Here is a 57,671-nt window from a genome sequence, read left to right as displayed (position 1 = left end):
AGTAGAACAAATTTAAGGGAATATGTTTCTTCAATATTCATGGTGAGGTGGAAGTGAGCGTTTATAAGTTATCTTTTTAAGGGGAGTGAACTTATGAGAAAAAATTGGCGGATGTCTAGCACTTTAAGGCTTTTTTTTATACTTGTAGTCATTCTGCCGATCATCTTATTCTCCATCATTATTCTAAATATTTATAAGCGAGATATTCTTCAGCAAAATACATCACGATCTCTACAAACAGCTCAAGCGATCTCCTATTCCGTTAGTCAGGAAATAAGGAGGTTGACGGGTCTATTTGCTTCCATCGGTATGGACAGGGATGTGATGGCAAAACTTTATGAAATTAATCGTAAGCGTGGAGTCGAGAAACAGCAGGCTTACTATGAACTAAAGGTCTTAATAGAGAAGTACACGGCCTCTATCTCAGGACGAGTACTGTCGGTGAACTTCCTATTTAAAGACCATAAATCCTATTCGTACTTAAAGAATTTGAATTTGGATGATTCTTATTTTCGCCAAAAAACGTGGTATGGGCAGGTGCTGAATAATCCCGATAGCGTTCATTTTCTGGGGATGATGCCCAATATTTTATATGGTAACTACAATCCTTACAATATGGTTGCTGCCCTATCTCCAAGTGTAATCAATCCTTTATCCCAGCTAGAAATGATTCTTTTTACGTTTGAGAGTAGTGCCTTTGATCATATTTTGCAGTCACGTGATAATACGGAATCCAGCCTTTTCATCGTCACAGAGGAAGGTCAAATTATCTCATCCAATACCCTTGCCTCTAGAGGGGGGGAATTCCAAATGCACTGGTTCGCAAATCGTGGGCCGGAGGAAAAAGGGTACGTTGTGGATGTTCATGGTGATGATAGAAATCTGATAACCTACGCCAAGATTGATCAGACCGGATGGTGGCTAGTACAGTCTATTCCATATGCTGATCTAACAGCCAATTACCTTAGTGTGAATTATATCGTCTGGGTGTTTGCATTGATGATCATCTTAGCGTTTATTCTTGTTTCATTTTACTTTGTATCTAATGTTACTAAGCCGTTAAATGAGCTTCTCCGGCAAATGGATCTGGTGACTGAAGGTGATTTAAACGCTAAATTTATGAGAACAGGCAGCCTGGAGCTAATTAAGCTTGGGCATTCTTTTAATCATATGACGGAGCGTATTCAGGATTTACTCTATCATCATGAAAGGCAAGAGGTGGAGAAGCGAAAGGCGGAGTTTGCGGCACTTCAGTCGCAGATTAATCCACACTTTTTAATAAATACGCTCAATTCAATCAAGTTTATGGCTTTAATCAGTAAAGCAGATAACATACGGAATATGACACATGCCCTAACTCGTCTGCTGGCTTCTTCTTTTAATCGAGGTGGAATTCTGACTACGATTGATGAGGAAATAGATCATTTAAAGAATTATTTGTATATCATGGAGATTCGTTTTGGTAGACCGATTCAAACGAGATGGGAAGTCGATGAGGATTTAGCAGGTTATTATATATTGAAATTGCTACTACAACCTATTTTAGAAAATAGTATTATTCATGGACTAAAGAATGTTGACTATCCTGGTATCATCGAAATCATAGTGAGCAAACAAGCGGAAGATCTTCTTATAACCATAGCTGATAATGGGGTAGGTATGTTGGATATGAATGCTCAGGAATATGATAGCGATGGTATTCGCCATCAACATTCTTTCAGTGGTATGGGAAACAGTAACGTTAATAAGCGAATTCAGCTACATTACGGGAGGCGTTTCGGCTTAAAGTACGAGAAGAATAAACCTCAGGGAACGATAGTATCGATAAGACTACCGTTGATCGACACGCCGGAGGAAGAGATGCAGGATCAGTTGTTAGGGGAGGGAGGATGAAGAACGCTGCGGAGGAGCATAAAAGATCATAGTCCAGAGGGAAAACATCATTCATGTGTAATCTCAGAGGAGGTATGATGGTATAAACTTTTTTTCGAAGGCTGTGATTAATAGAAGTGAAAATAATAATACTCCGTTTGTCCTTAATAGGGATCATTTCTCTTATTTTTGTAGGTGGCTTCTTCTCTTTAAGTAAGTTCAGTTCCAAAGGAGGGGCAATAGAGCAACAACAGGAAAAGGTGAATCTGGATCAACCGATTAAAATAAAATTTGGCATGTGGGAAGCGAAAACAGATATCAAATTTTGGACGGAAAAGGTAAGAGACTACTCTAAAATTAAGCCTAATGTAACAGTTGAAGTAGAGACGATTCCTGATAATAGCGGTCAGTATTTAAAGGTTCGATTAGCAGCCAATGATTTGCCGGATATTTTTTACCTGAAGCCAGATGACCTAATCACTTACAAAGCAGTACTTCTTCCACTGGATGGATTAGCCGCAGCAAAAAACAATAAATATCCCGCTAGAATAGATCATTCCATTCTTGGTTTGCCGCTTGTATCCTTCTCTGAATATGTCTATTACCATCCAAGTATCTTTCAAGAGGTCGGCGTAGAGATACCGCAAACGATGGATGAATTTATGGATGTGATGATGAAGATCAAAGCGGATGGTAAATATATTCCGATTGCGATTGGCGGGAAAGAGAATTGGACGTTTTATCCTTTCACTGAGTTCGGGCCGCCTCTACTATCCAAGGATGAGAATTATTTATCCTCAATTGCACAAACGAAACGTCCTTTCGGAAAAGGTTCTCCCTTTGAGAAAGCAGCAGTGATGATCAAGAAAATAGCAGAGAATGAACTTGCTGGGCCCGATGCACTCAACATTGGTGTGGATCAGGCAACGCAGCTGTTTCAAAATAATGAAGCGGCCATGCTTGCACTCGGCCAGTGGTACCTTAGAGATCATTTGTCCAAAATGAAGGATGATAAAGATTTAGATGCGTTCACCTTACCCTGGAGAGAGACTGCTTCAGAACGTTTGCAGGCAATCACTATGCCAGATCAATATATGGCGATCAATAAAAATTCCAAAAATACGGAAGAGGTTAAAGCATTTTTGGAATGGGTATTTAGCCGAGACGTTTACCAAGTGTATATTAACTATTCGCAAAATTCATCGACAGTGATCAATATTGAATCATTCCTGCCGTTCTTCAACAATGTTCAAGAAAAGCACCCCTTTGAGCCGTTTATGTACCTGGGAATCGATGAGAAATTTGAAAAAGTAAAAAATGCTATACAGTTCGATGAGAAGAAGGCTGCACAAGAAATTTTTTCAGGTGCTGAGGTGTCCGATATTCAAGAAAAATTGAATGATGATTGGGAGATAGCGGTTGAGGCTTTGAGGTAATCCTATAGATCAATTATGGAGGGATTTATGATGAAATTTAAAGCTCTCATTGTTGATGATGAACCATTAGCTAGATTAGCTCTTCGGGAGTATATATCCATTGCTTCGACCGAATTTGAGATTGCAGGGGAAGCAGGAGATGGTAAGGAGGCATTAAATATGCTGAAAATCCATCAGGATGTGGATCTAGTTCTGGCGGATATTCAAATGCCAAATATGAATGGAGTAGAACTACTCGAAGCACTGAATAACACTACTTTTTCGAATCAACCGTTAACCATCATGCTTAGCGCATACGGAGATTATTCTTTTGTAAGAGATTCCTTTGTGCTCGGTGCCTTTGATTACATTGTTAAAGCCAAGTTAGATGAAACTTATATTGCACCGGTACTGACTAAGACTGTGGATGAATTGAAGCGGCGGCAAAGCTCCTCAAAGTCAGCATCAAACTTAGAGGACGTAGAAGCCTCGATCTGTTCTATTTTGCATCGACTGTGCCTATCGGATTCTTTAGAAGTGACAGACGATGATATAACGTCTTCGTTGGAGCTTGTTCGAAAGCATATGGGGGAAAAAAATCTGGAGGTTGCACTTCTTAGGCTATCAGATACCGTTCAATTTGAAGATTCACACCGTATGATTATGCAGACGATACGAACAGTAACGAATCGGAGTAGAAGTGAAGGGATCTGCAAAGTATGCAGATATGATGACAGGCATTACGTATTGTTCTTCTCTTTTCCAGAGCAATGCAGCATTATTGCCGTTCGTAGATTGACAGACATCATCTTGTCAGAAGTGAGCATGAGATTAAAGCAATTTATTAATTTGAAGCTGTCTATGGGCATCAGTGACATTGTAGATGGTCTTCACCAGTGGAACCGATTATTCCGCCAAGCGGAACGATTAGCAGGCTTGAGTTTCTACCAAGGGTACAATCGATTATATTATCCGGAAGCTGAAAGGCGTCCATCTATTAAGGAAAGTGACTGGAAAGAAGTATGGTATTTGGCTAGAACCGAAATGCTGAAGTCATTAAGTGATCCGGATTTAATGAAATGGCAGGAGGTTTATGAACACTGCTGTAACTTGTTGATTCAGCGATACCCTTGTTCACCTGAGCTTATTAAATCAGATGTAGTCGATATGACTTGGGAGGCAAGCGCATTAATTTATCAAAAAGGCGTTTCTTGGGAAAAGCTTCATGATAAGCTGCCATATCCCATCACGGATCATATTTATAAGCAGGAAACCTGGGAGACTACGGTGCATTGGTGCCGACTGTTCTTGGAACATCTGCATCAAAAGCTGCATCCGAAAGACCAACCTAAGGAATGCTTTCTCAGCCCTGTTGTTGCTAAAACGAAAGAGCTATTAGAGAAAAACTTTAACGAAGATGTCCATTTGTCAAATATTAGTCAGATCGTCGGTGTAAGCGAGAGCTATTTAAGCAAACAATTCTCCAAAGAAATAGGTGTTAATTTCATTCAATTTCTGACGAATCTGCGAATCGAAAAGGCTAAAAAGGCGCTGGAGAGCGGAATGAAAATATATGAGGTTTCTGAGCAAGTAGGATACGTGAATCCGGAACATTTCAGTCGTATTTTTAAAAAAATCACAGGAATTAGCCCCTTAGCTTATCGCAGAGAGAAAGAATAACAAAAATAATCATTTTTGAACAAAATAAATCATGTGTATCCGGTTTCAAAATCCATATGATAGGGGGGAGTTAAAATTCACGGGTGAAGGGATGTTCTTATGAGACGCAAACGATTCACGTTCGCACTAATCTGTACGTTATGTTCTTCCATGTGGTTAAGTACAGTCCATGCTGAAAAAGTCTCTGACTTCGAGATGCAGACATCAGCTACTGAATCTGCTAATTCTACGTTCACCGTTACATTAAAGGGTAAAGATATTCAAGATTTATACGCATATGAAGCTAAATTTAATTTTGACCCGAAAGTGCTTGAGATTGTAAAAGCAGAAACGAAGATCAAAGGATTTTCTGTATCTCCAATCGTTAAAAACAGTGAAATTACGATTGCCCATACCAAAATTGGAAATGTGAATGGTGATAAGGGTAATTTGGACATTGCCACGATTACCTTTAAAGCTAAAAGGGCTGGTACAACTGCAGTAAAATGGACCGCATTAAAAGTTCTTGATCGTAATTTGAAAGATCAGGAATTCACCCCGAATCAATCCTCAACCTTTACCAAGATTTTCAGCGACATCGTCTCACATTGGGCGAAGCAAGATATCATGGAAATGGTCACTAAAGGAATTGTTGAAGGCATGGATGCCGACAGCTTTGCTCCGAATAATAACATCACTCGTGCACAATTTGCAGCTCTTATAGCTAGAGCATTAGATCTTACAGAAGGTTCTGGAAGTAATCCGTTTACGGATGTGAAATCAGGGGTTTGGTACGAAGATACGGTAAAGAAAGCTTATGCGGCCGGAATTATTAGTGGTTTGTCCAAGACGAAATTTGCTCCGGAAAAAAGCATTACTCGTGAAGAAATGACAACGATGCTGATGCGAGCGAATGCTTATGCTTCCGGCGTAAAGGTCGAAAGTATGGTCTCAGATTCCACTACTACATTTAAAGATGATAGTAAAATAAGCCCGTGGGCTAAAGCGTCGGTTGGGTTTGCCTTGAAATCTGGATTAATGAAAGGTAGGACTCAGACTACATTTGCGCCAAAAGAATCTGCTACAAGAGCGGAATCAGCCGCAGTTATCAAGCGATTGTTAAACTCCAAGTAATACAAAAAAACATATAATGACGCACCTTCTTATGGAAGGAGGGCTCATTATGGCCTTTCGATGTTAAAAACATACAATTAAAGGAAATATGTGAATTTATAATGTTCATTCTACTTATATTTAAGTGAAAAGAGGTCGTAGAGATGAGAAAACGTTACAAAGCGGTTAGCTTACTATTGACGTTGTTGCTAGGGGTACAGATTGGCTTGCCATCGGCAGCCGTATTTGCAGCTCAAGAATCGGATGTGTATTTCAGAGATTATAATGATGGCAACATCAGCGGATGGACTCCAGCTAAGGGGACAACTATTTTTTCGGCGGATCAAGGTGCTGTTAAGGCGGTGACAACAGGGGTTGTTATTATAGCAGACCAAGATTCACCTCAGGTAGCTAACGCTGAATATGAGGTGAAGTTAAAGTTTAGCCAGCCTGCCACTCGATTTGGACTGGTCTACCGATTCGTCGATAGCAATAACTACAATGTTATCCAATATGATGCGGGTACTTGGGGCTGGGATGCAATGAAAGGAGGAACGGAATCGTATGGAAATATTACGGCTCCTAGTTTTACTTTTGCTGCGGACCAACAGTATACCCTCAAATTGCGATATGAGAAGGATAGCATAAGTTTATCAATCGATGGCAACAACGTGCTTACGACGAGTCTTCCCTCTTTATCGACAAGTGCAGGAAAGATTGGACTTCGCAGCTGGTTTAATAACAAGACCCTATGGATTGACGATGTGAAGGTAACTCCAATTGTATCCACGGATCCAGTACCAAGGCCGATTACGATTACAGAAACTTTAAGCTCGGATACGATGAAGGTCGAAATCGATAAAGAATTCCCACGGGTTAAACAATACACATGGTTAGACAGCGGCGCGGAAATGTATGGACAGTTAAATGGATTTAATGAAATAAAAATCAACGAGAAGTCTTATTTCGTTGTCGCTTCTGATTTTAGTAAAAAAGCAGCAGATGCCACACATGGTGAGGTTGCAGCCTACACAATTCAGATTCCAGAAATTAAAGTGAACCTCAAAGTTGAAATGGAGGTTCAGGATAACATTCTTCAGTTCAAAGTGGCCAGCATCGAAGAGAATGGTACCGAAAAAGTGAAGACCATTGGCTTCCCGAATCATGACCTTGTTTCTGTCATTGGTACTCAGCCTACAGCGCAGGAAACGGCCGTTCGCATAACTGGTGGCTGGAACATTGTACAGGACGAATTTAACAACATTAAGACGCAAGTAGCAGACGTTAGTGGGAGCCGTACCTATGCATTCGTTAACTCTGACGTCTTAGCTGCGAGTGTAATTACGAATGTAGTAAACGGCTATGATAAGGTGCGTATTAAGGTAGGCGATGATACGGCGCTCCATACGAAAAAAGCAACAATATCGGGAGGATCATGGGTTTATCGTGGAAGTGCAGTGCTCGATCCGGAACCTCTACCTTGGGCTAAAGTTGTACTGACACCAGATGCGAATGGAGACAACGTTGTGGACTGGCAAGATGGGGCCATTGTATATCGTCAGAATACGGATGCTCCAACCGGCAGTGAAATGATAAGGGACAATATCTCTTATATCAGCATGAATATCGGATCTACTACAACTTCACCGTTCTTGCGTGCTTTTGATAATGCGAAGAAGATCTCTAATCTCACGGATGGCTTTGGACAGCTGATTCTATTCAAAGGATATCAAGCGGAAGGTCATGATGACTCTCACCCGGATTACGGCGGTCATATCGGTATTCGTCAGGGTGGAGAGAAGGATTTTAATTATATTTTGAGTGAAGGAAAGAAATACAATATCCGCGGCGGTGTACACATTAACGCAACAGAATACGCGCTGGATGCTTTCGGCACCAAAATGGAAAATATGAATCAGCCTTTGAGTAAAGGCTGGGGCTGGCTGGATCAAACATTCTATGTTAACAAAACCAAAGATGTGGAATCCGGTGAATTAAAAAGACGTCTGGATATGCTGAAAAGCGACACAGGCAACAACCTTTCCTTTGTATATGTGGATGTATATGACGGTGCCGATTATAATGCGAAGAAACTCGCAGATTATATCAACGGTAACGGCTGGATGCTCGGAACAGAATTTGCAGGACCTCTGTTTGAGCAGGCCTCTTGGGTTCACTGGGGAACAGATCCGGGGTACCCGAACCAAGGTGACGATAGTAAAGTTACCCGTTTCCTGCGGAATCAATCGCTGGATGGCTTCTTAACAACCCCTTTACTGAAAGGGAATAAGCAGGTAGGCGTGGGTTACTGGCAAAACAGTGCTCCATTCTACAGCTACCAATCAACAAGTGCGGCATTCTTCAATCACAATCTACCAACAAAATATATGCAGCATTTCCCGATTATCAAGATGACCGATAACCGCATTGACTTTGCAGAGAAGGTTCTAGTTGAACGTAAGCAGGACGGTAAGATTCATTTAAGTAAGGATGGACGTGAAATCGCTATCATGACAGATAGCAGCAACATTAGTGACAGTACGGTCTTTATTCCATGGAGTCCTGAGACAGAGGATAAAATCTATCACTGGAATCCAGCGGGTGGCCAAACGACTTGGAGTCTTCCAGAATCATGGAGTAACGTAACGTCGGCACAGTTATATAAGCTGACAGATTTGGGACGTGAGCATGTTGGCAGTGTAGAAGTAACTGGAGGTAAGGTCACACTTACAGCGCAGCCGGGGATTGGTTATGCCCTGTATAAGACAACAGCTGCTGAAGAGCCGGAAATGGTATGGGGCGAAGGGAGTTCGGTTAAAGATCCGGGCTTTGACAGCCAAACATTCGGAAACTGGAAGAAATCTTCCACAGCTGCAAGTGATGATCACATTAAATTTGTGAAGAACAGTAACGCCGATGACCAGCTTCAAGTGAAGGGTCCTGGTGATGCAGTAATTCAGCAGGAGATGACCGGACTTACACCGGGCAAGACGTATTCTGCATCAGTATGGGTGAAAGTAGATGGAAAACGCACTGTGGAAATCGCTGTGAAGCAAGGGGCTGACAAGGTTGTCAATACACTGGATAACACGGAGCATGGCTTTTTAGCCCAGCAGCATAAATATGTGAGCACGAATTTCCAGCGGATTAAGGTTACCTTTGATGCGGTAAGTGAGACCGCCAATCTCTATTTAAATGTAGAAGATGGAAGTTCGACTGTAACCTTTGACGATGTGAGAGTATGGGAGAATCCAACCAAAACTGACGCAGGTAATTCTGTATTGTTCGAGGATTTCGAGAACGTTGATGAGGGCTGGGGTCCCTTCGTTTATTCTAAAATAGGTCCAGTTCGTACGCATTTAGTTGAAAAGGGCGACAATCAGATCATGACTTATGTTCTGGATGGTAATTGGTCGCTTAAAACGAATGAAGATGCAACAGGTGAATGGCTACGTACATTGCCTCACACGCTCCGAATGAAGGAGGATAACCGCTACCATCTGACGATGGACTACAATTCAGATGAGACGGATATGTACACAGTGGCTGTTCGAGTGAAGGAGAATGGGGTAGTTCGTGATCTGGTTAGTGAGAATTTGAAAGAAGGACGCGACACGCTGGATCTATCTTTTACAACCGAAGGGGTGAAAGATGCCTATCTGGCTATTATCAAAAACAAGCTGAATAGTCAGAAGGAGTTAACCGGTACGCTGGTGGTCGATAACATTCGCGTCGATGATGAGGGTGCGATCGTTCCGGAGGAAGGTGTACTTGTTTCGACTATTACATTAACGCCAAATAAGATGGATCTGAACAAAGGAGAGTCTAGTTCCGTTAGCGCTCTGGTTAAACCAGCAAATGCGCATGACCGGACACTGCTCTGGACTTCTGACCACCCGGAAATTGTATCCGTGGATCAGGCCGGAAAAGTTACTGCACTTCAAGCCGGTACGGCGGTCATTACTGCTACCGCAAAAGATGGAAGTAAAAAAAGTGCAACCTCGACGATTAATGTGTATATGCCTAACACGCAAATTCCACAATCACAAATGACTGCAACGGCAAGTAGCTTCCAGCCTGGAGGTGAAGCGAGTCTTGCACTCGATGGAGATATGTCTACAATCTGGCATACGAAATGGACTCCGGCACACTTACCGGAATCCATTACTTTGGACCTCGGAGGCAAATATAACATTAATCAATTCAATTATTCACCTAGAGTATCTGGAACCAATGGAACGATTACAAGCTATAACCTGTACACGAGTGTTGACGGAACGAACTTCACAAAAATGGCAGAAGGATCATGGTCACTCGATCAGACCACAAAAATTGTTCGCTTTACAGCTGTAGAAGCAACACATTTGAGACTTGAGGCTATAGAAGGCGTGGGTACCTTCGCATCTGCTGCAGAACTCAATGTGTTCAAGACGGAGGATGAGGCAGAGGCAGTAAAAGTCACAGGCGTCGTTATGGATAAAGAACGGCTGGAGATTAAAGTAGGCAGCACGGGCGAATTGAACGCTGCGATAAAGCCTCTGAATGCTTCGAATAAAAAAGTGCTCTGGAGCAGCAGTGATGAAGCTGTAGCAACCGTTGAACAGCAAGACGATCATGCACTTGTTAGGGGATTGAAAGCAGGCGAAGCCGTAATTACGGCAACAACAATGGATGGGGGCTTCGCTGCAACCAGCCGGGTTATCGTATCTGAAACAGACGGCGAGTTAAAATCTTCCTCCACTTTGACAGCGCCAAGTCGAGTTCAGCCGGGAGAAGTGTTCAAAGTCCAATATGGACTACGGAATCTGTCTGATAAGATTTTTGCGCAGGACATCGCCCTAGAATATGCCGCGGATGTTATGGATTTCGTTGAGGCGCGTTCGTTAATTAGTGGGGTAAGCGTTATTGATTCAGTCAACAGCACTCCAGGTAAACTTCGCTTTATTGTAGCAAGTGAAGGTACGACCCATGGAGTTAGTAACAGTGCAGACGTCCTCGAATTAATCTTTAAAGCGAAGGAAGTTAGCCAAACGGTGAATGGGGCAATTGCTGTTAAGAGTGCAATTATTTCAGATGATCAGGGTAAAGAAATTTCGGCAGCGAACTCTTCCGTAAATATCGAGATTGGTAAGAAAGGAACGCAAGGAGACATCAACGGTGACGGTAAAATAACGATCGGGGATCTGGCAATGGTTGCAGCGCAGTATGGCAAGACTACAGCAAGCCCTGATTGGGAGAAAGCGAAGAAAGCAGATATGGACGGTGACGGCAAAGTCGGATTGGAAGATTTGGTTATTGTAGCTCGCAAAATTGTAGAGTAATCAAGATCATAGGCCAGGTACATGTGTGAGTAACTAAACATGATGTACCTGGTTTTTTTCAAAAGGGATGATTTGACTCGTAGGAGGATGAAGATGAAAAAATGGTTGTACGGCTTTACAGTTTTTTGTCTAGTGCTTTACTCTATTCCACTACAATTTGCAGCAGCGGCTGAAGCTGAGAACGCTAAACCAAAAGTGATACCAAGTTTACAAGAGTGGACTGGCGGTAGTGGTTCCTTCAAGATGACTGACAATTCCAGAATCGTAATCCCCACGAGTGAATGTTTATGTGAACTACCAGCTACCGCAGAGGTCTTTCAAGAGGATCTTAAAGAATTAACTGGATACGATTTACCAATTGTTCAAAATAAGCCTGCTTCTAAAGGGGACTTCCTGCTTAGGCTCGATAAGACAGCTGATGAATCGATTGGCAAGGAGGGCTACTACTTTGAAGTAGGAGATTATGTGGAAATACATGCAAACACCGAGACCGGTGTGTTCTATGCAACAAGAACGGCACTACAGATTTTGGAGCAAGATCCTGAGAAGACCAGCATTGTAAAAGGGGTAGCGAAGGATTTTCCTAAGTATGGAGAACGCGGTTTTATGCTTGATGTAGGACGCAAGTTTTTCACGTTAGACTTCCTGAAGGATTACGCTAAATTTATGTCCTATTACAAAATGAATGATTTCCAGCTTCATTTGAACGATAACGAAATTTTTAAGGATAACAGCCGGGAGCATTGGAACAAATATACGGCTTTTCGTTTAGAAAGTACCAAATACCCGGAATTAACGGCAAAGGATGGTTACTACACGAAACAGGATATGCGTGAATTGCAGGACATCGCCAAAATACGGGGACTTAACATCACACCGGAAATTGATACCCCCAGTCATGCTCTTTCATTTACAAAGGTTAGACCAGATCTGGTTAAGGATAATTTGCCTGTCGATCATCTGGATATTACACGTCAGGAAACGGTCGATTTCATCAAGGATGTGTGGGACGAATATTTAGATGGGGAATGGTTTGATTCAGAAACGGTTCATTTTGGAGGCGATGAATTCGCACCTAATGACCGGACTACTTTTGAGAAGTATCGCGAGTTTTTGAACACGATGAACGAACACTTAAAGAGCAAGGGAAAGAAATCAAGAATGTGGGGCAGCTTGAATGCATTCCCAGGTACCACGGTAGTAGATAAGGATATAGCCGTAAATGCCTGGAATAACGGTTGGCAAGATCCGGTAGCATCGGTGAGAGATGGATTCAAAATTATCAATACGGTTGATTCCATGCTCTACATTGTACCGAAGGCTGGATATTACCATGATTATCTGGATTCACAGGGGTTGTTTAATAACTGGGACCCAACGAACTTTGGTGGAAATATCAAGCTGCAGGAAGGTGAGCCGAACCTGCTCGGTGCGATGTTTGGGAGCTGGAACGATATGATGGGCAAGAAAGTAAGTGAGGCGGACGTCCACGATCGTGTGAAGAAAGCGATGCCTGTCCTTGCAGAAAAAATGTGGAGAGGCCAGTCCACGGACAGCACATTCACCGAGTTCCAGCAGTTGTCAGCCAAGCTAGGTGAAGGTCCTGGAACAAATTTATTACATGAAGTGAATACGGCTACTGATCTTGTTGTTCATTATCCATTTGAAGAAGGCGCGCAGACGGTCTCTGATCAGTCCGGAAATTCCTATGATGCTACATTAGGAGTTGGCGTTACTCGCGTGGATGATGGAAAAACAGGAAAAGGCCTACGGTTTGCAGGGACTTCAGATCATATTCAAACACCGCTTCAAATAAAGGGCTTCCCTTGGACGGTCTCCACGTGGGTTAAGCTTGATGATCAACAAGAAGCGGATGAGAAGATTCTGATGGAATCCGAATATGGTGCACTTAAGCTGAAGCAGAAAGAGTCACCAAATGCCGGATTCACCCGAGAGGGCTATGATTACAGCTTTAATGCAGCGATTCCGGTTGGGCGCTGGGTACATGTTGCCTTCAGAGGAGATCTAAATGGAACCTCCCTGTATATCGACGGGGATCTAAAAGGATCTGTTTCAGTAACGAGCATGCTACCTGCGGCTATAATCGGCAGCTCATCCAAAGCATTCACTGGACGATTGGATGAATTTAAGATTTTTAATCGGGTGCTGTCCGGTAAAGAAATTGCGGAGGAAGCAGGATCACCCGCTTGGACCATCAATTTAGCTGCGCACAAAACAGCAGTAGCTTCTTCCGTCGAGGTACCTCAATTTCCGGCTAGTCTTGTAGTGGATGAGGTTGATACGGGTGCTTCTCGCTGGTCCTCTAAATATACCGACAACGAGTGGATCTATATTGATTTAGGCCAAAGTACAGACATTAGCAAGGTTATTTTCAAGTGGGAAAGTGCTTATGCCAAAGGCTACAAAGTTCAAGTATCCAATAATGCGGAGAATTGGAGGGACGTTTATACGACTAACGCTGGCGTTGGCGGAGTAGAAATCATCAAATTCCCAACTGAACAAGCGAGATATGTTCGAATGTTAGGTACGAAGCGAGTCGGAACCTACGGTTACTCCATGTATGAATTTGAAGTCTACGCTCCTAACCCCGACGATCCTGTAGAAGTCCCAGCGCCTGTGAGATATTCAGCGAGCTTTGAGAATAACTCGCTCGAAGGCTGGGAGCATGTCATCGGTAAAGGTGTCGGACGTATGGAGCTTGCGGAAGCACCTGATCAAGCGGGTGAGCATGCCGTTAAATTCACCTCGAATAGTGTAAATAATCTGTTTATCGATCAGCAATCTCCGATCATTGGAGATGGTGAGATTGAGTTTAAGATTACACCACAGAGTGATGTTATCCGAACGGGTGTTATTTTACGTTATGTCAATAATGACGCTTGGGCTTCTATAGGCTTTGATCAAGGTGCTTGGTACTGGGTGAACGCTCAGGATTCCTATGGTTTATTAACTAATGCTCAGGCCGCTCAATTGAAAAAAGGCAAGACATCAACAGTAAAAGTGAAGTTTGAAGGGAAACATGTAACGCTGATTGTCAATGGAACGACCTATTTTGAGGCAGCAATTGCACAGATCCCAACAGATGCGGGGAAAATGGGGGCAAGAGTATTTGGTCTTTCAGTTACCGTATTTGATAATTTTATGTACAGCAATAACGTTCCTGAAGTTCCGGTAACCGGTATCAAGCTGGATAAAGCTGAGATTTCGATGAAGACCGGAGAAACACAAACGCTAAGTGCGTCACTTCAACCAGGGAATGCAACGAATAATCAGGTGACCTGGAGCAGCAGCGATGAAGCAACTGCGACTGTTCAAGTTCAAGGCGGGAAAGCTGTCGTAACCGCGTTAAAGGCAGGAACCGCTGATATTACAGCAACTACTGTATCCGGCGGATATAAAGCGGTGAGCAAGATTACAGTGGTAAGGGAGGTTTTAGATGAAGCAGCAACAAGCTTAGCTGCTCTGCAAACCGTTCCTTATGGTCAGAATTTCGATATAACGTTAGGCCTACACAATGTTACAGAGGCGGTGTATGCACAAGATATCACGATTGCATTCGACGCTTCACTAATGGATTATGTATCCGCTAATGCGTTGGTGGACGGCGTGGGTATCCTTGAGACGAAGAATACTGAAGGCATTGTGCGTCTGATTCTGGCTAGTCAAGGTTCAGGGAGTGCGATTAAAGGGAATGTTGAAGTAGCAAAGATTACCTTTAAGGCTAAGGATCTGACAGAACCCCAAACCGGACAGATTGTTGTAAAGCGTGCAACGCTTGGGGATAGCGAAGGACAGGAAATAAGCGCAGCCACTTCCTCGGTTCAGGTGAAGTTCACCACATCAACAGTGCCAGAGCTTTCTAAGGATTTGAATGGTGATGGCAAAGTCAGCATCGGCGATCTGGCTATTGTCGCCGCTAACTACGGTAAGACTTCAGCCGACCCAGATTGGGATAAGGCGAAACGGGCAGACATCAATAGTGACGGCAAGGTCGATCTGACGGACCTGGTGCTTATAGCTAAAGACATTGTTATTGAATAAAGGTTGTATTATCTCTCTTATTAAATGAAGTGGACGGTGAAAAATCATATGAAGCTAAAGCGGGCTATGCTGTGCTTATTATTCATATTCATGATTTCCACGAGCTTTACCGGACTTCAAGCGAATGCGGCTGACTCGGCAGATGATCCGGAATGGAATAACAATCCGGATGTCTTCCAGATCAACCGTGAACCCGCTCATGCTTCATTTATTCCATATGGTGACGCCGGCTCCGCACTAAAAGGCGCGGATATGATATCGGCTATGCTGGAGAACCCTTCGCCGTATTACCAATCCTTGAATGGACAATGGAAATTTAACATGGCGAAGAATCCAGCTTCCAGGCCGGTAGATTTTTACAAAGAAACTTATGATACAAGCGCATGGGAGGAAATAAAAGTTCCTGGGGATTGGCAGCTCCAGGGATACGATTTTCCGATTTATACGAACGTTACCTATCCTTTCTGGGGCAATGGCAATAGCACAAATGTTCAACCGCCATATGCTCCAACGGAATACAACCCGGTAGGTTCATATCAGCGGACATTTAAAGTGCCTGATCATTGGGACGACAGACAGGTATTCCTCTCCTTTCAGGGAGTGGAAAGTGCATTTTATGTCTGGGTAAATGGCCAAAAGGTCGGTTACAGCGAGGATAGCTTTACAGCCAAGGACTTTAACATTACCCCTTATTTGAAGGCAGGAGAGAATAAACTGTCGGTTGAGGTATATCGTTGGTCAGACGGAAGTTGGCTTGAAGATCAGGATTTCCTTCGTCTTAGCGGTATCATTCGGGATGTGTTTATGTATAGCACTCCATCCGTTCAGATCAGAGATTTTACGGTAGTGACTGATTTGGATGCACAGTATAAAGACGCTTCTCTGAATGTAAAGGTAGATGTTCGTAATTTAATTAATGCAGTACCGGTTAGTCATACCGTTGAAGCAATGCTATACGATTCGAACGAACAACCTGTGTTTCAAGAGCCAATCACAATGGATGCCAAATTGAATGGAATGTCTGAGATGGAGGTTAGTGGATCGAAACAAGTGAAGAATCCGCTGAAATGGTCCGCCGAAGCTCCGAATCTATATACTCTTGTCTTCAGTCTAAAAGATTCAAGTGGACGTGTGATCGAAGCTGCTGGAACAAAAGTTGGGTTTAGAGAGTTTGAAATTGAGGTTGAGGAAGGCGGTAGCGGTAAGCAGCAGATGAAGCTGAATGGTAAGCCGATCTTGCTCAAAGGTGTGAATCGTCATGAAACAAGTCCAGACACGGGGCGGACTCTCGATCTGGATCTCATGATTAAAGACATCGAATTAATGAAACAGTTCAATGTGAATGCTGTGCGGACGTCCCATTACCCGAACCATCCGTTTTGGTATGATCTTGCTAACCGTTATGGCATTTATATTTTAAACGAAGTGAACCTTGAAACACATGGGGTCTGGAATTCAGTTCCGACGAATAGACCGGAATGGTTAGAGAATGTCAAGGATCGTTCTGCGAGTCTGGTAGAGCGCGATAAGAATCATCCATCCGTTCTGATCTGGTCACTTGGTAATGAATCTGGTTCGGGATCTAACTTTATCGCACAATCTGAATACATTCGCAGTCTGGATCCCACTCGGCCCATTCATTATGAGGGTTATAACGATCCGAGAGTTACCGATATGGTCAGCCAGATGTACTCTCCGGTTACGACGGTAGAGACGTATGCGAAAGGCAGTGATCCACGACCATACATTTTGTGTGAATATGCTCACGCAATGGGGAACAGCGTTGGAAATCTGCAAGAATACTGGGATCTTATACGCAAATATCCGAACTTGCAAGGTGGATATATTTGGGACTGGGTAGATCAAGCGGTTCGGGTAAGTACACCATCTGAGCGAACCTATCTAACTGATGCTACTCATTCTTACGAAGCGGATTATACCGGCGTGGTCGCCTCTAATGAGAGTGATGTAGTTGGTGTATTAAAACCTGGCAAAAGTGCTGCGCCTTCTGTGACACTACCTAATAACTCCAAGTTTAATCTTACAGGGCCGTTAACGTTGGAAGCATGGGTGAAGCCGCTTGCCAACATTGCGAACAGTCCGGTTGTGGCAAAAGGGGATACACAGTTTGCATTAAAAATGAACGGGAATAACAAGCTCGAATTTTTTGTTTACCGAAACGGTGTATGGACAGCTGCTACTGCGGATTTGCCCACGAATTGGCTGAACAATTGGCATCATGTGGCTGGCACGTATAACGGAACAGATCTGAAGCTTTTTGTAGACGGAAAAATTGTTGCTACAAGGGCATTTACAGGCAATATCGCAGCAAGCACCTATCCGCTTGCAATTGGTAAAGATACGGAAATGGGCAGGTCTTCTAACATGATGTTTGACAAGGTTCGTATCTACAACAGGGGACTCACCCTTGAAGAGCTGAATAATAATGGACGGACTGCGGATAGCAGCACGGTTCTCTGGATGGATTTTAATCCGGAGGATGCTAAATCAGAGACACTTGAATCGACGGAGTATCTTGCCTACGGGGGAGACTTTGGAGATTCCCCTAATGACGGTAATTTCATGGCGAATGGTCTGATTACAGCTGACCGGGTTGTTCAGCCTGAGCTATGGGAAGTAAAGCAGGTGTATCAAGATATTTTGGTAAAGGCCATTGATTTGAGTGCTGGAACGATCGAGCTTAAAAATGAGTTCTTGTTCACAAATCTTAATGCGTACGAAGGAACCTGGGAAGTTAGAGCGGATAATCAGTTGATTGAACAGGGAGTTATCGATGCGTCATCCCTGAATGTACCGGGACTTTCCTCGAAACAGGTGACCCTTCCGTATAAGCTGCCTTCCTCTAAGCCTGGTGTGGAGTACTGGATGAATATTAGCTTTAAATTGAAGAAGGACACACTTTGGGCGAAAAAAGGGCATGAAATTGCTAAACAGCAGTTTAAACTTCCAGTGGATTCAGACCATTCATCGGCACTTGATCTTTCAACAATGTCAGATTTGAAAGTGGATGAGACTACGGAACGTGTAAGCGTATCTGCGGAAGATATGGAGATTGTATTTAATAAAACAACAGGCACGCTTGATTCATTCCGCTACGACGGGACTGAACTGATTAATAATGGACCTGTGCCGAATTTTTGGAGAGCCCCTATCGACAATGATAAAGGGAATGGCCATCCGGGCAGAACGGCAACCTGGAAAAATGCAGGAAAGAATAGATCCGTCACCCGTATTGAGGTATTCAAAATCGGAGAAAAGGCTGTGCGAATCGATGTTGAAGAAACACTCCCTACATCAACCGTATCTACGTATAAGACCTCTTATACAATTTTTGGAAATGGAGATATCAAGGTAGCCAGCGAACTGAAGCCGGGTGGTGCAAGCCTGCCTGAAATTCCTGAAGTCGGTAATCTCATGACGATTCCGGGACAATTTGAGCAGATGACATGGTACGGACGCGGTCCACAAGAGAATTATCAGGACCGTAATTCAGGTTCGGATGTTGGTCAATATAGCGGTAAAGTTAAAGATCAGTTTTTTCCTTATATTGAGCCTTCAGAAACAGGTAATAAAACGGATGTACGCTGGGTTGCATTGACCAATAACGATGGAGCAGGACTTATGGCCATTGGAAGTCCTACCATCGAAGCCAATGCTTTGCATCATACACCAGAGGACCTTGACGGTCCAAAGCATCCACATGAAGTGCCATATCGAGAAGATATTACACTTCGACTGAATTATAAGCAGATGGGACTCGGAGGAGACAACAGCTGGGGAGCTAAACCTCATGCTCCGTATATGCTTCTAGCTAATAAGACGTATAACTACAGCTATACGCTTAGACCTATTCCGTCTAACACAACCGATCTCATGAGCTTGAGTAAGGGGGTCTCCACAGTCCATCTTGTTGGGGCGATTAAAATAGACGGGAAAGCTTTAGCGGGATTTGATCCAGAGAAGACCAGTTATACCTACAATGTGCTTCGTGGCACAACGAAGGTGCCTGTAGTTACGGCTGATGCTGCAGGCGAAAGCGTTGTGATTGGTATCAAACCGGCTAAAGATCTAACCGGAACAACTGTAGTTACTGCAACCTCTGCCGACGGAAAGACTACTGAAACCTATGAAATTAAGTTTAATGTGGTGGATTACTACCTCAGCGATATGGATTGGAAAAGTGCAACGTCAGGATGGATGACTGTACAGAAGGATAAGAGCGTGGAAGGCCAGCCGATCCGCCTCATGGGATCCTCTGGAGTCGACACTTACGAAAAAGGTATGGGTACGCATGCGAACTCAGAAATCATTTACGATCTGAGCGGAAAACATTTCACAGCCTTCGAAACTATTGTCGGGGTTGACCAAGAAATCGGCAGCACGGCTGCTGGTAAGAACACGATCGTATTCCAGGTGTTTCTTGACGGGAAAAAAGCCTATGACAGTGGATTAATGAGAGCGGCTACACCAGCCAAAGAAGTTCGCTTAGACGTTAGTAAGGTCAAGGAATTAAAGCTTGTTGTCCTAGATAACGGTGACGGTAACGAGGAGGACCATGGTGACTGGGCGGACGCCAAGTTGATCAAAGAAGATGAAGCAGAACCAGAACCGGATTCTCATCTTACAGGCCCTGATGAAGTTACAGCTGGTAAGACCTTTGACTTGGTCTACAGCCTCGGCAATACACCACAGGAAGCATACGCCCAGGATTTGACTTTCACGTATGATCCAGCCCAGCTCGAGTATATATCTGCCGAAAAAGCGGGTGAGAATACGATGATCGTTAATGAATTAACAACTTCGGGTCAAGTTCGTATCATTCTTGCGAACCCGAAGGGTAACGACGCTAAGGGAGACATGTTAAGACTTCGATTTAGTGCGAGTGCAGCAGAGAAAGAAGGAGCTGCGACGATTACACTTGCTAAATTGCAGATTGCAAATAGTCTCGGTGAAGAGAAAGAGCTGTCTGGCGGTTCACATCAAGTACTGATCAAGAAAGGCTCAACAGTTAATAAAGAAGCTCTTATTAGTCTTATTTCCAATGCGAAAAGTAAACTCGATGCGGCAGAAGAAGGTACCGAGGAAGGGCAATATCCAGTTGGTTCTAAGGCAGTGCTTCAAGATGTGATTCGTAAAGCTCAAGGCATAGCTGATAATACCGGTGCTGAACAATCAGAAGTAGATCAGTCGATCCTTGATCTGACTACTGCACTGAACACATTCTTGGAATCTGTCATTAAACCTTCTGGAGAGATCGGTGATCTTAACGGAGATGGTAAATTCTCTATCGGTGACTTGTCCATTGCAGCGGCTGCTTACGGAAAAACATCAGCTGATCCGGATTGGAACAAGTTCAAGAAATCTGATGTGAACAAGGACGGTAAGGTAGACATTAGTGATCTAGCATTTATCGCACAGAAAATATTGCAGTAATAAACGAAGACCAATAGCAACATGAATCTAAGCGGCAAGACAAGGAATTCAAACTACAGTTGATGCTGTATCCTGTCTTGCCGCTTCATTTGAATGGAGGGAATGGTTTGAGAACCATTTATAATCGCTTTGGTATGTGGAGGCTTGCAATCATGATCCTTGTGATTACAGGGCTCATGATTCGCCCGGAAAGCGCCCATGGGGCTTCCGTTGGCAACATTTCTGACTTCGTAAAGAAAGATAATAAGACTTTTGAAATCACGTCAGGCTCTGACAAGATTAGAGTAATTTTTGAGCGGGAGGATATGTTCCGGATTTGGCTTGGTGTGAATGGGCAATTCAAAGAATTGGCAGGAAAAAGTGCGGAAAAGCCGATTGAGCCAATTGTCATCAAGGATAATTTCGGACCTGTTAATGTAAAGTGGTCTGATGAAGGCATGTATTACAAGATGGAAACAGGGAAATTCGTGCTGAGAGCCTACAAGAATCCGTTAAAGTTCGCCATGTACAAAAGTGACAACCAAACGGTGGTGTGGGAAGAATCTGCTGGATTGAACTATAACGGACAGTCAGTCTCACAACAGCTTATCCGGGGTGAGGATGAATATTTCTACGGCGGCGGTATGCAGAATGGATTCTTCAACCATCGTGATCGCAAAATTACTATCGCTAACAACTATGGGGATTGGGGAAGCGGTACAGTTTCGAATCCTGCACCATTCTATTTGAGTACTGCAGGATACGGAGTGCTTCGTAACACTTTTCAAAGCGGTACTTATGATTTTGATTCGACCGTCAAGCTGACGCATAACGAAAATCGGTTTGATGCTTATTATTTCTACGGTGAGACAATGAAAGATATTTTGAACGCTTATACAGATCTTACAGGTAAACCGTCCTTGATTCCTCGTTGGGGTATGGGACTTGGTGATGCGGATTGTTACAACAGAGATCCAGAAAAGACCTCCGATGTCGTTAACCTTATTGCCAAAAAATATCGGGAAAACGATATGCCAGGAGCCTGGATTTTACCGAATGACGGATATGGTTGCGGTTATACGAATCTAGGCAACACCGTTGACGAACTACATAAGGAAGGTTTCTATACCGGATTATGGACTCAAAATGGTGTTGATAAAATCGCACAGGAAGTTGGTGTAGAGGGTACGAGGCTGGCTAAACTCGACGTTGCCTGGGTGGGACCTGGATACGATTTCGCCCTGGGTGCCAGCAAACAGGCGTTTACAGGAATTGAAGATAACTCTGATGACAGAGGTTATGTCTGGTCCGTTGGTGGCTGGGCAGGTACCCAGCGATATTCTACCGTATGGTCCGGAGATCAGTCGGGCAGCTGGGAATACATTCGATTCCATATCCCGTCGATGATCGGGGCAGGGCTATCTGGGATGCCATACTCAACCGGTGATATTGATGGGATATTCGGAGGTAGTGCTAAAACCTACGTACGAGACTTGCAGTGGAAGATTTTTACTCCAATCCTGATGAACATGTCTGGTTGGGCAGCCAAAGATAAGCAGCCTTGGGTATGGGGGGAACCTTATACGAGCTATAACAGAGAGGCATTGAAGCTCAGACAGCAATTGACACCATACTTTTATACCTATCTCAATGAGTCTTACGAATCCGGAGCCCCGATCATGCGGGGAATGATCTATTCTTATCCGAATGATCCGAACTCGAAGGGAACGTTAACACAATATCAATTCATGTCCGGCGAATCGTTCCTGGTTGCACCAGTTTATACCGACACGACAATGCGAAACGGAATATATCTTCCGAAAGGAAAATGGATCGATTACTGGACAGGAGAAGAACATTACGGTTCAAAAATGTTAGACGAATACAATGCTCCACTGGATCGTTTGCCGCTTCTAGTAAAGGGTGGAGCAATCATCCCGATGTATCCTGAATCGTTATACGATGGTCAGGTTCCTCCTGATCCAATTACTTATGATATATATCCTTATAAATCCTCAAGCTTTACGATGTATGAAGATGATGGTACATCGAAGGAGCATCGTACAGGCAAATTTGCAAAAACATTAATAACCTCCACCGCTCCTGAGCAAGGGAGTGGAGACTTGATTATTAAGGTTGGAGCAAGCGTAGGTGACTATAAAGGCAAATTGGAGTCACATAAGAATCAGTTTACAATCCATATGCCAGATCACCCGGAGGCTGTTTCTGTAGATGGAACATCCTATCCTGAATTGCAGTCCAAAGCAGCATGGGATGGAGCAACAAGTGGCTGGTGCTATGCTAAGCAAGACAAAGGCGGCATCCTGTACATTAAAACACCATCCATATCCGCTGATAAGGAATTTGTTGTGAAAGTCGCAGGCTTTACAGCAGATACGACTCCACTAGTAGATGCTGTCAAAATTGAGCTGCCTCAGGTGGACACAGACCCAAGTCGTATTCCGCAGGAAGATATGATTGCAACTGCAACGAATGCGGCTTCGGATACGCCAGCAGCTAATGTGCTGGATGGCAGCTATGAATCGATATGGCTTTCTTCAGCAAATGCTGGAAGTAAGCAGAGCATCACTTTAGACCTGGGGATTAAACAGCATGTGAATAAAATAAAATACTTGCCAAGACAGTACGGTGGCAAAGACGGCATAATTACAGGTTACAAGCTGTATACGAGTAAGGATGGAACTAACTATACGCTCGTAAGCAGTGGACAATGGAATGAAGACAAACTAGAGAAGACGGTGAATTTTGATACAGTAGAAGCTATTTTTGTGAAGCTTGAAGCGACAGAAGCTGTTGGGGGTGTCGTATCTGCTGCAGAGATCAATCTGTACCGTGATCTATCACAGCCTTCACCGACAGCGATACCTAAAAATGAGATGACAGCCTCAGCGAAAAGCTTCCAGCCTGGTGCGGAAGCAGCTAAAGCGATTGATGGGGACCGGAATTCCGCATGGCATACGAAATGGGATGGATCCGATAAGCTCCCGCAATCCATCATTCTCGATTTAGGTAAGGTTCGCAATGTTAGCCAATTCCGGTATGCACCACGTCTGGATGCTGGGAACGGAACCATTACCTCATACAACCTTTACGTCAGCACGGATGGAGAATTATATACGAAGGTATCCAGTGGTACATGGCTCAGAAACAACTTGAAAAAATACATCCTTTTCGATAGTGTTTCCGCCCGCTATGTGAAGCTTGAAGCAGCTGTTGCACTTGGAGGATTCGCTTCGGCTTCGGAGGTCGATGTCTACGAGGCGCCGAAGGCAGCACCTGAAGTCCGTTTGATTTCAGAAGGCAAACCTGCTACAGCAGACAGTACGGATCAAGCGCATCCGGCTGGCCTTGCTAATGATGGGGATATGGACACATTCTGGTCAGCGGCGGATACGAACAATGGTACTAGCTGGACGGTTGATCTTGGTATGATGCATTCCATTAAATCCTCCGAGGTTTCTTTTGAGCATAGTAACAAGGCTTATCAGTACAAAATTGAAGTTCGGGAAACCGCGAACTCCAATTGGATTACGGTAACGAATCGAACGAATAATCAGGAAACTGGCACCATTCAGGATACTTTTGGAAGCCAGGGTAGATTCGCTAGAATTACGATCACCGGACGGCCTGATGCTCAATCAAAGGCTGCTGTTCGTGAATTCAAACTGTTCGGCATCCCACTGGAAGACGGACAGAAGGTTACTGGCATAAAGCTTGACCGTGAGGCCCTCTCACTTAAGGCGTTGGATGCCCCGGTTCAATTGAAAGCGGTCATTGAGCCTGAGAATGCTGGTAATAAAACAGTTAAGTGGGTAAGCAGCGATCCTGGTGTTGCCAGCGTGGACAGTAAGGGATTGGTCACACCAAAAGGGCAGGGCACGACATCGATTACCGCGACGACGGAAGAAGGCGGATTTACAGCAATAAGTGTGGTGACGGTCACTGGACAGAGCAACCTAACCGAAATTCCGCAAAGTCAAATGAGTGCAGAAGCTACGAGCTATGAAGCAGGCGAAAACGATCCGAATTTGGCATTGGATGGCGATCCGGATACACATTGGCATACGAAGTGGTTTAACGTTGATCCACTTCCGCAGTCGATAATGGTGAATCTGGGCGGAAAGTATACCATCAGCAAGCTAGGATACTTACCTCGGCCGGATGAAGGCAATGGCACAATTACTGCTTACAATGTGTACACAAGCACCGATGGTGTGAATTACACGCTCATGACAAGCGGGAACTGGCTGCGAAGCAAACAGCTCAAGGAAGTGAATTTCGCTCCGGTGAAAGCGACTCACATTAAGCTGGAAGCTGTAAAAGGCGCGGGTGAATTCGCATCCGCAGCCGAGATTACGGTGTATCAAGTGAAGCAGGAATCGGCTCAAGTCCAAGCCGTATTGAGTGCTGATGCATCCGTTACTGCCGGCAAGCCTTTTGTTGTCCGGTATGATGTGAACAATATCTCCGGGAAGGTATTTGCACAGGACCTCACCATTCAGTACGATGCTGACCGTATGGATTATGTATCTGCTAAATCACTGATCCAAGGTGTTGCGATTGTTGAAGAGATAACTAAAACACCTGGAAAGCTTCGTTTGATTATGGCGAGTGAAGGTGCGGAACACGGATTAAGCGGAAATCAACAAATTGCCGAGCTGACATTCCAGGCAAAAGAAGTATCGGAGACGGTTACCGTTAATATCAGTGTGTCAGAAGTACTGCTAGGTGATGAAGACGGAACAGAAACCACAACTGCACCAGCCACAATCTCTGTAAAAGTGAAACCAGAGCAAACAGGAGTATCAGGCGATCTTAACGGCGACGGAAAAGTCAGTATTGGTGACTTGGGTATCGTTGCTGCACACTACGGCAAAGATTCATCAAGTCCTGATTGGCAGCAAGCGAGGCGTGCGGATATGAATGGTGACGGTAAGATCGATATTACAGATCTTGCTCAATTAGCGAAACAAATCGTAAATCTCTAACAGAGGCTGACATCCTGAACAAAATTATAAAAATGAGGTGAGAAGAATTTGAACAGTAATCGATGGTACAAAAAGGCAGTAATAATGACCATGATCGCCGTGATTTTAAGCTGTGTATCTTTTACGAACCCTGTAGTGAATGCAGATGCATCCAATGCTACGCCTTCAGCTACTTTAGCAGGGAGTAAGAAGGTTGTTGCGCCGGGAGAGTCTTTTACCGTGAAGTATGGCATCACCAGTGTCTCCAGTGATGTGTATGCACAGGATATTACCTTTGAATTTGATCCGGCTGTCATGGAATACCTTCCAGATTCAATCCGCTCTCTGCAGGAAGGCGTAATTATTATCAATGAACCAACTACAAGTACTCCCGGTAAGCTACGGGTTCTCTTGGCAAGTTTGGGTAGTCAGTATCCGATTACTAGCGATGCTGAAATTGTTGAACTTGGTTTCAAAGCAGCAGATGTAATACAAGACACAGCGGGAGTTATCCGGCTTACTCAAGCGATAATAAGTGACAGTCAAGGGGAAGAATCCGTGCTCCAACCGGCAACCTTAACCATTCAGATCAGAGTAAATACGGAATTATCTATAGACGTGAATGGTGATGGCAAAGTGAGTATTGGTGACTTAGCGATTATCGCAGCGAAGTATGGCATAGATTTGAGCAGTTCGGAGTGGGATGCTGTGAAACGACTTGACCTCGATAGAAGCGGTACGATTGATGTTGCTGATTTGGCAATAGTAGCGAAGAAAATAGTTGAACAAGAGTAGTCAAGGCGAGTAGATATATGGTTATCCAAACCTAAGGAGGACTAATATTTTGAAGAAATTCGCAGTCATTATTCTTTCGATCTTGATGGTGGCCATTATGTTTCCATTCACTGCGCTAGCCAATCCAGCAGAACAAGACAAACAGACCGATCCAAGACTTGTGCTTAGAGTAGAGAATAAACAAATTCACAATGCTAATTTTACGAATCTGGATGATAAGGTAGATGCGCTTAAAGCCTTAGATGAAGGGACTATCATTGTCCGGTTCCGCTACACGGGTTCTACAATTATGTCGTTATTCTCCTTAAGTAATAATACGTTGCCGAATGGTCACTTCCATCTATATATCACACCTTCTGCCATCGGAAGTGAGAACCGGTATGAAGAGCCTGGGAAGACAGCGTCTAATACACATGTTAAAGCTGATGTTACGGTGAAAGAGAATGAAGTGCATACCGTAGCCATGGTTGTAGATAAAGTAGAAGGTTATAAATATTTCCTTGATGGGAAACTCCTCAAGCAAGACACAACTACAGCAAAAAAGTTTCTCAATAATATTTATGCACCAAACCGTGCCGAGTTAGGTAGAACAGAGAGAAAATCCGGTTCTAATAACTATCCGTTTAATGGAGAGATTGACTTTGCTGAAGTGTATAGCGAACCGCTGGCGGATCAAGATTTGATTGCTGTAACGGGTGTAACAAGTAAGACTCCGGTTCAAAATCCGTTGCCTGAGCAGGCTTTAATCACTGATCCGTATAACGTTTATTATCCAGGACTGTACGGATCGGATGCATACCGCATTCCGTCACTTCTGTACACGGAGGATGGAACGCTGATCGCAGGAATTGATAAGCGGATCAATCATGGAGGAGATTCACCAGCTAATATTGACATGATGGTAAGACGAAGTCTGGATAACGGAAAGACTTGGGAAAGTAACGGAATTCTAATTAATAACTATCCCGGCAACGCCTCAAACATAGACCAGTCCTTACTGCAGGATAAGGAAACGAAGAGGATTTTCTCTTTAGTTCTTGGATTTCCCGAGGGTGGAGGATTTCCTACCTCGCAAAGAGGTACCGGATACAAGACGATCAATGGAGAAAAATATTTACTTTTGAAAGATTCGAGCAATCAGGAATTTACCGTTCGGGAAAATGGAGAAGTCTATAACAGCTCAAATGTAAAAACTGCCTACAGCGTGGACGCCTTGAGAAATTTATATAACAACAATACAAATATCGGGAATATCTTTCTTAGCAATTCGCCACTTAAACCGCTTGTTACTTCTTATCTTGAGCTATGGCACAGTGATGATGAAGGAGCGACTTGGGAGGGGCCTGTAACTTTAAACCCTTCGGTGAAAGAAGAATGGATGGTATTTCTGGGGGCAGGTCCGGGCACCGGCATTCAATTGGCGAAAGGTCCTCATGCTGGAAGACTGGTGTTCCCCGTGTACTTTACGAATGAAAATAACAGGCAAGCAAGTGCAACCATCTACAGCGATGATCATGGTGAAACATGGCATCGTGGAGAGTCTCCTAATCATGGGCGGGTCGTAGACGGGGTTACCCTTGATGAGAGAACCTTTAATGGCTCTAATAATGAGCTTACAGAAGCGCAAGTAGTGGAGTTGCCAGATGGACAGCTAAAGATGTTCATGCGGAATTATTCAGGGTTTGCCCAAATCGCGACCAGCTTTGATGGTGGAGAGACTTGGGCTGCTGAAGTTGTGACAGAACGTGATTTGATTGCTGCTTACTGCCAAATGACGGCGATTCGATACGACGGCCAGATAGATGGGCAGGAAGCTGTTATCTTCGCAAGCCCTGCTAACTCGACCAGTAGAATTAACGGGACGGTGAAGGTAGGTTTAATTAAGGAAGACGGAACCTACGCAAACGGCAGAACGAAGTATAAGTTTGATTGGAAGTATTCCCAGCTGGTCAAAGAAGGCTATTATGCCTATTCAAGTTTGTCTAATCTGGGCAATGGTGAAATCGGTCTTTTCTATGAAGGAACGGGTAGTGAAGCCATGAGTTTTATTAAATTCAATACGGAATATCTCAAATGGCAGCGTCAAGGAGAAATTCAAGATCCTAAGTTGACCTCTATCAAACTTGAATCTGTACAACCGGCAGGGTATGCAGCTAAGGATAAAGTCCAGATTAAAGCTGTCTTTAATCACTATGTCATGCTTAATGGTGATCAGACTTTGAAAGGTAAGATTGGGGATAGAGATGTTGTATTTAAATTGAAGAGTTCAAGTACAGCGGGCACAGAATATGTCTTTGAAGCAGAGTTCCCGGAGCTTACTTCAGGCGAATATCCGTTGGTAGCGGGCTTCGGGACAAATCTGGACATTAGAAATGCTTTTGGAATAGCACTAGACACGCAGTCCAGTGAGAATAAGCTGAATTCGGTTATAAAGTCCAAAGCTTCTGAAGACCAAGGTACCTTAGCAACTCTGACAGGTCCAAATCAAGTGAGCGCTGGTGAAGAGTTTAAAGTTCAACTGAGCTTGAAACAGATCAAGGATCCTGTATATGCACAAGACATTACAGTTCAATTTAATACAGACAATGTGGATTTTATATCTGGAATTTCATTAGTGGATGGTGTGCAGGTAGTGGAAACCGTAACTACAGCTCCTGGACAGAGCCGGTTTCTCCTCGCCAGCGAGGGTGCAGACCACGGGGTATTAGGTAACATTCAGCTAATGGAGCTTAACTTCAAAGCAAAGCCATTACTTGAGGCTAAGTCTGGTGAAATTCGGATATCTGATGTTACGATGGGTGATGTGAATGGTATTGAGACAAAGGTTACGGGCTCCGCTTTGACAGTTGTAGTTGCCCCTGAGGATACTGGTCTCAAGGGAGATCTTAACGGCGATGGCAAAGTGAGTATCGGCGATTTAGGAATCATGGCCGCGCATTACGGTAAGGATTCCTCCAGTCCAGATTGGAGTAAGATTAAGCACGCAGATCTGAACAAGGACGGCAAAATAGATATTTCTGATCTTGCTGCACTTGCGAAAAAGATTGTGGAGTAGTTGGCTGCCTCATTTTTACAATCAGTGGGTGTTATTATGAGAGGGGATCAACGCATGCCAAACGGTAAAAGTAGATTAGTCAGAAGGACTGCAATTCTACTATCTGTATGGATCGCTTGCTCGCAGCTACTTATCAGCATACTTCCGTCTAATGGGGTCTTAGGTCCAAAAGTGTATGCAGATGTTCAGTCGGCAGCTGAAACTGCGGCTGCGGCAGATCAGAATTTGTCATTATGGTATCAAGCGCCGGCCACGAACTGGGAGACGCAGGCGCTCCCTATTGGAAATGGTTATATGGGTGGCATGGTATTTGGTGGTGTTGAGCAGGAGCGAATTCAATTTAATGAAAAGACACTGTGGAGCGGTGGGCCTGGAGCAGATTCAAATTACCAATATGGTATTAAAGACGGTGCTCAGCAACATGTTGAGACCATAAGACAGCTTCTAAAAGAAGGGGAAATTAATGAAGCTAAGGCTCTTGTAGGGAAGATTACTGGTGTTATGGGTGCTGGTGATAGTTCTTTCGGAGCGTATCAAGCATTTGGTGATGTGTTCTTAGATTTTAACCGTCAGTCAGCGTATACGGTAACAGCGAGCTCGGATAATCCACAATACGGCGAGCCTATTTCCAATTTAACCGACGGTTCGGAAAATACGAAATGGTATTCAGGGGATGGAGCACCACCTTTTTGGGTGCAGTGGGCATATGAAGAGGCTAAGGTAATTACCGGCTATTCATTCACTTCAGGGAATGATGTGCCTGATCGGGATCCGAAGAGCTGGACGCTGAAAGGCTCGAATGACGGGCAGCAGTGGTCCCCACTAGATAACAGATCCAATGAAGAGTTTGCGAGCCGCAAGCTGAAGAAATCATATACTTTTTCCAATACTACAGCTTATAAATTCTATAAATTCGATCTTGTAAGCAAGGGCGGAACGAAAATTCAATTGTCCGAGATAGAGATGACAAGCGAAGCAGGTAACAGCGGTGCTCAGTCGTACTCTGATTATCGGCGTGAATTGAATCTTAATGATGCCATGGCAAGAGTGTCCTATACTTCGGGCAATGTAAAATACAAGCGTGAGTATTTCATCAGTTATCCGGATAAGGTCATGGTGATGAGACTGACAACGGATGAGCATCAGCCGATGACCTTCGATGTTCGCCTTACTGGTGCTCAGCCGTCTAATACGGTGAAGGGTGAAGGAAATAAACTGACGCTAAGTGGGAAGGTACCCAGTAATAAGATGGCATATGAAGCGCAGCTTCAAGTACAGCATGAAGGAGGAACTGTAACAGCGAAAGATGGGAAACTTACGGTGAACGGTGCGAGTGTTGTCACGATCCTGATGACCGCTGCAACAGATTATGTTAATAATTATCCTACGTATAAGAGTGACAAGACGCCAAAAGAAATTGTAGAAGCGAACCTAAATGCAGCATACGCTAAATCATTTAATCAGTTGCGCGCAGCTCATTTGGCAGATTACAAAGAACTGTTCGATAGAGTTTCTCTTGATCTTGGTGGGGTTGCTACAAATCTCCCTACGAATGAGCTTTTGAATGGTTATAAAACGAATGCTAGTGACGGAGAGAAAAGAAGCTTGGAGGCATTATTTTTTCAATATGGTCGTTATTTGCTTATTGCATCCTCCCGGGAAGGCTCACTGCCTGCTAACCTACAAGGCGTATGGAATCAAGTAAATAATCCACCATGGAATAGTGACTATCATACGAATATCAATGTACAGATGAATTATTGGCCATCCGAGGTGGTTAACTTAGCGGAAACCGATATTCCGTACATTGATTATATTGATTCTCTGCGCGAGCCGGGTAGGGAAACAGCCCAAAGACATCATGGAATCGAAGGGGAAGGTTGGGCGATTCATACCGTCAACAACCCATTTGGTTATACTGCGCCAGGCTCAGATTTCTATTGGGGCTGGTCACCGGCTGCCAACGCCTTCATGGTGCAGCAGGTGTGGGATCACTATGCTTTTAGTGGAGATAAAGATCTTTTAAGAGGCCAAGTGTATGACATTATCAAGGAAACAACACAATTCTGGGTTAAATACCTGGTCGAAGATTCAGACGGAAGTCTAGTATCATCTCCTTCCTACTCTCCAGAGCAAGGGGATATATCGATCGGTGTGTCTTATGATCAGGAATTAGTCTGGGAGTTGTTCACACAGTTCATCAAGGCTAGTGAAATCTTGGGTGTGGATGAACAGCTGCGTAACGAGGTCATGGAGAAACGAAGCAAGCTATGGATGCCGCAGGTCGGAAGCTGGGGGCAGGTGCAGGAGTGGAAGAATGATATCGATAGTCCATCAGATCAGCACCGCCATATCTCGCATCTGATTGGCTTGTATCCAGGTACGCTTATTAATGAAGTGAATAATCCGGAGTTATTTGCAGCAGCAAGAGTCACCTTGAATTCTCGTGGCGATGGTGGAACCGGGTGGAGTAAAGCGAATAAGATCAATTTATGGGCACGTCTGCTTGATGGTAACCGTGCACATAAACTGTTAGGTGAGCAGCTTAGAGGCAGCACGCTCGACAATTTGTTTGATACACATCCACCATTCCAAATCGACGGTAACTTCGGAGCAACTTCAGGAATTGCAGAAATGCTTCTACAAAGCCAAACTGGAAGTATTGATTTATTAGCTGCTTTACCCGATGCCTGGGCTACAGGAAACGTTAAAGGGCTTGTGGCAAGAGGTGGATTTGAAGTGGATATGCGCTGGGAAGGTACGATCTTGAAAGAAGCCTTGCTTACTTCTAAGCAAGGTAATAAGGCTTCAGTTAAATACCCTGGATTTGTACAATCCAATAAATTCAAGGTCGTTCGTGTAGGAAGCGGGGAATCTATCAACTTCATTGCGAATGGGAACTTGATTGAATTTCCAACGGTGAAAGGACAGCAATATAAGATTGTGTCTAGTGTAAAACCTCCTGTGCTGCCAATAAAAGTAGATGATAAAGATCCTTCGATTATATACACCGGAACGTGGAGTCCTTACAGTGACGCAGGCGATTACAAAGGCACAGAAAGCTATAGTAATCAGAAAGGGGCTTCAGCGTCGCTCACGTTTACAGGAACAGCGATTAAATTCATCAGCGCTTTGCAGGCAAACCACGGATATTTCGATGTGTATCTCGATGGGGAGCTAGTCGCTGAGGGTGTTGATGGATATGGTTCATCGACGATGAAGCAGCAAGTATTATTCCAACAATCCGATCTCTCGAAAGGGGAACATACGATTAAGATTGTCGTGAAAGGAACGAAGAACAATACCTCTTCGAATACTATTGCAATGATTGATGCTTTTGAATATGTTCCTGTTGAGCGGAATGAACCTACTGCGATAACTTTAAGTGGACCTAAGTCTATAAATCAAGGTCAGACCTTTACAGTTGACATGGGCGTTAGCAATGTCACGGATGCGACCTATGCGCAAGACATTCGATTGAAGTACGACGAGAATCTTCTAGAGTACATCTCGGGCGAATCGGTGAACGATGGGATACAGGTGTTAGAATCAAAGAATGATCCAAGCGGAACCATTCGCTTAATCACTGCTAGTACGGGAACTGGTCTAACCGGTGATGCCAAGTTGCTTGAACTAAGCTTCAAAGCAAAGTCAGTGACAAAGTCCGAGTTAGCGAGCATAGAGGTAAGCAGTGCTGTATTTGGTGATGCGAATGGACTGGAGACTGAAGCCGATCTCTCAAACATTGAGGTCGAGATTAAGGCAGATGAAACGCCACCAGTAAAATCCGGAGACTTAAATGAGGATGGTAAAGTGAGCATCGGTGACTTGGCGATTGCAGCTTCGCACTATGGTAAAGATCAGAATAGTGTAGATTGGCAGACGGCTAAGCGAGCAGATCTTAACAATGACGGAAAGATCGACATTATGGACTTAGCAGCAATTGCTCAAAAAATACTGAATTGAGAGAAGGACACCTGAGTTTTTACTCAGGTGTCCTTTTTTTGTAAAAATATAAGAATACATAAGTTTCACGCTATACATTATCCTTATATTTCTCGCATTAACGCTTACCATCCTTATAAGGACGTAGAAGGTATTAATGCTTGATAAAAAAGGTTCTATAGGACAAAAAGTATCAACTCCACATCAAAAGAGATCATGTGGTTACGTTTTTATAGCCTATATAATGGAAAAGCGTTAATAGAATTACATTCAGAATTACAAAATCAAGTGTTTACAGAAGTCAGGCAAGTTTATTCGAGGGGGATAGCCAATGAAAAGCAAGGGTAAAAAGAAAGCGGCATTAAGTCTAGTTATGATGTCCATTGTATTGTCTCTGGCAGGATGTGGTGGCGGGGGGACAAATGGGGCTGAAGCTCCAGCTCCTGAGAAAACAACAGCTGCGACGCAGACTGAGCCAGCGAAGACAGACGAACCCAAGCCCGAAGAGCCGAAAGAAGCGGGAGACCTCGAAATCCAATATTTTGTCGGTGGTTATGGAGACGGTTGGTGGAAAGAAGTCATTGGTGAATTCAAGAAGAAGTACCCGGATGTCAACATTAAAGAGTCCGCAGGTTCACAAATCAACGAGCAAATGAAGCCCCGCTGGATCCAAGGTAATCCCCCAGATGTTGTATACATCGATGGAGCAGGCTCGAACGAAACGCAAATGGTGCTCGACGATCAATTAATGGATATTACAGATTGGGTTAAAGATGCAAAAAATGTGGACGGAGAGCCGCTTACGAGTAACTTGATCGCACCTCCACAAGACTACAGTGGCAAAAACTATACGATTCCACTCGTATTCGGATCATGGGGAACCTTCTATGATGAAACCCTGTTTACTGAAAAGGGATGGGATGTTCCGAAAGATTGGGATAGCTTCCTCGCCACTAGTGAAAAAATCAAAGCGGATGGCGTATATCCTTACATTCATACCGGTAAATACCCATACTACATCGTGGGAGGTCTCTTAAATACAGGTTTTGTATCTGAGAATGGAGACAATCCGCAGATCTTAAAGGATCAAGAAGCTGCTAAAGAAGGTTCTTTCAAAAATGATGCTGTAGCGAATACCTTGAAAAAGATCGTTGATATGAGGGACAAAGGGTATTTCGATAACGCATCGTTCGGTATGAGTCATACAGACTCCCAAATGCTCTTCTTGCAGCATAAAGATGCAATGATTCCTAATGGCTTGTGGCTCGAAAATGAAATGAAAAAAGATGTTCCAGAAGGCTTCAAATTTGGATTCATTCCTTCCGTTATGCAGAAGCCAGGCGGTAAATTTGTGGCTATTCCTTACACTAGTAACATTGCAATTGCAAAGAAGGCTAAAAATCCAGATGCAGCAAAAGCATTTATTGAATTTATCTTTACGAAACAAGCCGCAGTTCGTTGGGCTGAGCTGACAGGCGCTTTGATGAATGTCAAAGCAGATCTGGAATCTTCAGGCGCAAGTGATGTTGTTAAAACAGCAATGAAATATTTCAACGGTAGTGACACGATTGTTGCTCCTGTATTTAAATTGGCTGCGGACATTGAGCAGGCAGAGAATGATGCAACCATTGCGTTGCTGCAAGGTTCCATTACACCAGAAGAATGGATGGACCGTATGGAGAAGGCGGCAGCCAAAATCCGGAAGTAAGTTCATGACTCTTCTTTCTAAACAATCAGAGGACATAGGTGCCTCTGATTGTTCTTTCAAATTTAAGGGGAGGATGGCTTACGCCCATGAAGAACAATAAATTGTGGAAACGTAATTTGTTTATTGCGAGTTTCTTGCTGCCTACGTTTGCTATCTTTTGTTTATTCACTATTTATCCGCTGTTTCGAGGTTTGTACTTAAGCTTCTTCGATTGGTCAGGTGGGTCCGAATCGATGAATTTTATCGGTATTGATAATTATAGACAATTATTCTCGGATGAGATCATACCAAAAGCCATTTCGAATGATTATTTCTTGATTTTTTGGAAGGTCATCTTAATCATGTTGTTTGCAACGTTTTTCGCAGTATCATTGACCCGTTTAAAATTGAAAGAATACGGTTTTTACCGAGTGGTGTTTTTCTTTCCGAATATCATTTCCGTAGCCGTTATCGGTGTATTGTGGAGTTTTATATACAATCCCCGTCTTGGATTCCTGAATGCGTTCATCTCGTTATTTACAGGAAAACCAGTGGAAACGAACTGGTTAGGTGATTCAAACCTCGCAATGTGGTCACTTCTTCCTCCTAGTGTATGGGCTGGTATCGGATTCTATATGCTGCTTATTATCGCTTCTATTCTAGGTATTCCTTCCTCGCTATATGAAGCAGCCAGTATTGACGGTGCGGGGCAATGGCAACAGTTTACTCGAATTACTTTACCCCTGATCTGGGAGCAATTCAAAACCTCGATCATTCACATCGTAATCACAACACTGAACGGCTCCTTTATTATTGTTAAGCTGATGACGGATGGTGGCCCGGATAATCAGACACAAGTTCTCGGTTATTATTTGTATCAGATGGGCTTCAAACAGTTCCATTTAAGCTACGGGGCAACCATAGGGGTGCTGATATTACTGTTATCTTTAATCACAACTCTAATTTTGCAGCGCATTCTTCACCGGGAGTCCATTGAAATGTAAGGAGGACAATACTTTGAACGATAATCCCGCCAAAAAACCACTTCTGCTGATATCAAAAATTGCAGTTCGATTTTTCCTCATCTTGTGGAGCTTGGTAGTCTTATATCCTGTTCTTTGGACATTCCTGACATCCTTAAAGGATAATCAGCAGGTTATGCTAGGGAAACCGTGGGATTTTCCATCTATTTTTCGTTTTGAAAACTATACAAATGTGTGGAGCAGAGCAAACTTTGGTGATTACTTTCTTAACTCCATTATAGTAACCGTGGCTAGTACACTGTTATCCCTTATTATGGCTGCTACAACAGCGTATATATTAGCCCGGTTTACCTTTAAATCTAGAGGTTTGTTTTATTTTGTATACGTTGCTTCAATGATGATTCCAACCACACTCGGATTGATACCGTTGTTCTTTCTTCTCGGAGATATGAATTTGTCCAACTCCTTAGTAGGGCTCACGCTTGTTTATTCTGTCGGAACTATTGGCATCCTTCCATTCGGTATCTTCTTTCTGGTTGGGTTTTTCAAGGCACTTCCCCGTGAGCTTGAAGAAGCCGCAACAATTGATGGATCTTCACTATATGGCGTTTTCTTCAAGATCATGTTGCCATTATCGAAGCCAGGATTAATCACAGTAGGAATTATGAATGCTTTAACGGTGTGGAATGAGTACATTATGGCCACAGTATTGATCAACGATCCAGCGAAATACACCATTCCTGTAGGAATAGCCATTATGCAAGGGGAAATGCAATACAGAACAGAATGGGGGCCATTGTTTGCGGGTCTTTCCATTTCTATGATTCCCGTCATTGTGATGTATGTGTTGTATCAACGTCAAATTACGGGTGGGTTAACAGCAGGTGCGTTGAAAGGTTAATTGCTGGTATTTTAGGAGGTGCTAAGGAAATGCCGAAGAAGATTCTCAGTATCTTCATTACACTTATGATGGTGGCCGGCTTGTTCTCCAGTTTTGCAGCTGCAGCGGATGTAGCTTCTGATCTTCCGGAAAAAGATGCAAAATTAACGGAATCCTATGAAATCTATCCATTACCGCAGCAACAAACCGAAGAAGAGACAACCTTAACCATTACACAAAATGTAAACGTTGTTATTGAAGATTCGATTGACCAGCCGACAAGAAAGCTGCTTCAAAAGATACTGGATTCCAAATCACTTCAGGTTACTGAGTCAGGAGCTGTAGTGGCAGGGAAAACAAACATCTTTTTGGGAACTAAAAATTCATCAGGCTATGTAGACAACTACTTCACTCAAAATATTCCCTATGAGGCGGATCACTTCAATGAGCTGGACGCTTATGTTCTTAACGTTAGCACCAAGCAACAGAATAAAGGTGTTATTACGATATTAGGTAAAAATACGGATGCGGCTTATTATGGCCTGGCAACGCTGAAGATGATTTTTGATCAAATTCCTGATCTGCAGGTTCGTAATCTCACTATCGAAGATTTCTCTGATACCCGCTCGCGGGGATTTATCGAAGGATTTTACGGCACACCCTGGTCACATGAAGATCGAATGAGCTTGATGCGTTTCGGTGGAGAGCTGAAGATGAACACTTATATATTTGCACCTAAAGATGACAAGTACCATAACTCAGAGTGGAGAACACCCTATCCTGCAGCTGAGCTTGCCAAGATCAAAGAACTGGTTGATGTCGGACATGAATCCAAGACGCAGTTTGTATGGGCGATTCATCCAGGGTTCAATATGATCAATTGGAACAATTATAATGCAGAACTCCAAACCTTACTTGCAAAGCTTGAACAATTGTATAGTGTGGGCGTACGGCAATTTGGACTATTCATGGATGATATCAGCACCTCACAATCATTAGTAGATAAAGATAAACATGTGAAGCTAATTACAGATGTTGCGAATTGGGTGACGTCCAAGAAAGATGTTAAATCATTAATTTATTGTCCTCCATATTACAATAAAAGCTGGACCGGAACGACTGGCAGACCCTATCTTGAAGCCTTGAGAAATGTGCCAGAGAATGTAGATATAATGTGGACCGGAAACGGTGTTGTTGCGTCTGTTAATGCGGCAGATATGCAGTGGCCGAAAGATGCACATGGAAGAGATCCGTATATGTGGTTAAACTGGCCAGTGAATGACTATAAGGATGCAAGACTGCTGCTAGGTAAAGCAGAAGTGCTCATTCCAGGGACACATAATATTTCTGGTGTGGTGACTAATCCTATGAAGCATGCGGAATTATCTAAGATTGGGATCTTCGCGGTAGCGGATTACACTTGGAATGTAGATGATTTTGATCAAGAGGAGAGCTGGCTTGATTCATTTAAGCATGTTGCCCCTGAAGTTGCCTCTGAGCTGAATACGATTGCCTATCATATGAGTGACCCATCGCCTAGCGGTCATGGACTTGTGGTAGGTGAATCGGAAAATATCAAAACGGAGCTAACGCAATTCTTAAGTCAATACTCAAGTGGTCAGCCGACAGAAACGACGGGAAATACATTGATTCAAGAATTTGATCTAATATTGGATGCTATCGCGTCATTTAGAGTAAATAACACGAATGAAAATATGGAAGAAGAAATTGATCCATGGCTCAATAGCCTGCAAAATGTCGTTCTTGCCGATAAATCGGCAGTCCTCTCTGCGATCGCGATCCAGAAAGAGAACGTTGATCAAGCATGGGAGGCACTTGCCAAAGCCACAAGCGCATTAAGCTTATCCAAAACATTCAAAATTAGTAAACTTAATTCTCCAGATGTGACGGTTGAAGCAGGAGCAAAGCGGCTGGTTCCTTTTGCTGAGCAGCTCATTAATAAATTAGATGCTCAGATTTACACTTTGGTAGACCCGGAATATGTTAAACCTCTAGCTGTAAGCTCTTACGGTTCTCCTTCCGGATTAAACCTGATGGTAGACGGAGATTTAGCAACGAACGTCTATATTCAGACCCTTCAACAGAATGGAGACTGGTATGGTGTTGATTTTGGCAAAACCATTAAAGTGGAAGAAATAGCGATCACACAAGGTAGAACGGATGCGGATCACGATATATTCCAAAGGGGAATTCTTGAGTATTCCGTGAACGGTCAAGAATGGACTGCAATCGGAGAAGAGCGTTCCGGGTATAAAATTTCTGCTTCCGGGCTTAGTGTGAATGCAAGGATGGTTCGATATCGATTGACTCATGCTGGAATACCTGGAGGTAAGCCTGATTTATGGACGGCAGTTCGTGAGTTTTCCGTAAATGCAGGTAAAGATAAGGTAGCCATTTACACCGATGTGACAGAGTTGAAGGATACTCCTGTTATGGTAGCAGATAATTCTGTGCAATTATCGAATATGAACGGAATCACATTAAAGCCATCCCAATATGTTGGGATTAATTTGAAATCCATTGAAGAAATTACACAAGTGGTGTTGGAAGCTTCAAACGGAGAAGTCCGGTTAGAATCCTCAAAGAACGGCGTGGAATGGGAACAAGTTAATAACGGGAATGGGGCGTTTGCTAGTGCTGCCTATTTCCGGATCATAAACAAGGGGAATGAGAACATCACTGTAGATCTGACAAAGCTCATGATCAAGCTGAACAAATTCTCTCCACCTATGATTACTCATAATTACGGAAGCATTTATGAAGGTTCTATCAACAACGTGTACAATGCTTCTTTAGAGAACAAGGTTTGGTTCGGTGCGATTCAAGCGAAGGGGAAATATGTCCAGATCGACATGGGCGGTGAGGTGAATGTCCAGAATGTAGCTGTTGTGATTGGAGACGGTGAAGGAGATTTCTTCCGTAAGGGAGATTTACAGCTGTCTCTAGACGGACAGACATGGGATACGATCCATACGTTTACTAATCCAAGCGATCGGAGTTTGAATTTCCCAGAGCACGAGGTGCCTTACCGTTATAAGCGAGTTCAAGTTGATGGTGGCAAGCAAGCCCGATATGTAAGATTGATTTCAACAGAAACACAAGATGCCTGGCTCGCGCTCAATGAAATTTTGGTTAATGAGGGGATTGAAAGACCTGGAACTGCCAATCCGGCTATTCAGGCTGAACCTGCTGGAGTTATAGGGAATGAAGCGTCTCTGTCCGTTGACCAAAAGCTATCCACCTTCTATATGCCGGGTACTGGGAATATGGGTTCCTTAAATTATAAGTTGTCGAAGGATACCCGGGTAAAAGAAGTGATAGTTTTGCAAAATCCATCGGATCAATCAAACGCTGCGGTGTCCGTGCGAGATGCGAGTGGATGGCATAAGGTAGGTAACCTGTCCTCCTCTTATAATACATTTGATACCTCCAAGTATAGTCATGTGTTTGAAGTGAAGATTCAGTGGGAGGGTTCGACTAAACCCAAGATCCACGAGATCATTACCGTTAAAAAAGACGGGAATGGTGAGGTTGATCCATCGGATAAGATGACTTCTGTTCTGTCTGGGGTAGACACTGTAGCTGGAGGTAAGGACTTTCAACTGGTGTTTGGGGTAAAGAGTGTAACAGATGCTGTATATGCGATGGATGTAACCATGAATTATGATCCTAAACTATTGGAATTCAAATCTGCTACTTCCTTGCGTAGTGGAATCCAGGTGCTTGAAACTGCTAATCACACGCCTGGAAAACTGCGACTGCTGGTAGTAAGTGAAGGTGTGGGAAATGCTGTGACTGGCAATCTGCAGCTGTTATCCTTGGATTTTGGTACAAAGACAGTGGCGGAAGCTATAGAGAGTATTATTCAGATTGAAAAAGTGATCGTAGCAGATGCGGAAGGCAAGGAGAGCGAAACTGTCACGTCGAGCCATAAGCTCAAGATAACTGCAGAAGAGCCGGAGCCTGGCATGACTGGTGACATCAATAAAGATGGCAAAGTGTCCATTGGTGACTTGGCGATTGTCGCTGCTAATTATGGCAAGGATACCAACAGTCCGGATTGGGCTGAGGCCAAACGTGCCGATGTCAATAAAGATGGCGTAATTGATTTGAACGACTTGGCGCTGGTAGCTCGTAAAATAACAGAATGAGCTAGAATCTGCAGTTATTTCTGCTCTAGAAGTAGCAACCCAGCGATAACAATGAAATGCCTGCACATTTGCAGGATTTCTAACATCAGGTGGGTACATCATATTCAAAAAGAGGGGTGTCACAGCGGCCATTTCATGGCTAATGGGACACTCCTCTTTTGGTTTGAAAAAAGCTAGTCTAGCTATGCTCCGCTAACTGTACCTCAAAGCCGTCTGGATCCAGTATATATAAGAATCGCAGATGAGGATTTGGCGTGATCGGTCCGCGTGCGACGGGGATGCCTTGGTTTTTCAAATACTCTATGGCATCGTCGAGCGATTCCACTTCGAAACCAATAGAAACGCCGCATTCAGGCTTCAGTGCCGGATCGCTACCCTGAATAAGCTCGATCTTGGGCTGATCCACTGTGCCTAACATAACAATTTGTTTTCCTCTACTCTCAAATCTGCGGTCAATGGGAAGCCCCAGAATCCGGTTATAAAAATCAAGGGAAGCCTCCAGATCGCGCACCCTAAGCGTTACCCAATTCATGCTCAACTTCATGATTGTAATGTCCTCCTCTATCTATTTCTATGACAAAGCCGATTCTACTTAATTATACGCTTTCTTGTTCACTAAAAGTTCGTAATATTAAACCTAATTCACGAAGGAATACATAATTGTTAAACGCTACCTTGAATTCTAGAATGATGATATTGGAAGTATATTACTTTTTCAAATCCAAAATCATTCTGGGAGGTTGTCATAATGAAGCGTAGGCTTGTTTACGTTCTTACGATCCTAGTAATCGTTCTAGGTTCCTGGTTGTTACTGCATAACCGAGAGAATATGAACGCTTTAGAAAAAGAAGGGAAAGGAGTGGCTAATGTGAATACTACTGACAGTAGCGCAACAGCGACAAAAGTTACTGTCAACAATAAACAAATTCCGGTTCAATACTTGACTCCCGCTTATAAAGTTACAGTGAAGGGAGATATTTTGTATGCGAGTAAGAAAAATGAGACAGATGCTGTAGAACCTCTGAAGCTTGATCTATACGAGCCGTCTGATGATCATAACATGAAGAGACCTGTATTTATTTTCATTCACGGTGGAGGGTACACAGAAGGAGGGAAGTACGATGCAGCGGACTTTTCTACGGGACTGGCCAAGCGTGGATATGCGGTATTGGCCATTGATTATAGGCTAAAAAAAGATCCATTTACTAATTTCACCCGCACGCTTAATGACGCTTATGAAGATGTAAGCGATGTGATCCAATGGATCAATGATAACGCAGAGAATTATGGAATGGATGCAAGCCGTATTGTGATCGGCGGTGATTCAGCAGGGGGGCATCTAGCCATAAACTTTGTTAATCAATATGTATCACAGGAGCCTTCCATCATTAAACCTATATTTTCTATTGTTGATATTTATGGCGGTGATCTGACGAAAAGTGCGGACAGTAAGCTGCCGCCGGTGCTCATCATTCATGGAACGACAGACAAACTGGTGCCGTACCAGCAAAGTGTTGAATTGGCCGAACAGCTGAAAGAGAAGGGGGTGTATCATAACCTGCTCACCATGGAAGGTGTCGGACATGATTACAAGAATGATAAATACATCGATGAAATTATGGAGACGACAACACATTTTCTATGGAATGTCATGAACAGTTCTGATCTTGCAAAGCTACCGGAGAATTCCGGATTTTCGATTGCTTCCGGAGATGCTTTTGATATTAAGCTACCCGAGGTCTATCATACGCCTTCGAAGGAGTCGATCAACATCGATTTGCCCGAGGGATGGCAGCTTCGTGAAGAGGAAGCTGACAGACTTCGGATACAGGTTCCGGAAGGCTTGGTGCGAGGAAGTGATACGCTGTTTGTCTCACGAGGCGAAGATCCTAAAACGGAAATGAGCTTCGCTGTCAATGTTAACGTAATCGACCCGTTGACGGTGAAATATGAGACATTTTATGATGAAGCTGCCAAGGAAATAAGAACTCATATGGATGTTACTAATCAGTCTTCGAACAATTTCAATGGTTCAGTGGAAGCGGATTATGAGACAGGACGTTCTACGCAAGGTACCTTTAGTTCTTCTGTGGAGAACCTAGAACCAGGAAAGAGTGTGCGGTTAGAGATTCCTGAACTTACTAGAGGACAACGGACGCTTAAATCTTATAATGACATAGGTAATCTATTGCAGTCGACGTTAGATTCCTTTAACGCACTGTTGTTGCCAAAACTCAGTAAGCCCGTTGAAATCAATGGTAACCTATCAGATTGGAGTGATCAGGCTCGCTTTAATGTGAAGGATATCAAAATCAGTGGTTGGAGAGGTGAGCAGGATATCAGTGCGACTGGTTCCTTAGCTTGGGATGAGGATAACCTTTATCTAGGGGTAGAAGTTATAGATGACAAGCATGAACAGTCGGCATCGGGTGATGCCATTTGGAGTGGAGACAGCATCCAGATCGGCATTGGTATTGCAAACACAGATGGAACGGTACCCTCGGAGTATCATGAACTAGGCGTGGCTCGGGGAAATGCAGGGAATCTGCTGAAGTGGCGCTGGTTAACCCCACGGGGATTCAATATAAATGATGCCCTAGAGCTAAAGTATGCGGTGAGTCGCTCAGATTCAACAACCAGCTACGAATTAGCCATACCCTGGCGTGAACTGAGCCATGACATTAACCATGTGAAGCAAGGAATGAAGCTTAAGTTTTCGCTGCTGGTCAATGATAATGACGGCGAAGGGCGTAGAGGCTGGCTGGAGTACAATAGTGGCATAGGTTCTTCAAAGGATGTTAATGCCTTCGGGGACCTATTTCTGGAGAATCAACATTAAAGCTTGGAGTTTCTAGTGAGATCATACTGGGTGGATATGATTAGCGGTTTGTCGAATGGAGAAGATGTATAAATTGTAATCAGTTGGCACAGGTTATTCCTAGAAAGAATTGGGGGGATGTATGTGCCGGGAAGTCGTGGGATTCCAGTATCTCAAGGATTTATGCTGATGATGTTGACCGCAGGACTAACCAATCACGTAATGATTATCCCTGTGCTGCTGGAGAAATCGGGGAGAGACGCTTGGATCACAGTAATCCTGGGGGCTATCCTATGTATTCCTTGGGTACTTTTTCTATATGCAATTATGAAAAAAATAGGGAATAGAACCTTAAAATTAGCCATAGATGAAGGCAGTGGTAAGTGGGCTAGAAGACTTGTAATGTGCATGATAAGTTTATATTTATTTTTCTTTGCCCTTTATACTTTAAAGGAAGTTATTGATTGGACCAAATCTACGTACTTACTAGAAACCCCTGTAACGGTTACAACCTTAGTATTAGTCCTGCTATGTGTGGCTACAGCGTATTCAGGTATCCTAACTATAGGTACCGCTGCGGGTATTCTGCTCCCTATGGTTGTAGTTTTAGGTTTTTTTGTTTCATTTTCCAATGCGAAATATAAGAATTATGACATGTTGTTACCTGTTTTAGAAGATGGAATTGCACCAGTACTACATGGATTGCCAGCGATACTTGGTGGCTTTACACAATTTATATTAGTGATCTTTCTTCGCCCGCATCTTAAAAAAAATCCCAAACTGCTCACTGTTGCCGCTTTTCATTTTATTTTGGTTATGCTCACGCTTGGTCCGACCATGGCTGGAATCTCCGAATTTGGGCCCGAAGAGATGAGAATTCAACGTTACCCGGCGTATGAACAATGGAGGCTGGTGAAGCTCGGTAAATTTATCGAGCATGTAGATTTTCTTTCTATCTTTCAATGGTTAAGCGGTGCGTATATCTCCATTTCACTTTGTATGTACCTAATGTCAGAGTATCTATTTCCTGCTTCCAAACGTTTAGTCGGAATTTTTTGTTCTGCGGTTCTGATGGCGGGTTTGTGTATTATGCCACTTAGTAATCTGCGAATGTATCATTACATTGGCGATCATATTCTTGTGATTTCTACCGTATATACAACAGTGCTGCTTGTACTTTTGTATTTGTTTATCGGTCGTTCAGAACCAACCAGTTCCGACTTAGGAGGGAAAACATCATGATTGTCACGGAAGAAAGCTTGAAGCAACGGTTTAAGGATTGTGAAGACGTTCACTTTAAAATCTATCCCGGATATAATGTGGGGGATAAGCCGTGGGGAATTCTCATTTTTGATAAAATGATGTGCGATTCTGTGACGATTTCAGAGACTTTCCTACCGGTTATCCATCGATTATGGGGCCAATCCTTAACCGATCAGCAGCCTACCAACCCAACCCAACTGGAAGCTCAACTATCATTAAAGAAATTGCCGGCCGATGAAAAAAGTATTATTCAAAATGTATTTTCTGGTTATGCGGTTCTTGTGTTTCCAGACCAAAGTGACTGTTATGCTTTTAACGCTCCAAGCAACATCAATCGGACACCTGAGGATGCCAGCACTGAAATTTCCGTTAAAGGTGCGCGGGATGGCTTTGTAGAAAGTCTGGAGGTAAATGTAGCACTAATTCGTAAAAGATTAAAGACAACGGATTTGATATATACCTCATACACGCTAGGAGAAGTTGCTGGCGTAAATGTGGGGGTGCTCTATCTGAAGGAGCGGGTAATTCCGGAGATGGTTACGGAAATTGAAGACAGGTTAAACAGCTATACTGGTGATGCACCATCAGGCATTGGAGAACTGATAGAGCATATATCCCCTTATAAGTTCTCATTACTCCCTATATTTGATTATAGCGGTAGGCCTGATTTCACCCATGATTCCTTAATGAGAGGCCGCCTCATTCTGATCCTCGATGGAAATCCAGTTGCACTGATTGCTCCAGCTAGTTTTATGCAGCTGTTATTTTCTGCTGAAGATCCTCACCTTCCATTTTATTTTGCCTTTCCATGGCGTGTTCTACGCTTGCTTGGTGTTATCATTTCCATCTTCTTGCCAGGATTTTATATTTCCTTGATGTCCTATCATCAAGATCAAATCCCATTTTCACTCCTGTCGACCGTAGCGAATACTCGACTGGGTTTACCATTTCCAGGTGCCTTTGAAATGCTCCTGATCCTTTTTCTAATGTCTCTGCTTCGTGAGGCTGGGAGCCGAATGCCCTCCTCAGTTGGTGGAACTATAACGGTTGTATCAGGGATTATCATAGGAGATGCAGCTATACGTGGTGGACTATTCTCGCCAACGGTGACAGTTATTGCTGCCATGTCCTTTGTTGCTGGTGCAACACTTGCTAATCAGGATTTTGTATATAGTCAGACCCTGATGAGGATCTTTACGCTATTTTTTTCTTCTGTACTTGGGTTATTTGGTTTTTTTATTTCAGTTTTTTTTCTCATTCTTTACACCTCTAGTCATCGGCCATTTGGGCAACCCTTTTTGGCACCCTTCTCACCCTTTTCTATCCAAAAGATCCTGCGTAATTTCATGAGGCTTCCCGGGTTACGGAAAAAGGGTGGTTCTTTATGATTCGATCTGTTGCAGGATTATACATTCTGATGATCTCTCTCTCCCTGTTGTTGACTGGCTGTTGGGATATCCGCGAGGTTCAGGATATAAACTATATAAGTGCCATCGGTGTTGATTACAAAGATGGAGAATATATTATTTATGCTCAAATGCTTGATTTTTCTAGTGTTGCGAAGCAAGAGGGAGGGGGAGCTTCGCAGGAGATACCGGTGTGGGTAGGAAAGGGCCGTGGCAAAAATTTAGCAGATGCTCTGCTGGATATTTATAAGACGAATCAGCAGTATTTGTCCTGGGGTCAGGTTACAGCTCTTGTATTGACAGAGTCTGTACTGGAGCCTGAACGAATGGAACAGGTTTTTGATATTACAAACCGCTCAGAGGAAATCAGGTATACCAAGTGGGTTTATGGTACGCATGGAGATCTGAAGGATTTGTTTACAACAACACCATTTTTCAAGCTGTCACCTCTGCATTCCTTGCTACATGAGCCAATGGAGAGCTATAAGCAGCTTTCATTTATACGTCCAACGCAGTTTAATGATTTTATAATTCACTACAGGGAAAAAGCAGCTACTGCAGTACTTCCCACACTATCTATTACGAGTGCCAACTGGAGCGAGGATATGAGGCAGCATCCTATACTCGAGATCGACGGAGCTTTTCTCATTAAGAATAAAGAGAGCAAAGGCTGGAAGAAGCGGAAGGAGCTCTTAGGAATCCGTTGGCTCGCAGATAGGAATACTCAGGCACCCGTCATCGTTGGTCCTCACGATGATCCTGTGGGGAGTGTGATGCTGCAACAGCCTCGATTCACTGTAGAGCTTATACCAACTAAAGATGGAATGAAGTATGGAATTAAAATAAAAGCACATGGTATGGTGCAAAGTATATACAAGAAAGTAGAAGTAGCGGAATTACAAAAGTTAACAGAGGATTCTCTAAGAGACGAGCTGTTATCCACGTTCCGGTCAGCTGTAGCTATTGGAGCTGATCCTTATCAATTGTCACTGATTCTATTTCAAAGAAATAACAAAATTTGGAAACAATTTCAAGATAACGGAACTACATTGACGGAGAATTCTCTAGATAAGGAAAATATCGATGTGAATATAGATCTTCGTTTCTGGGGGCAGCGTAAAGATAATGTAAGGTAGTTAGAGCCGGCCAGTCATTGTGACGGGTTGGCTAAATTGTTATTGAAACTATAATTTGTCTATTATTAAAGTGTCAGTTCAATTCACTAGATGGTATGATAGGAGCGGGAGGGAATTTAAAATGACCAATGAGATAACAAATGAGAACGAAGAAACATTAAACGAGAACGAGGAAATAACCAATGATCCAGAAATGTCTGAGGAGGATATGAATAAGCTAGTGATGGCTGTTCATCATAACGGTCTCGTAGCTTTGAGAGTGCACTTTCAAGACGTTGAAGGACAAGTGTTGAATATGGAGGCCTACGGCCCGGTTTTTGTTTTTCACGTAAAGTCTGAGTTAGACCATGTCTATTCTTGTGGCTTTTTTCTGCGTGAATTGATTGCAAGATTTCAATCGGGTAAGGACCCTGCAGCATGGATGGCTTCATTCTTTGTTGATCTGATGAAGATTGAGGGAGGCAAAACGCTTCCAAAACCGCCTTCAAGTGAAGACGAAGCTAAAGCGATCATAGACAATGAGCTAGTTCCGCAATGTATTAAAGAAATCACCGAAGAATTTGCGCCAGAGGATGTACATGTGGGTCTAGCTTGGAACGAAAAACTAGGTCCGGTTTTTGAGGCTGGATTTCCAGCGATAAGCGATGGGAATAACGTATGTGCGTTTCCACTGCATTTATTGTTAACGCACTTGCAATTGAATCGGGATCCTTCCGAGCTGCTTGTTCAAGGTATGTATAACATCCGCAAGGAGCATGGATTGGAGTAAAACAGGCTCTGAGCCCTGGCCATCCATAAAACAAAGAAACGGCGAAAATGCCGTTTCTTTGTTTTATTATGTGAAAAAATGAGTAATAGTGAGATATTCTTTTGTAAAGAGCGGTTATAGGCATTCCATAGGAACTAAGGAGGTTTTCTAGTGAATATCAGAGCATTGTGTGAAGGGATAAAGCTTGATCCAGCGGCTAGACAGCAAGTTTATGAGTTTCAGTTGAAAGAGGATGAATATCTAGTTTATAAACAACATTTTTACTTTGATAGATTTTCTTTTTTTGAATCGGTGAAACTCTCGGAGGGTTATCGAAAGCTATTATTATATTTATTTGTGAGATTCGCAGTAGATGCTTATGAAGAGTATCGTATTCGTAACATTGAGGACGAGATCTATTATGATACATTCTCAGATATTCAGATCTGGTGCATGCAATGTATGCGTGATTACGGAGAATATGGTATTGAAGAATATAACTGGCTGCAAGAGCATGTTCAGCTTCGGTTATTTCGTTTGGGAAGAATGCAATTTCAACCTTTTGCGATGGACCGTGATTTAGTCGTTGATGGTTATACAATCTTTACGAATCAACTCGTGCTTAATGTGCACATTCCAGCAGGAGAGCCTTTATCAGTTCAAAGTGTGGAGGAATCCTTTCAGTTAGCCAGAGCTTTTTTTAGAGGAATAACTCCAGTGTTTATTTGTCATTCATGGCTGCTTGATCCGGAACTAAGGGAGGTATTGAACCCAGAATCGAACATTATTAAGTTTCAAAGCCGGTTCTACATTTATGAAGTCGACAAAAGTTCCAAGGAAGCAGAAGAAAGAATATTTAGTAAACTAAGTATGACCCCTCAAGAGTACGTAGAGAACACTCAACTGCAACGGAGTGCAAAAGCTTTTTTAATTGCAGGAGGTAAACTAGGAAGTGGCTATGGGATTAAAGTACATAAGTAAGGTTGAAATCTTGGCATATTACGGATAGAGAAGACGTACACTGCAAATGAAGTGATGCGTTAACCTGACGCTGGCTGTAATAGCTGGTTTTGGGGATAGTGTTTTGTTTTTTTTAAAAACGAAACCGGTTTCAAATGTGCGAGCGCGCCGTGCAATGAAATCAATAAGATCAAAGAGGTGATTCTATTGGGCTGACCCTGGGCAGATATCGTCTTAAGCATTCCAGTGTCCTATAATTTTTTTATTTATTAGGAGGAGACGATGATGTTGAGAAAAGGAAAAATGCTAAGTCTATTTCTGCTGTTTACACTCATGATTGCTCTAGTGCCTACTGGTAATTCAAGTGCAGCTTCTAACTGGAATCTGGTATGGAGCGATGAATTTGACGGGAATTCTCTGAATACGAATAATTGGTCGGCTGAAATCGGCACAGGGAGCGGTGGCTGGGGTAACAACGAACTTCAGTACTATACTAGTCGTCCGCAGAACCTGCAAGTTACGGGTGGGAATCTGGTGATTACAGCGCAAAAAGAATCCTACGGTGGAATGAATTACACCTCTGCACGGATTAAAACACAAGGACTCAAAAGTTTTACCTATGGGAAAATCGAAGCTAGAATCAAGGTGCCTTCGGGTCAAGGACTCTGGCCGGCATTTTGGATGCTTGGATCAAATATTGATACAGTAGGTTGGCCTAAATCCGGTGAAACAGACATTATGGAACGTGTGAACAATAATGCTTTTGTTAATGGGACGGTACACTGGGATGCCAATGGGCATGCCGAGTATGGGCAGGTATCCGGAAATCTGGATTTCTCTCAATACCATGTGTACAGCGTTGAATGGGATGCGAATTATATCAAGTGGTTTGTAGATGGCAACCAATTTAATGCTTTTTATATTGAGAATGGAACGGGCAATACAGAGGAGTTCCAAAAACCCTTCTTTATCCTGCTAAACCTTGCTGTTGGTGGGAATTGGCCTGGAAGTCCAAACGCTTCAACTGCTTTCCCGGCGCAAATGCTGGTTGATTATGTACGTGTGTATCAATCCGCGCCTACCTCAAGCATCGTTAGTGGCGGGATTTATACCTTAGCCGACAAGGCTAGTGGCAAGGTTCTGGACGTAGTGGATGTATCCACAGCAAGTGGGGCGAAGATGCAGCAATGGACCAATTACACAGCTAATAACCAGAAATTCAAGGTGGAAAGTACAGGAGACGGCTACTATAAGCTGACAGCAGTGCATAGTGGAAAAGTCTTGGATGTGCCAAACTCATCAACCACCAGCGGTGTACAGTTGCAGCAGTGGGATGACAATGGTAGCAACGCTCAGCGGTGGAGTATTGTAGATGTAGGGGGTGGCTATTACAAACTAATTTCTAAAGTGAGCGGATTAGCTATGGATGTAAACGGAGCCTCAACGGCAGATGGCGCAGCGGTTCAGCAGTGGACGGATAATGGAAGCGATGCTCAGAAATGGTTTTTTACTAAAGTGAACTAAAAGGATCTTTATACGATCATGTTTAAGACAAACGGCAGAGATGCCGTTTTTTATTTTTTTGTAGAATATAGATACACTTATCAGAAGGCATCATTTCATATTTTAATATTCCTCTATCTGATATACTGTGATTAATAGACTTGAATTCTAAAAAATGCTACTAAAATAGATTGAATTTATTGTATTACCTATAGCATTTATACATATTCGGAGGGGTTATCATTGATTGTTGGAACTAAACTCCATATCCCTCGTATTCGTAAAACATTGGTCTCTCGCCCAAGGCTGATGCGTAAACTTAATGAAGGAATGGACTACAAGTTGACGCTTATTTCTGCTCAAGCTGGTTATGGCAAAACCACAGCATTAAGTGAATGGATTAGACATTGTGATACGCAAGTAGCTTGGGTTTCATTAGATATGCAGGATAATGATTGGGCTCAGTTTTGGAGTTATGTAACAGCCTCTATCCAAGAGAGTTGCCCTAGGTTTGGATCAACGGTTCAACCCCTTCTGATGAATGGGCCTTCTATGACTTTGGAGCCAGCGATAGTAGCGCTATTGAATGAGTTAAATAACTTAACAAGTGAACTACTTATTATTCTTGATGATTATCATGTCATCGAAACCCCCACAATACATCAGTCTATGGCTTATCTACTTGAGCATTTACCTCCCCATATTCATCTATATATCGTTAGTCGAACCGATTTGACCATACCCACTACCAGGCTTTTGGCAAAAGGTGAGTTACATCGAATCATCATGCAGGATCTGCGTTTTCAATTGGATGAGGGATTTGAATTTTTTCGGGATACAACCGATTTGCGATTAACCAAAGATCAAATTACCGAGCTTTATGATCAGACCGAAGGCTGGATTAGCGGCTTACAGCTAGCGGCGATTAGTCTGAAACAAAGTGATAATATAAATGCGACGATTCATCAAATTAGAGGTCAACAGCAGCATATATCTGATTATTTGCTAGAAGAAGTATTTCATCATCTATCGGATTCTGTACGCACTTTTTTACTGGAAACCTCTATTTTAGATCGGATGAATCATTCCTTGTGTCAAGCTGTAACCGGTCAAATGAACTGCCAAGAGCAATTGGTAAGGTTAGTCCATTTGAATTTATTCGTTATCCCCTTGGATGATCAAAGGAATTGGTACAGGTATCATCATTTGCTTTCTGACTTTTTGCAACAAATATTGTTCAGAACAGATCCGAATAAGTGGATGCAAGTACATACTCGAGCGGCAAATTGGCTGGAGGAGCAAGGTTTTGATGAAGAAGCGGTGGAACATTATATAGAAGGAAAACGGTTCGCAGATGCTGTTCGTTTGATCGAGAAGAATCTTCATACGTTGGTGCAGTCGAAAAGCGTTGTTTTGATTCGATGGGTGTCTGCTTTGCCGGAGAACTCTTTTGCAGAGAAGCCGATGATTGAATTGTTTTATATCTCTGTATTGCTGGGAGTTGGAGAATGGAAGACGGCATTTAAGAGAGTAGAGCAGGCTGAAATTCGGTTTCTAGCGTTGCAGGGGAAAATGGATGATGCCCAGTGGAATCAGATTATGGGTAATATTTACTTTTTCTGTTCAGTTACCACCTATCTGCAAAAGGACCTTGAGCGAACGTCGGCATACTTTGAGCTCGTAGAGCAATTCGTGCCAGAAGGTAGTTTTTTTCAAACGATGGGGCGTAATCGATATCAAGGGAATGATGTGTTTGATGATCACTTGGCGCTTATTAATGATCTTCATGCAGCAGAAGCCTTCCTATTAAAATGGATTACAGTTTGGGAGAACAAACAGGAGTATCCTTTTGTTGGTTATTTGTATGCTTCTTATAGCAAATTGCTCTATGAATGGAATCGATTGGACGAAGCTGAACGGTATGCAAGTAAAGTCCTTGAACGTAAGGACATGCAGCCTTTCGCTCGAATTTTGATTCACAATTACACTAGCGCTTCAAGGATTCAGCAAGCCAAAGGAGATCCAAAGCGAGCATCACAGCTGCTTACACAGTTGAAATTGCAAATTGACTCTCCTGACTATGATTTGTTTATGTTAGGTGTTGAAGCGGAGCACGCATGTTTATCTCTACAGCAGGGTTCGCTTCAAATGGCTGTGGAATGGTTGGGGGAATGCGGTTTGGCACATACGGACGAAATTCCCATGAATCGAATCGCAGAGTACCTAGCTTTGGCAAAAGTGCTGGCTGCATGCGAACGTTCAGGTGAATCCTTACAAGTATTGGATCAACTGAATCTTTTGTTATCCAAGGAAGATCGTCTCCGAGATCAAATTAAGGTATGTATTGCGCAAAGTATGACGTATCAATCCATCGGTCAAACTGAGGCAGCTTATCTACTCTTGGAGACCGCTTTACATCTAGCAGAGCCAGAAGGCTATATCCGCAGCTTTTTGGATGAAGGACCTAAGATGCAGGAACTGCTATCTACTTATCTGAAGGTACAGATAGGCAGTCTAATTCCCGATCCAAAGCTTTCGTTGTCTTATGTGAAGCAGCTGATCCAGGCTTTTAATGTAACCATGGAAGGAAAGCCATCTCTCAAAGAAATATTAACGGAACAGGAAATGAAAGTTCTACATTTAATCGCAAGTGGGCTGTCGAATAAAGAAATCGCTGATAAGCTATTTGTTACAGGTGAAACAGTGAAATTTCATATTAAAAATATGTATAGAAAGCTTGGAGTAAACAATCGTGTGCAAGCGCTCCAATATTTCAATACATTCATATAATAGGTATGAAGCCCCCCTATAAGTAAGACTATCCTCCCCTTTTGGGGAGTTTTTTTTTGGAAAAGTTAGTCTTATAGTTAGGTAATTGCTGAGTATTCGACATACAAAGATATTTTGCAACAAGAAACTTAATTGAAAAGGAAGTGGGGCAATATCAATTAATGCATACAAAAGCACTTTGGAATTATTTTCACCTGTTAGTAAGTTACATTGGAGGAGAGTAAATATAGCTATGTTAATAACAAAAATATCTGGTTCTACACAAAGATGGTTGAGAGGGTTTACGATTCGTTTATTAGTAGGACTGATGATATTTTCATCGTTCTCCTTTATATTTACAGGCATTGTTTCAGCGCAAGATGGAAATACAGGACCTGATGGAAGCCCCGGCTGGACCTATTGTGCTGATGAGGGAGAGGATAGCACTTGCATAGTTCCAGGGAGGAAAGAAGTCCGTTATTGGGCTACTGGGGGGAATTATAAGTATTATTCGAAAATTATTACCGATAGCACGATATGTTCAAATGATGTAATGGGCGGTGACCCAGAAGGCGGAATTAGAAAACAATGCTATTATCGTGACCTTCAGCTTGATAGCGGCGAAATGACTAAAGTTGTTAGCGAGCAGAACAAGACGTTAACGGTTACATTTAATGTGTATGCTAGACAGGCAGGCACAATAGAGGATTTGCGAGAAAAGATTACAGTGAAGAAAACAAGCGGCGGCGCTTATGCACCTCTTGACGTAGAGGACACCGTTACAAACGTAACCTACACAGATACAAGTAGTACGCTAGAAATCCATTTTAAAGACACTTTATTAGGGGATTCAAATGCACTGAAAATCGATGCGGGAGCATTTGTGGATATCTCAGATAACGCATATAGTCAGCCCATTGAGATTACAAATATTCAATTTACCCCGCCTGTTCTAACAGCGGATACGGATAACAACTATACCGATAAAGATATAACGATTACGTTTCCTGACGATTCTCTGTGGCGTGAAGCGATTACGGCGGTGTCAGACGGAGGGACAGTATTAAGTAAAGAGACACAATACGCTGTTGATGCCGGTATGCTCACGATAAAAGCCGGTGTACTGATTACAAAAGGCATTCATGACATTAGAGTGACAGCGCTTGGTTATCCAGATGTGGTGGTAAGTCAACAGATGATTAAAAAGTATATAGGTAATGGGTCTGGTACAGAAAGTGATCCTTATCTAATCGAGACTTCCGATCAACTGAGTGAAGTTAGAAACCATATGGAAAGTGGTACTTATTTCAAACTTATAGCAGACATCGATCTAGGAAGTTATACAAGCTGGATGCCAATTGGAAATGATAGTGAAAGATTTAAAGGAAATATAGATGGCAACGGATATAAAATTACAAATCTTAGTGTTCAAAGTAATTATACTTATTATACGGGATTATTTGGTTATTTAGATAGTGGAAGTAATGTTACAAATATGAGATTGGAAAACGTCAACATTTCAGGTGGCGGTACTTTTATTGGTGCTATTGCTGGAGGTAGTGAAGGTACCATCAACAATAGCTACGTTACTGGAGTATCTATAAATGGCAGTGGATATATTGGAGGGATGGTAGGATATAGCACAAATGGATCCATTACTAATAGTTATGTGATTGGGTCATTAAATGGAGATTATTATGTAGGTGGCTTGGTGGGATATGCTTATTTAGGAGTGGTGAGTGATAGCTATGTGTCAGGATCGGTAACCGCGACTAGTCTTTATGCAATAAACGGTATTGGCGGCTTGATTGGAGTTTCTTACTTTGTAGACATTAGAAACAGCTACGCGACTGGAACTGTGAAGCCTGGACCTGGGACTGCAGACGTTGGTGGTTTGATAGGTAGTTATTATTACTATTTTGGATCATTAGCGAATAGCTTCTATGATAAAGATACAGCACAGCAAGAGGATACAGGAAAAGGTGAAGGAAGAACAACTGCAGAGATGCATACTAAGGCTAATTTTAGCGGTTGGAACTTCGATTCCACATGGTATATCACCCCTAATCAGTATCCTAGATTGTGGGCATTTACAGATTTATCTCCAGGGACTAAAGGCTGGACAACAAAGATTAATAATGTATCTAACGGGATGGAATATTCGCTTAACGATAGCGATTATATTCCAATAACAGACATTGATGCAGATAACATTGTTGTAGATACGGGAGATCAAATTAAAGTCCGAGTATCAGGAGATATAACAAGCACCAAAACATTGGCAGTAGGTGTAGCAGATATTAAGGCCGGACCCACTTTAGGTAGCTTAACGGTGGGAACCACCGCGGGAACTACGAAGCTAATCAATGTAAGTGGAGCTATGGAATATAGAGTCAATTCGGGCTTGTATGAGGAAATTTCCGATACAAGTGAGGATAATATTTCTGTCTATGCGGGCGATACGATTTTTGTTCGTCTTGCGGCAACTTCCTCAGAACCAGCATCCTTCGACCAAAAATTAAAAGTTGGTTTAGCGCATATCAAATCAGCAGCAGCACCAACTGGATTATTAGATACAGGAACGATTGGTGGTACGACAAAGCTAAGTGATGTTTCGGAAACGATGGAATATAAAATCAATGAGAATCCGTATAAAGGGATCTCCGGTACGAGTGTTGACAACCTCGTTGTTAATGAAAACGATACGATCTCAGTTCGTATAGCGGAAACAGCTAAACTACCTGCGTCTGAGGTACAAGAGCTGACCGTTGAATCAGATGTAATAAATCCAAAAAGTGCAGACGCGACCCTAAGCGGACTGACCTTTACCGATGTGACGCTCAGCCCTACATTTTCTAAGGATACATTGACGTATACTGCAGTTGTTGCTAATAGCGTAACGAATACGACAATCACAGCAACCAAAGGGAATAAAGATTCTGTGATCCTAGTGACAGATTTAGGTTCGAAGTCGCTGTCCGTTGGAATAAATACCTTTATTGTTCATGTTACAGCTGAGGATGGTGTCACGAAGAAGGAATATACCGTGACGGCAACTCGTGCGACAAGTTCAGACGCCTCTCTGAGTGCGCTGACATTAAGTGATGTGACACTCAGTCCTGTATTTGCTAGTGGCACTTTGTCGTACACTGCTAATGTAGCAAACAATGTGACTAGTACAACTATTGGAGCAAGCACGAATAGTGGGGCTGCTATGGTACCCGTAGCAGATCTAGGTTTGAAGCTGCTATCGGTAGGAGCGAATACATTGACTGTCCACGTCACCGCAGAGGATGGTATTACTAAGAAAGATTATACCGTTACGGTAATAAGAGCGAAGAGTTCAGATGCCACATTAAATGCCCTGACGTTAAGCGGAGTAACGCTAAGTCCTGTATTTGCGAGTGGTACACTGACTTACACAGCCAATGTAGCAAATGATGTGACAAGCACGAACGTTGCAGCAATCAAGAGTGACGGTACCGCAACGGTTTCAGCAGGTGATTTAGGCTCGAAGACGTTATCGGTAGGAGCGAATATATTCACCGTTCACGTTACCGCAGAAGATGGAACAAAGAAGGACTATACCGTGACGGTAACCCGAGCGGCAAGTTCAGATGCCTCATTAAGTGACCTGACATTGAGTGGAGTGACACTAAGTCCAACCTTTGATGAGGACACTTTAACT

Annotated in this window: 25 protein-coding genes; 24 read left to right on the top strand and 1 reads right to left on the bottom strand. The window is 43.1% G+C overall.

The genetic code is table 11. The features are described from left to right. The first annotated feature begins 93 nt into the window (after positions 1-93). The 15 genes from CA600_RS16595 to CA600_RS16525 all read left to right on the top strand — a co-directional run bounded on the left by CA600_RS16595 (position 94) and on the right by CA600_RS16525 (position 41,380). Complete coding sequence (locus tag CA600_RS16595) at positions 94-1,893, top strand: cache domain-containing sensor histidine kinase (protein WP_094871489.1); 1,800 nt, start codon at positions 94-96, stop codon at positions 1,891-1,893. Positions 1,894-2,009: 116 nt separating this feature from the next. Then, positions 2,010-3,308 carry an ABC transporter substrate-binding protein gene (locus CA600_RS16590; RefSeq protein WP_143812161.1) on the top strand — a complete coding sequence of 433 codons (1,299 nt, stop codon included), beginning with the start codon at positions 2,010-2,012 and terminating at the stop codon, positions 3,306-3,308. Positions 3,309-3,335: 27 nt separating this feature from the next. Further along, positions 3,336-4,967 carry a response regulator transcription factor gene (locus CA600_RS16585; protein WP_179281644.1) on the top strand — a complete coding sequence of 544 codons (1,632 nt, stop codon included), beginning with the start codon at positions 3,336-3,338 and terminating at the stop codon, positions 4,965-4,967. 99 nt (positions 4,968-5,066) lie between these two features. Continuing rightward, positions 5,067-6,080, top strand: coding sequence for an S-layer homology domain-containing protein (locus tag CA600_RS16580; protein WP_094871486.1), 1,014 nt, complete (start codon positions 5,067-5,069; stop codon positions 6,078-6,080). A gap of 143 nt (positions 6,081-6,223) precedes the next feature. Beyond that, entirely contained in the window at positions 6,224-11,380 is a 5,157-nt protein-coding gene (locus CA600_RS16575; RefSeq protein WP_094871485.1) for an endo-alpha-N-acetylgalactosaminidase family protein, read from the top strand. Between the two features lie 93 nt (positions 11,381-11,473). After that, the gene (locus tag CA600_RS16570) at positions 11,474-15,442 is read left to right on the top strand and encodes a family 20 glycosylhydrolase (protein WP_179281643.1); all 3,969 of its coding nucleotides are present in this window, start codon (positions 11,474-11,476) and stop codon (positions 15,440-15,442) included. 48 nt (positions 15,443-15,490) lie between these two features. Continuing rightward, a complete protein-coding gene (locus tag CA600_RS16565; protein WP_094871483.1) occupies positions 15,491-20,896 on the top strand; it encodes a glycoside hydrolase family 2 TIM barrel-domain containing protein in 5,406 nt (1,801 codons plus the stop codon). 107 nt (positions 20,897-21,003) lie between these two features. Continuing rightward, positions 21,004-25,884: a discoidin domain-containing protein gene (locus tag CA600_RS16560; RefSeq protein WP_179281642.1), complete on the top strand. Its 4,881-nt coding sequence runs from the start codon at positions 21,004-21,006 to the stop codon at positions 25,882-25,884. 48 nt (positions 25,885-25,932) lie between these two features. Further along, positions 25,933-26,658, top strand: coding sequence for a cohesin domain-containing protein (locus CA600_RS16555; RefSeq protein WP_143812159.1), 726 nt, complete (start codon positions 25,933-25,935; stop codon positions 26,656-26,658). A 49-nt stretch (positions 26,659-26,707) separates the two neighbouring features. Then, entirely contained in the window at positions 26,708-29,713 is a 3,006-nt protein-coding gene (locus CA600_RS16550; RefSeq protein ID WP_094871480.1) for a sialidase domain-containing protein, read from the top strand. Positions 29,714-29,767: 54 nt separating this feature from the next. Further along, positions 29,768-33,679 carry a glycosyl hydrolase family 95 catalytic domain-containing protein gene (locus CA600_RS16545; RefSeq protein ID WP_094871479.1) on the top strand — a complete coding sequence of 1,304 codons (3,912 nt, stop codon included), beginning with the start codon at positions 29,768-29,770 and terminating at the stop codon, positions 33,677-33,679. 310 nt (positions 33,680-33,989) lie between these two features. Next, positions 33,990-35,366 carry an extracellular solute-binding protein gene (locus tag CA600_RS16540; RefSeq protein ID WP_094871478.1) on the top strand — a complete coding sequence of 459 codons (1,377 nt, stop codon included), beginning with the start codon at positions 33,990-33,992 and terminating at the stop codon, positions 35,364-35,366. Positions 35,367-35,452: 86 nt separating this feature from the next. Further along, positions 35,453-36,349, top strand: coding sequence for a carbohydrate ABC transporter permease (locus CA600_RS16535; RefSeq protein WP_042186594.1), 897 nt, complete (start codon positions 35,453-35,455; stop codon positions 36,347-36,349). Positions 36,350-36,362: 13 nt separating this feature from the next. After that, positions 36,363-37,229, top strand: a complete 867-nt coding sequence (locus CA600_RS16530; RefSeq protein ID WP_042186596.1) for a carbohydrate ABC transporter permease — start codon at positions 36,363-36,365, stop codon at positions 37,227-37,229. Positions 37,230-37,258: 29 nt separating this feature from the next. Further along, positions 37,259-41,380, top strand: a complete 4,122-nt coding sequence (locus CA600_RS16525; protein WP_179281641.1) for a beta-N-acetylglucosaminidase domain-containing protein — start codon at positions 37,259-37,261, stop codon at positions 41,378-41,380. 178 nt (positions 41,381-41,558) lie between these two features. On the opposite strand, the gene CA600_RS16520 is transcribed toward CA600_RS16525, so the two are convergent. Next, a complete protein-coding gene (locus tag CA600_RS16520) occupies positions 41,559-41,924 on the bottom strand; it encodes a VOC family protein (RefSeq protein WP_094871477.1) in 366 nt (121 codons plus the stop codon). 204 nt (positions 41,925-42,128) lie between these two features. On the opposite strand from CA600_RS16520, the gene CA600_RS16515 reads away from it, so the two are divergent. From CA600_RS16515 to CA600_RS16475, 9 genes are all read left to right on the top strand, one after another. After that, positions 42,129-44,219, top strand: coding sequence for an alpha/beta hydrolase fold domain-containing protein (locus CA600_RS16515; protein ID WP_094871476.1), 2,091 nt, complete (start codon positions 42,129-42,131; stop codon positions 44,217-44,219). A 123-nt stretch (positions 44,220-44,342) separates the two neighbouring features. Then, positions 44,343-45,440, top strand: coding sequence for a GerAB/ArcD/ProY family transporter (locus CA600_RS16510; protein ID WP_094871475.1), 1,098 nt, complete (start codon positions 44,343-44,345; stop codon positions 45,438-45,440). Next, complete coding sequence (locus CA600_RS16505) at positions 45,437-46,849, top strand: spore germination protein (protein WP_094871474.1); 1,413 nt, start codon at positions 45,437-45,439, stop codon at positions 46,847-46,849. Before CA600_RS16510 ends, CA600_RS16505 begins: the two co-directional genes overlap by 4 nt. Further along, complete coding sequence (locus CA600_RS16500) at positions 46,846-48,003, top strand: Ger(x)C family spore germination protein (protein WP_094871473.1); 1,158 nt, start codon at positions 46,846-46,848, stop codon at positions 48,001-48,003. Before CA600_RS16505 ends, CA600_RS16500 begins: the two co-directional genes overlap by 4 nt. A 121-nt stretch (positions 48,004-48,124) precedes the next feature. Continuing rightward, complete coding sequence (locus CA600_RS16495) at positions 48,125-48,772, top strand: hypothetical protein (RefSeq protein ID WP_094871472.1); 648 nt, start codon at positions 48,125-48,127, stop codon at positions 48,770-48,772. A gap of 150 nt (positions 48,773-48,922) precedes the next feature. Then, a complete protein-coding gene (locus CA600_RS16490; RefSeq protein WP_094871471.1) occupies positions 48,923-49,732 on the top strand; it encodes an acyltransferase domain-containing protein in 810 nt (269 codons plus the stop codon). 264 nt (positions 49,733-49,996) lie between these two features. Beyond that, the gene (locus CA600_RS16485) at positions 49,997-51,235 is read left to right on the top strand and encodes an RICIN domain-containing protein (RefSeq protein ID WP_094871470.1); all 1,239 of its coding nucleotides are present in this window, start codon (positions 49,997-49,999) and stop codon (positions 51,233-51,235) included. 222 nt (positions 51,236-51,457) lie between these two features. After that, a complete protein-coding gene (locus CA600_RS16480; protein WP_094871469.1) occupies positions 51,458-54,004 on the top strand; it encodes a LuxR C-terminal-related transcriptional regulator in 2,547 nt (848 codons plus the stop codon). A gap of 232 nt (positions 54,005-54,236) precedes the next feature. Further along, positions 54,237-57,671, top strand: a 3,435-nt coding sequence (locus CA600_RS16475; protein ID WP_143812158.1) for a cadherin-like beta sandwich domain-containing protein, incomplete at its 3' end; no start/stop codon positions are given.

The sequence above is a fragment of the Paenibacillus sp. VTT E-133280 genome, assembly GCF_002264385.1.
GTDB classification, from domain to species: domain Bacteria; phylum Bacillota; class Bacilli; order Paenibacillales; family Paenibacillaceae; genus Paenibacillus_AQ; species Paenibacillus_AQ nitricinens.
This window is presented reverse-complemented; position numbering and strand designations above follow the sequence as displayed.

What these genes read in the sequence shown, in the direction of transcription:
- CA600_RS16595 (WP_094871489.1), top strand. Translation starts at nt 94, where the DNA reads ATGAGAAAAAATTGGCGGATGTCTAGCACTTTAAGGCTTTTTTTTATA.
- CA600_RS16585 (WP_179281644.1), top strand. Translation starts at nt 3,336, where the DNA reads ATGATGAAATTTAAAGCTCTCATTGTTGATGATGAACCATTAGCTAGA.
- CA600_RS16580 (WP_094871486.1), top strand. Translation starts at nt 5,067, where the DNA reads ATGAGACGCAAACGATTCACGTTCGCACTAATCTGTACGTTATGTTCT.
- CA600_RS16575 (WP_094871485.1), top strand. Translation starts at nt 6,224, where the DNA reads ATGAGAAAACGTTACAAAGCGGTTAGCTTACTATTGACGTTGTTGCTA.
- CA600_RS16570 (WP_179281643.1), top strand. Translation starts at nt 11,474, where the DNA reads ATGAAAAAATGGTTGTACGGCTTTACAGTTTTTTGTCTAGTGCTTTAC.
- CA600_RS16565 (WP_094871483.1), top strand. Translation starts at nt 15,491, where the DNA reads ATGAAGCTAAAGCGGGCTATGCTGTGCTTATTATTCATATTCATGATT.
- CA600_RS16545 (WP_094871479.1), top strand. Translation starts at nt 29,768, where the DNA reads ATGCCAAACGGTAAAAGTAGATTAGTCAGAAGGACTGCAATTCTACTA.
- CA600_RS16540 (WP_094871478.1), top strand. Translation starts at nt 33,990, where the DNA reads ATGAAAAGCAAGGGTAAAAAGAAAGCGGCATTAAGTCTAGTTATGATG.
- CA600_RS16535 (WP_042186594.1), top strand. Translation starts at nt 35,453, where the DNA reads ATGAAGAACAATAAATTGTGGAAACGTAATTTGTTTATTGCGAGTTTC.
- CA600_RS16525 (WP_179281641.1), top strand. Translation starts at nt 37,259, where the DNA reads ATGCCGAAGAAGATTCTCAGTATCTTCATTACACTTATGATGGTGGCC.
- CA600_RS16520 (WP_094871477.1), bottom strand. Translation starts at nt 41,924, where the DNA reads ATGAAGTTGAGCATGAATTGGGTAACGCTTAGGGTGCGCGATCTGGAG.
- CA600_RS16515 (WP_094871476.1), top strand. Translation starts at nt 42,129, where the DNA reads ATGAAGCGTAGGCTTGTTTACGTTCTTACGATCCTAGTAATCGTTCTA.
- CA600_RS16505 (WP_094871474.1), top strand. Translation starts at nt 45,437, where the DNA reads ATGATTGTCACGGAAGAAAGCTTGAAGCAACGGTTTAAGGATTGTGAA.
- CA600_RS16500 (WP_094871473.1), top strand. Translation starts at nt 46,846, where the DNA reads ATGATTCGATCTGTTGCAGGATTATACATTCTGATGATCTCTCTCTCC.
- CA600_RS16495 (WP_094871472.1), top strand. Translation starts at nt 48,125, where the DNA reads ATGACCAATGAGATAACAAATGAGAACGAAGAAACATTAAACGAGAAC.
- CA600_RS16485 (WP_094871470.1), top strand. Translation starts at nt 49,997, where the DNA reads ATGTTGAGAAAAGGAAAAATGCTAAGTCTATTTCTGCTGTTTACACTC.